The sequence below is a fragment of the Mobiluncus mulieris ATCC 35243 genome (assembly GCF_000160615.1).
GTDB lineage: Bacteria > Actinomycetota > Actinomycetes > Actinomycetales > Actinomycetaceae > Mobiluncus > Mobiluncus mulieris.
In genome coordinates this window covers 441214-498402 of sequence record NZ_GG668520.1, presented here as the reverse complement: position 1 = coordinate 498402, position 57189 = coordinate 441214, and the positions used below count along the sequence as shown (strand labels likewise).

Annotated in this window: 52 protein-coding genes and 2 tRNA genes (2 of these 54 cut by a window edge); 21 read left to right on the top strand and 33 right to left on the bottom strand. The window is 57.5% G+C overall.

The window, feature by feature from the left end; translation table 11 throughout:
* From HMPREF0577_RS10095 to HMPREF0577_RS10070, 7 genes are all read right to left on the bottom strand, one after another.
* Window positions 1-618 carry the 5' end (the start) of an FtsK/SpoIIIE domain-containing protein gene (locus tag HMPREF0577_RS10095; RefSeq protein WP_112664856.1) on the bottom strand. Its footprint begins 732 nt before the window's first position, so 618 of the gene's 1350 nt are visible here — the first part of the coding sequence; the start codon lies at window positions 616-618; its stop codon lies beyond the left edge, outside the window.
* Between the two features lie 127 nt (window positions 619-745).
* The gene (locus HMPREF0577_RS10090; protein WP_004013786.1) at window positions 746-1129 is read right to left on the bottom strand and encodes a hypothetical protein; all 384 of its coding nucleotides are present in this window, start codon (window positions 1127-1129) and stop codon (window positions 746-748) included.
* A 686-nt stretch (window positions 1130-1815) separates the two neighbouring features.
* Window positions 1816-1953: a helix-turn-helix domain-containing protein gene (locus tag HMPREF0577_RS12095; RefSeq protein WP_004013785.1), complete on the bottom strand. Its 138-nt coding sequence runs from the start codon at window positions 1951-1953 to the stop codon at window positions 1816-1818.
* A 217-nt stretch (window positions 1954-2170) separates the two neighbouring features.
* Window positions 2171-3364: a tyrosine-type recombinase/integrase gene (locus HMPREF0577_RS10085; RefSeq protein ID WP_004013784.1), complete on the bottom strand. Its 1194-nt coding sequence runs from the start codon at window positions 3362-3364 to the stop codon at window positions 2171-2173.
* Between the two features lie 176 nt (window positions 3365-3540).
* A tRNA-Ser gene (locus HMPREF0577_RS10080) sits at window positions 3541-3625 on the bottom strand.
* 209 nt (window positions 3626-3834) lie between these two features.
* Window positions 3835-5370, bottom strand: a complete 1536-nt coding sequence (locus HMPREF0577_RS10075; RefSeq protein WP_004013782.1) for a flagellin — start codon at window positions 5368-5370, stop codon at window positions 3835-3837.
* A 182-nt stretch (window positions 5371-5552) separates the two neighbouring features.
* Complete coding sequence (locus HMPREF0577_RS10070; protein ID WP_248613787.1) at window positions 5553-6326, bottom strand: hypothetical protein; 774 nt, start codon at window positions 6324-6326, stop codon at window positions 5553-5555.
* A gap of 145 nt (window positions 6327-6471) precedes the next feature.
* Between HMPREF0577_RS10070 and HMPREF0577_RS10065 the strand changes: the two genes are divergently transcribed.
* Window positions 6472-6927: a sterol carrier family protein gene (locus HMPREF0577_RS10065; RefSeq protein ID WP_004014173.1), complete on the top strand. Its 456-nt coding sequence runs from the start codon at window positions 6472-6474 to the stop codon at window positions 6925-6927.
* Window positions 6928-7010: 83 nt separating this feature from the next.
* On the opposite strand, the gene HMPREF0577_RS10060 is transcribed toward HMPREF0577_RS10065, so the two are convergent.
* From HMPREF0577_RS10060 to galT, 3 genes are all read right to left on the bottom strand, one after another.
* On the bottom strand, window positions 7011-7931 hold the full coding sequence (locus tag HMPREF0577_RS10060; protein ID WP_004013779.1) for a flagellin family protein: 921 nt from the start codon (window positions 7929-7931) through the stop codon (window positions 7011-7013).
* A 205-nt stretch (window positions 7932-8136) separates the two neighbouring features.
* Complete coding sequence (gene galK, locus HMPREF0577_RS10055; RefSeq protein WP_004013778.1) at window positions 8137-9531, bottom strand: galactokinase; 1395 nt, start codon at window positions 9529-9531, stop codon at window positions 8137-8139.
* Window positions 9532-9533: 2 nt separating this feature from the next.
* On the bottom strand, window positions 9534-10793 hold the full coding sequence (gene galT / locus HMPREF0577_RS10050) for a galactose-1-phosphate uridylyltransferase (RefSeq protein ID WP_004018331.1): 1260 nt from the start codon (window positions 10791-10793) through the stop codon (window positions 9534-9536).
* A gap of 305 nt (window positions 10794-11098) precedes the next feature.
* Here galT and HMPREF0577_RS10045 point away from each other — a divergent pair, with 305 nt between their 5' ends.
* On the top strand, window positions 11099-13315 hold the full coding sequence (locus HMPREF0577_RS10045; protein ID WP_004013776.1) for a hypothetical protein: 2217 nt from the start codon (window positions 11099-11101) through the stop codon (window positions 13313-13315).
* A gap of 175 nt (window positions 13316-13490) precedes the next feature.
* Here HMPREF0577_RS10045 and HMPREF0577_RS10040 read toward each other — a convergent pair whose 3' ends face one another.
* Complete coding sequence (locus HMPREF0577_RS10040; RefSeq protein WP_004013775.1) at window positions 13491-14351, bottom strand: cytochrome c biogenesis CcdA family protein; 861 nt, start codon at window positions 14349-14351, stop codon at window positions 13491-13493.
* Between the two features lie 126 nt (window positions 14352-14477).
* Window positions 14478-15404 carry a DsbA family protein gene (locus tag HMPREF0577_RS10035; protein WP_004013774.1) on the bottom strand — a complete coding sequence of 309 codons (927 nt, stop codon included), beginning with the start codon at window positions 15402-15404 and terminating at the stop codon, window positions 14478-14480.
* Between the two features lie 172 nt (window positions 15405-15576).
* On the opposite strand from HMPREF0577_RS10035, the gene HMPREF0577_RS10030 reads away from it, so the two are divergent.
* Genes HMPREF0577_RS10030 through HMPREF0577_RS10010 form a run of 5 tightly spaced genes read left to right on the top strand, consistent with a single transcriptional unit; the run spans window position 15577 to window position 20131 of the window.
* Window positions 15577-16272 carry a hypothetical protein gene (locus HMPREF0577_RS10030; protein WP_004013773.1) on the top strand — a complete coding sequence of 232 codons (696 nt, stop codon included), beginning with the start codon at window positions 15577-15579 and terminating at the stop codon, window positions 16270-16272.
* Entirely contained in the window at window positions 16269-17867 is a 1599-nt protein-coding gene (locus tag HMPREF0577_RS10025) for a DUF1538 domain-containing protein (protein WP_004013772.1), read from the top strand. The genes HMPREF0577_RS10030 and HMPREF0577_RS10025 overlap by 4 nt, the downstream gene beginning before the upstream one ends.
* Before the next feature lie 3 nt (window positions 17868-17870).
* Window positions 17871-18182, top strand: coding sequence for a P-II family nitrogen regulator (locus HMPREF0577_RS10020; protein ID WP_004013771.1), 312 nt, complete (start codon window positions 17871-17873; stop codon window positions 18180-18182).
* A gap of 9 nt (window positions 18183-18191) precedes the next feature.
* A complete protein-coding gene (locus HMPREF0577_RS10015; protein ID WP_004013770.1) occupies window positions 18192-19586 on the top strand; it encodes a magnesium transporter MgtE N-terminal domain-containing protein in 1395 nt (464 codons plus the stop codon).
* Entirely contained in the window at window positions 19583-20131 is a 549-nt protein-coding gene (locus tag HMPREF0577_RS10010) for a DUF1003 domain-containing protein (protein WP_004013769.1), read from the top strand. The genes HMPREF0577_RS10015 and HMPREF0577_RS10010 overlap by 4 nt, the downstream gene beginning before the upstream one ends.
* Before the next feature lie 119 nt (window positions 20132-20250).
* On the opposite strand, the gene HMPREF0577_RS10005 is transcribed toward HMPREF0577_RS10010, so the two are convergent.
* Genes HMPREF0577_RS10005 through rlmB form a run of 3 tightly spaced genes read right to left on the bottom strand, consistent with a single transcriptional unit; the run spans window position 20251 to window position 21832 of the window.
* The gene (locus HMPREF0577_RS10005) at window positions 20251-20472 is read right to left on the bottom strand and encodes a hypothetical protein (RefSeq protein ID WP_004013768.1); all 222 of its coding nucleotides are present in this window, start codon (window positions 20470-20472) and stop codon (window positions 20251-20253) included.
* Complete coding sequence (locus HMPREF0577_RS10000) at window positions 20469-20729, bottom strand: hypothetical protein (protein WP_004013767.1); 261 nt, start codon at window positions 20727-20729, stop codon at window positions 20469-20471. Before HMPREF0577_RS10000 ends, HMPREF0577_RS10005 begins: the two co-directional genes overlap by 4 nt.
* 38 nt (window positions 20730-20767) lie before the next feature.
* A complete protein-coding gene (rlmB, locus tag HMPREF0577_RS09995; RefSeq protein WP_004013766.1) occupies window positions 20768-21832 on the bottom strand; it encodes a 23S rRNA (guanosine(2251)-2'-O)-methyltransferase RlmB in 1065 nt (354 codons plus the stop codon).
* Between the two features lie 145 nt (window positions 21833-21977).
* Between rlmB and cysS the strand changes: the two genes are divergently transcribed.
* The 6 genes from cysS to HMPREF0577_RS09965 all read left to right on the top strand — a co-directional run bounded on the left by cysS (window position 21978) and on the right by HMPREF0577_RS09965 (window position 29526).
* Window positions 21978-23594 carry a cysteine--tRNA ligase gene (cysS, locus tag HMPREF0577_RS09990; RefSeq protein WP_004013765.1) on the top strand — a complete coding sequence of 539 codons (1617 nt, stop codon included), beginning with the start codon at window positions 21978-21980 and terminating at the stop codon, window positions 23592-23594.
* 96 nt (window positions 23595-23690) lie between these two features.
* Complete coding sequence (locus tag HMPREF0577_RS09985) at window positions 23691-25094, top strand: sn-glycerol-1-phosphate dehydrogenase (protein ID WP_004013764.1); 1404 nt, start codon at window positions 23691-23693, stop codon at window positions 25092-25094.
* A 337-nt stretch (window positions 25095-25431) separates the two neighbouring features.
* Entirely contained in the window at window positions 25432-26412 is a 981-nt protein-coding gene (locus HMPREF0577_RS09980; RefSeq protein ID WP_004013763.1) for a DUF7973 family transport facilitator, read from the top strand.
* A gap of 57 nt (window positions 26413-26469) precedes the next feature.
* The gene (locus HMPREF0577_RS09975) at window positions 26470-27330 is read left to right on the top strand and encodes an HAD-IIA family hydrolase (protein WP_004013762.1); all 861 of its coding nucleotides are present in this window, start codon (window positions 26470-26472) and stop codon (window positions 27328-27330) included.
* A gap of 63 nt (window positions 27331-27393) precedes the next feature.
* Window positions 27394-28956, top strand: a complete 1563-nt coding sequence (locus tag HMPREF0577_RS09970) for an FGGY-family carbohydrate kinase (protein WP_004013761.1) — start codon at window positions 27394-27396, stop codon at window positions 28954-28956.
* Window positions 28957-29088: 132 nt separating this feature from the next.
* A complete protein-coding gene (locus HMPREF0577_RS09965; RefSeq protein ID WP_004013760.1) occupies window positions 29089-29526 on the top strand; it encodes an RpiB/LacA/LacB family sugar-phosphate isomerase in 438 nt (145 codons plus the stop codon).
* 125 nt (window positions 29527-29651) lie between these two features.
* Here the strand turns inward: HMPREF0577_RS09965 and HMPREF0577_RS09960 are convergent, their stop codons facing one another.
* Window positions 29652-30482: an HAD family hydrolase gene (locus HMPREF0577_RS09960; RefSeq protein WP_004013759.1), complete on the bottom strand. Its 831-nt coding sequence runs from the start codon at window positions 30480-30482 to the stop codon at window positions 29652-29654.
* Between the two features lie 119 nt (window positions 30483-30601).
* Complete coding sequence (locus HMPREF0577_RS09955) at window positions 30602-31783, bottom strand: aldose epimerase family protein (RefSeq protein WP_004013758.1); 1182 nt, start codon at window positions 31781-31783, stop codon at window positions 30602-30604.
* Between the two features lie 261 nt (window positions 31784-32044).
* On the opposite strand from HMPREF0577_RS09955, the gene HMPREF0577_RS09950 reads away from it, so the two are divergent.
* Window positions 32045-32779 (top strand): phosphoglyceromutase, encoded by a 735-nt coding sequence (locus HMPREF0577_RS09950; RefSeq protein ID WP_004013756.1) that lies wholly within the window; start codon window positions 32045-32047, stop codon window positions 32777-32779.
* A gap of 154 nt (window positions 32780-32933) precedes the next feature.
* Here the strand turns inward: HMPREF0577_RS09950 and HMPREF0577_RS09945 are convergent, their stop codons facing one another.
* Window positions 32934-33173: a hypothetical protein gene (locus HMPREF0577_RS09945; RefSeq protein ID WP_004013755.1), complete on the bottom strand. Its 240-nt coding sequence runs from the start codon at window positions 33171-33173 to the stop codon at window positions 32934-32936.
* A gap of 141 nt (window positions 33174-33314) precedes the next feature.
* On the opposite strand from HMPREF0577_RS09945, the gene HMPREF0577_RS09940 reads away from it, so the two are divergent.
* The 5 genes from HMPREF0577_RS09940 to ispF all read left to right on the top strand — a co-directional run bounded on the left by HMPREF0577_RS09940 (window position 33315) and on the right by ispF (window position 37927).
* The gene (locus HMPREF0577_RS09940; protein WP_004013754.1) at window positions 33315-33797 is read left to right on the top strand and encodes a CarD family transcriptional regulator; all 483 of its coding nucleotides are present in this window, start codon (window positions 33315-33317) and stop codon (window positions 33795-33797) included.
* Between the two features lie 238 nt (window positions 33798-34035).
* Window positions 34036-34773 (top strand): 2-C-methyl-D-erythritol 4-phosphate cytidylyltransferase, encoded by a 738-nt coding sequence (gene ispD / locus HMPREF0577_RS09935; protein ID WP_004013753.1) that lies wholly within the window; start codon window positions 34036-34038, stop codon window positions 34771-34773.
* A gap of 154 nt (window positions 34774-34927) precedes the next feature.
* Window positions 34928-36463, top strand: coding sequence for an MFS transporter (locus HMPREF0577_RS09930; protein WP_004013752.1), 1536 nt, complete (start codon window positions 34928-34930; stop codon window positions 36461-36463).
* Window positions 36460-37143 (top strand): hypothetical protein, encoded by a 684-nt coding sequence (locus HMPREF0577_RS09925; RefSeq protein ID WP_004013751.1) that lies wholly within the window; start codon window positions 36460-36462, stop codon window positions 37141-37143. The genes HMPREF0577_RS09930 and HMPREF0577_RS09925 overlap by 4 nt, the downstream gene beginning before the upstream one ends.
* Before the next feature lie 199 nt (window positions 37144-37342).
* Window positions 37343-37927, top strand: a complete 585-nt coding sequence (ispF, locus tag HMPREF0577_RS09920) for a 2-C-methyl-D-erythritol 2,4-cyclodiphosphate synthase (protein ID WP_004013750.1) — start codon at window positions 37343-37345, stop codon at window positions 37925-37927.
* A gap of 142 nt (window positions 37928-38069) precedes the next feature.
* Here ispF and HMPREF0577_RS09915 read toward each other — a convergent pair whose 3' ends face one another.
* From HMPREF0577_RS09915 to HMPREF0577_RS09885, 6 genes are all read right to left on the bottom strand, one after another.
* Window positions 38070-38405: a histone-like nucleoid-structuring protein Lsr2 gene (locus HMPREF0577_RS09915; RefSeq protein ID WP_004013749.1), complete on the bottom strand. Its 336-nt coding sequence runs from the start codon at window positions 38403-38405 to the stop codon at window positions 38070-38072.
* Window positions 38406-38835: 430 nt separating this feature from the next.
* A complete protein-coding gene (locus HMPREF0577_RS09905) occupies window positions 38836-39405 on the bottom strand; it encodes an NADPH-dependent FMN reductase (protein ID WP_004013747.1) in 570 nt (189 codons plus the stop codon).
* A 245-nt stretch (window positions 39406-39650) separates the two neighbouring features.
* Window positions 39651-40757, bottom strand: a complete 1107-nt coding sequence (locus HMPREF0577_RS09900) for a Gfo/Idh/MocA family protein (RefSeq protein ID WP_004013746.1) — start codon at window positions 40755-40757, stop codon at window positions 39651-39653.
* A 138-nt stretch (window positions 40758-40895) separates the two neighbouring features.
* The gene (locus HMPREF0577_RS09895; protein WP_004013745.1) at window positions 40896-41768 is read right to left on the bottom strand and encodes a carbohydrate ABC transporter permease; all 873 of its coding nucleotides are present in this window, start codon (window positions 41766-41768) and stop codon (window positions 40896-40898) included.
* 1 nt (window position 41769) lies between these two features.
* Window positions 41770-42720 (bottom strand): carbohydrate ABC transporter permease, encoded by a 951-nt coding sequence (locus tag HMPREF0577_RS09890; RefSeq protein WP_004013744.1) that lies wholly within the window; start codon window positions 42718-42720, stop codon window positions 41770-41772.
* Window positions 42721-42726: 6 nt separating this feature from the next.
* Window positions 42727-44061 (bottom strand): ABC transporter substrate-binding protein, encoded by a 1335-nt coding sequence (locus HMPREF0577_RS09885; protein WP_004013743.1) that lies wholly within the window; start codon window positions 44059-44061, stop codon window positions 42727-42729.
* A 118-nt stretch (window positions 44062-44179) separates the two neighbouring features.
* Between HMPREF0577_RS09885 and HMPREF0577_RS09880 the strand changes: the two genes are divergently transcribed.
* Together HMPREF0577_RS09880 and HMPREF0577_RS09875 are read left to right on the top strand one after the other, a co-directional pair.
* A complete protein-coding gene (locus tag HMPREF0577_RS09880) occupies window positions 44180-44920 on the top strand; it encodes a FadR/GntR family transcriptional regulator (RefSeq protein ID WP_004013742.1) in 741 nt (246 codons plus the stop codon).
* Window positions 44921-45132: 212 nt separating this feature from the next.
* Entirely contained in the window at window positions 45133-46029 is an 897-nt protein-coding gene (locus HMPREF0577_RS09875) for a DUF4862 family protein (RefSeq protein ID WP_004013741.1), read from the top strand.
* Window positions 46030-46287: 258 nt separating this feature from the next.
* Here the strand turns inward: HMPREF0577_RS09875 and HMPREF0577_RS09870 are convergent.
* From HMPREF0577_RS09870 to HMPREF0577_RS09825, 9 genes are all read right to left on the bottom strand, one after another.
* Window positions 46288-46363 (bottom strand) — tRNA-Thr (locus tag HMPREF0577_RS09870).
* A gap of 291 nt (window positions 46364-46654) precedes the next feature.
* Window positions 46655-48229, bottom strand: a complete 1575-nt coding sequence (locus HMPREF0577_RS09865; RefSeq protein ID WP_036342837.1) for an alpha/beta hydrolase — start codon at window positions 48227-48229, stop codon at window positions 46655-46657.
* Between the two features lie 32 nt (window positions 48230-48261).
* Complete coding sequence (locus HMPREF0577_RS09860) at window positions 48262-49674, bottom strand: DNA polymerase III subunit delta' (RefSeq protein WP_248613784.1); 1413 nt, start codon at window positions 49672-49674, stop codon at window positions 48262-48264.
* Window positions 49671-50411, bottom strand: coding sequence for a dTMP kinase (gene tmk / locus HMPREF0577_RS09855; RefSeq protein WP_004013737.1), 741 nt, complete (start codon window positions 50409-50411; stop codon window positions 49671-49673). The genes HMPREF0577_RS09860 and tmk overlap by 4 nt, the downstream gene beginning before the upstream one ends.
* Before the next feature lie 167 nt (window positions 50412-50578).
* Window positions 50579-52096, bottom strand: coding sequence for a phosphoribosylamine--glycine ligase (locus HMPREF0577_RS09850; protein ID WP_004013736.1), 1518 nt, complete (start codon window positions 52094-52096; stop codon window positions 50579-50581).
* A 201-nt stretch (window positions 52097-52297) separates the two neighbouring features.
* The gene (locus HMPREF0577_RS09840; RefSeq protein WP_004013735.1) at window positions 52298-53647 is read right to left on the bottom strand and encodes a hypothetical protein; all 1350 of its coding nucleotides are present in this window, start codon (window positions 53645-53647) and stop codon (window positions 52298-52300) included.
* Window positions 53622-55709, bottom strand: a complete 2088-nt coding sequence (gene flhA / locus HMPREF0577_RS09835) for a flagellar biosynthesis protein FlhA (RefSeq protein WP_004013734.1) — start codon at window positions 55707-55709, stop codon at window positions 53622-53624. Before flhA ends, HMPREF0577_RS09840 begins: the two co-directional genes overlap by 26 nt.
* Window positions 55710-55846: 137 nt before the next feature.
* Window positions 55847-56968 carry an EscU/YscU/HrcU family type III secretion system export apparatus switch protein gene (locus HMPREF0577_RS09830; protein WP_004013733.1) on the bottom strand — a complete coding sequence of 374 codons (1122 nt, stop codon included), beginning with the start codon at window positions 56966-56968 and terminating at the stop codon, window positions 55847-55849.
* Window positions 56965-57189 carry the 3' portion of a flagellar biosynthetic protein FliR gene (locus tag HMPREF0577_RS09825; RefSeq protein WP_004014131.1) on the bottom strand. The gene runs 525 nt beyond the window's last position, so the window shows 225 of its 750 coding nt (coding positions 526-750); its start codon lies beyond the right edge, outside the window — the gene reads right to left on this strand; its stop codon occupies window positions 56965-56967. The genes HMPREF0577_RS09830 and HMPREF0577_RS09825 overlap by 4 nt, the downstream gene beginning before the upstream one ends.

Genomic DNA, 57189 nt, shown 5'->3' with positions numbered 1-57189 from the left:
GTTACGGAGGAAGAAATACTGCTCGTCGCCGAACCCGTCCACCCCGTACTCGATACAGGAAGTATCAGCACGTAACTCAGGGAATTCCGTTAAAACATGCAGCCTCCTGATGGGTGCTTTCATGTCAGGCTGTTTCAAGAACCGAATCAGCCAGTGACCCGAATCGTCATGTTCCACAACCTCCATGTCCTTGGCACCGAACCAGCCCAAATGGTCGCTTATAAGCTGAAACACTCCGGCACTGTCATTATTAGAAGCCACAGCAGGGCAGTCGAATTCCCACAACCTGCCCATCAGCTTCGTCTTGCAATGCTCCGCGTCGCTCTTAGACACCAGCTCGCACGCGGCAAGAGCCTCCCTGCCCCGGCGTACAGCACGTTTCTGATAGGCACGCCAAACGTCGCCCAACACCGGCACCGCATACCAGAACTGAGGAATAACCAAACCCGCCAGGAACAAGACCCCGGCAGCAATACCTACTACTTTGATGCCAGCCCAACTGAACGCAGGCTCCACAAAAACCCATGCAAGCAGCAACACCGGCAGCCACAAGCAGGTGACCCAGATTTTAGACAAAACCCAGAACGATAACCTATTGATAAACTTTGTCGTATTCATTTTCATCTACTCCTTTTCGTAGAGAAATTGTTAATAATTGGGAGATAGAAACCTCCCAGGGGATTTGAGTTGGTGGGGGGCGACCGGAACAGTTAGCTACAGCCGCCCCCACCGGTGAGGCGGATGCCTACTGTTTAGGAGCCGGGGCTGCTTTAATCTGCTCGAAAATCTTCACGGCAGACGGGCCTGGAATAAGCCGGTCGCAGCCGATGACTTTCACTCGGACAGACCCGTAATCCCCGCCGGACAGCTCAGCCTTCAAAGGCTTGGAACCGGTAAGGATGACGGTGCCGCCGACAACTGCCGGTTCAGAGGCTTCTTCGGGAAGCTCCACCGTGACTTCCGTTGGCTCCTCGCCAATCATGGAGACACCAGAGAACCTAGCTTGCGGACGCCCCAAGGCGTCCAGCAGTCTTTTCTCCGTGCGTACCCCGCCCTCGTACACAAAGGCAGGGCGTGGGCCGCTCATTACGACGAGCGGCGTGTTTGTTTCAAATGGAATCGTAGTCATTGTTCTTTTCCTTACTGCTTAGGGGAACAGCCCTCTTGGCTGCTCCGTTGTTGGTTAATATCGTTCGATTTGCCCCTGGAAAGGAAAGAGCTATTAGACGGGGTGCTGGGGAGCAAGTTCGCTGATGAGGATGCATTCTCCGAAATTTAAAAAAACAATAATGAACGAAAAGCCTACCCAACAGGCGGGCTGCCTTTTGCCCTACGGGCACGGCAGCCCGCCACACCCAAAAGCTTTCCCGCACTCGCTGCCGTTTCTTTACTCGAAGAATGGCACCCCAGGCCAAACAGCCCCCAGAAGCCGCAACCACACCCCCCGCCAGCGGAAACTCGCAGCATTCCCGCAACAGGAACCCCCGTCGCGTGTTCCGCTAGCAGAAAGAGCAGAACAATGCAACCATTCATTAGGGAACAACTCGCCAGCCCGGGGAATACCAGCCCCAGCCACAGCAAGCAGCAGGTAAAAAAGTGTGCAGTTATCCCAGGGAAAGAAGAAACAGCCCTCAATTTCCGCCGCTACCAGCCGAAAAAACCGGGTACCTTGCCAGGCGGAAATCGAGGTCTAAAAGAAAATCCCAAGACCAATACCGCCCCACCAAAATCCAAGACCAGACGCCAACCCGCACCTTCTAGAATGGTCGGGAGACTGGGAACCTTAAATATGCGGGGATATGGATAAACAGCGGCTTAATGGATGGCTTTGCTCAAATAAGCACGAAGATTGTCCGGAGTGACACGTACACCCGAACCGATGCCATCCAGGCGTACAGCTTTCAACCGCCCATCAGCAATAAGCCGGTAAACGCTACGTCGATTCAAACCCAAACGAATCGCAGTTTATTAACCGTGAACACGCAAATGTCCGGATGCATATCAGAGTAAGACACAACACGCCTCCTTTCTTTGTTCGTCAACTCCATGCATTCCTCTCACATGGAACATTTACCTGTTGCCCTTTCGTGTAATAAATGATAAATGCACATTGTGGATAAATAAAGGAGCTTAAAAAGAGAGGCTTCGAAACCAACCGGACTGTACGCAATTAGTTTGAAATTGCACTCATTTTTTCGGCAATGGCGGCGTCGCGGTCTTGGGTAGCGTGCTGGTATATCATGACAGTCTCTGCATTGGCATGACCAGCCCGATGCATAAGCTCTGCCAAGGTTGCCCCGGATTGGCCAGCCAAGGTAAGCCCGGAGTGGCGAAGTCCGTGGAAGGTAAATCTCTGGTCTAAGTCAGGAACTGCTCTCTTGGCCTTAGCGAAATGGCCATTCATAGATTTGTTAGAGTACCACTTGACTAGCGAAGCGGGAGAGTGAACCAACAATGATTCTTTATCCGGGGCAACGTACTTGGCTATGTGCCCCTTTAAATCAGCGACAATTGTTGGCGGAACCGCAATGTCCCGGATACCGGCTTCACTCTTCGGCGGACCAACCGTGTAACCGAAGCCAGCGGCATATTGCACAGCACGGGTAACGCTAATGACCGCTTTTTCTCCCTTGAACCGAACGTCTTTTCGGCGTAGTTCAGTTATCTCTCCGAAACGGAGGGAACACCAGAACGCTAACAGTACAGCAATCCTATATTCGTCCGGCATAGCCTCAGCAAGACGACTAACCTGGTCGCAGGTCGCCACAATGTTGCGGTGATTGTCGGTCGTGGGCTTCTTTGACACAGCACCCTTGACATGAACGGGAGAAGCGTCAATCAGCCCTTCATCAACCGCAGCATTCATCAGGGCAGAAAATACGCGGTAGGTAGATTTCCTCGCACCCAGCTTCTTCCCGTCAAAGCTATTATACCAATCCTTCACCTGCTGGTTAGTTATGAGATTGATGAGCATATCTCCGAAGGTGTCCTCAAGGTGGGCTTTGAAACAGGATTTATACGATTGAATCGTCTTTGGCTTCATACCGCCCTCCTTCTCTCTCCTAGCTAGATAGGTTTCCTTCCATTCCTTGAATGTGGGAACGTCAGCTTTGACCGGGCTCAGTTCTTCCTCAGCTAACTCAGGGTCAATCAATCCCTTAGCAATAGCCACCTGTTGAGCCGCCAGCCAATCACTGGCCAACTGCCGATTGGGAAAGGTCTCATCTGCCAAAACCTTAATGCTGCCTTTACGCCAATATGCCCGGTATCGCCCGGACTTGAGCTTCTCTATAGAACCGAAGCCTTTACGAGACTTTCGCTTCTTCTTTGGTTGCTCATCTTCAACAGCAGCTTCTTCAGACATCAGACCTCCCAGAAATCTTAAATCACCCCAACCCGAGGGCTATATGAGGGCTAACGGAATGGAATTCCATGGAAATCATCATACTGTGTGGAAAATATGAAAATCACACAATCGCTGAAATACCGGGCTAAAAACACTGAAACCCTTGGCTTCCCAAGGGTTTCAGATTCAGCTAGCGGAGGATGGGGGATTCGAACCCCCGAGGGCTTGCACCCAACACGCTTTCCAAGCGTGCGCCATAGGCCACTAGGCGAATCCTCCAGGTATGAAACTAAGCCACCACAGGCAGCAGGTTCTATCTTAGCGGAACAATGCCACTGGGGGCAATTCCCCGGATTCCCGTCCACCGGGCATACCTGAAACCAGATTAAGCCGCTTTCCGGGAAACCTGGCGCAGCGCCCGGGCTGGCACCTCATGAATCCCCAAACAAAAACAAGCCCGCCCCCCGCCGCAACCGGACGCACCAAACCTACGCCACCGACAGCAGCGACAGCACCCCGCGCGGTGCCAACAAAGCCTGGGACATCACGGCGTGGGAACTTTGGGTCAGAATCCGGCCACGCATATATTCCGCCGATTCCGTGGTGAAATCCGTGTCTTGAATCCGCCCCCGGGCGGCAGCCAGGTTCTCTACGGTCACATTCAAAGTGTTAATCGTGTTTTCAAAGCGGCTCATGACCGCGCCCAGCGTTGCCCGCGCGGTGGAAATCACCTCTATCTGGCCGTCAATATTCACAATCGCGCCCTGGAAGGCTTCGTGGCTGGCATCCTGGGGGATTTCACCCAGCTGGGCGTGGGCAATGTCGACCACATCCACGAAAGTCACCGCGATAGTGTCCAAATCCGTCCCGTTGGCACCAATCTGGAATCGCAGCGCATCGGCGGGCTCAACGTATTTATCGCCCAGAATCTTGCGCCCCAAGACCTCGGTGGCTTCGCCGATGCGGCCAATCTCGACGCGAATCGAGTCCATCTCGGTGACAATGTTACCGCGTTGATCCTGATTGGAATCGCTAGCTCCTTGAACCGCCAGGACGCGCATGCGTTGCAACATATTGTGAACGGTGCCCAGCACTCCCTCGGCGGTTTGCACCAGGGAAATTCCGTCTTGGGCGTTGCGCACGGCCTGTTTGCTGCCCAGCAGCTGGGAACGCATGTTTTCGGCCAAGGCCAGGCCGGCCGCATCGTCGCCGGGGTTATTGATGCGCTCGCCGCTGGTCAGTTTCAACAGGGAGTCATTGAGAATCTTGTGGGCGTTGGCCATGTTGCGATACGCCTGGAGTGCCATCACGTTGGTGTTCAAGGAAGAGGTGATTCCGCCCCGGGGTGCTCCCCCGGCTCCGCCCGCCCCGGGGAATACGCCAAAAGTGTTGGCCAGGGCGTTGCCCAGAAAATTATTAGCCGGATTCCCCCGCCAGCCGCCGGTCGCGCCCGCACCTAATGAAGCCCGGGGCGAAAAACCGACCGACCGTCCGACCGGGATGTCGCCGGTATCACCGAACGCGGGGTCGACGTTAAAACCCAAGTCAGCGTCTGGGTACGGAAAATCGCCTTCGCCAGAGGTTCTCGCGTGCCCGCCTCGCCGCAGGCCGGTGCCACCGGTTCGGATGCTGCCCGCCGCACCCGAACTGTCCGAGCCCCCGGAACGGTAAGTCGTCGCGATTCCGGCTCCCGCCCCGTCGGTGAAGTCCTCGCCCAGGGATTCCATCACATAGGCCAGGTGGCGAGGCATTCCGGCGGTGTCCACTTCGCCCGACGCAGCGGGTGGATTGGCTGGGGTGCCGGCGTTGGTTGCGCCGGTTACGTTGGCACCACGGGTGCCACGGGTGCCGGATGCGCCGGATGCGCTGGCTGCGCTGGCACCGGCGTTGGGGTTGGGGTTTTGTTCATGAGGTGCCAGGGAATCAGCCTCGGCATTAGGGGCGGGAATCGGGTAGGTAGAGCCGGGCGCTGCGGGAGAATTGCTTCCCGCAGCATATTTTCCGTCCACTGATAAAGTGGCCATAGGCCTACCATCCTTGATAGTTCTAAGAATCCAATCCTTGAATCCAGCGAATCCGGTCTAGACCGGGCAACCAGTTAAATAGTCGCAGCAACCGCCTTTTTTATTGTAAGGCCTATGAAGCAGTAAAAAAAGCATTTCGCAAGAAATGTTTAATTGTCCTGACAGTTACCGGGGGTGGGCGGCTAGTCTACCAGCAGTTTTCGTGTCAGAATCAGGTTTAGCACGGCTTGCGAGCTGGTGGTGGCGTGGGGCGATTTTTGGATGGCCACGGCGCAGTTCTTCGCTCCGGCGAGAGGTTCATCCAGGTTCGGATAGTTCCGCATGGCCTCGTCTAGCTGACCTTCAAGAGAGTCCGTCACCCTGCCGATTTGCTCGATTTGGGTGGAAACCTGGTTCAAGGCCATGGACACCAGGGTGATGGCGTGTTGCAAGGCGCCTGCGCTGTCCTGGGGGCTCGCCAAGCTGATACCTTTGATACCGTCGCCCCCGTGAGCCAAAAATTCGGCCAGGTTATACAGTTTTGCCCCACCAATCGCCGCTTTGATAACTTTGCCTCCTGGCAGCGATACCGGGAATTCAGTGCCATCCAAGAGGTTCTTGCCTTCATATTTCGCGTCCAACAGGGATTCTTGCAGCCGCTTCAGACCGGCTTCCAAATCTGACTGAGTGGCGGTGTTGTGGCCGGTGACGATTTTCCCGATTCGTCCCAAGTGTTCAATCAGTTCATACAGGACGTGCCCGGCTTTTTGCAAGGCACCCAGGGAATTCTGGGCTTCCGCGAGACAGCGGCGGGCTTCTTGAATCTGGTTTTGCTCTAAACGGGATTGAATCAGTAATACATCAGCCTGGCGGCATCGGGGGAAAGTCCGCAGCAAGTCCAGGCGCCGCGCCGTCCGCGCTTTCGCTGCTTCCCGCGCTAACAGTCGCGATGAAGCCGCACTGGATCGGATGCCCATTTGCTTTCCCCCCTTTCTTTCCTGAAAGCTGTGAATTTTGGGTTTACCCAGGCCAGCTAGCTTTCGGCTCAATCCTGTCACCCTTTCACGGTTCAAATCTGTTCGTTCAATGATAGCATCCTGAATGATTCCTGGGAGTGGTTTAATGGGGATTATGGCTAAAAAGATTGCTGATGACCAGGGATACGCCGCGCTTTGTGCATACATTTCAGCGATAGCGGCGGGGACGCTTGCGGGGAATAGTCCGCACGACGCGAACGAAGCGGGTACTTCGGGCGCCGTGCCCCGGAATACGGTGGCGATGGCGGTGCGGTGGACGCTCCAGGTGCTGGCCGAGCGGGCTCCCGGGCATGCGGTCGAGGTTCGGGTGCCGCCTTTCGGGGCGGTTCAGGTTATGGCTGGCACCGCGCATCGGCGGGGCACTCCCCCGGCGGTGGTTGAGATGTCGCCCTCGACTTGGCTCGCTTTGGCGGTGGGTCGCCTTTGTTGGGCGGATGCATTAGGTGCCAACCAAATCAGCGCTTCGGGGGAACGGGCGGACTTGTCCGAATTATTACCCTTGAATCAAGATTATGGACACATAAGCCAATTAACACAATAGCACGAAACGCATGACCTCAGGTCACAGGCTTATCTTGACGTCAAGATATCTGCTTTTCGCCCTTATATGCCCATCGCTTAAAGCTACGACAACAACCGCAACGCCGACGAAGCGGCCGTGTTAGCTTGGGCACGATACGCCACGCGGGCGGAATTAAGAATACTGTCCTTGGCCTGTGCCGCAAGATGCGCGGCAGTCTCGGGTTTACCTTGAACCTCAGGACTCATCAGGGGGGAACTGTGGGTCATGGCTTCCACGGCGGATTCAGCCGCCTGGGTCAAACCGGTGCGAACCTGCGAGACGGCACTGCGGGCAATATCAATCCCTTTGCCAATGGCCTCGCCCTGTATCGGGTTCAAGTGCGCCCCGTGAGCCGCCAGGAACCCTGCAAATCCCTTCAACCCCAGGCCTTCGGTGGTGAAGCCTTTACCATTGGGCAGGGTCGCGTCAATCGTTACTTTGGTTTCGCCCGCTACCGAAAAGGTAGCGCGGAACTTCCCGTCCAGGGTTTGGTGTCCAGCAAAGGATTCCTCGGTGGCGATTTTATCCAAGAAATCGGCGAGTTTCCCGAATTGTCCCGCTAGTTCCCGCCGGTGCGAGGCACTCAGACTGCCGGGGTTGTTCAAGGTAGAGACGATTTGTCCCATTCCGCCCAGCACCAGTTCGGTTTTACTCAGGGAATCGTTGACCGCATTGGCGGTGGTAACCGCCGCCTGAGCAGTTTGCGCATGAAGGTTCGCGCGCGAAACCTCGGCTCGGGTAGAGGAAGTAGGGGAAACCGAAACCTCGTCGCCGGCTCCGTCTATCTTGATGGGGCGACCGGTGCTGGCCACGGTGCGCCCGACGAGCGGCGCAACTCCCTTGGACGAGCTAAGCGCCCCGGCCTGGGCGGAAGCGGGTTTTTGGTAGGTGGTGGGCTTGAAGTTGGGGCGCGTCGCAACGGCATTAGACCAGGGATTGGCCAGGGTATTCGACTGGTAGAGTCCCAAGCCGTTTAGCTGCATAATCTGCGCTCCTTAATGCTAACCGCCCTCGGGCATCTGTCACATCAGACACATGCCCGCTCACACTAGGCTATTCTACGATGCCACTCCTCATAATAATAGAAACAAAACGCACTTGTCTTGACATTTAAGGGGAATTTCGGCTAGCACCTCATGAACCCGCACGTCCGAGCCGTCAAACAGCTTAGGCGCGTCGAATCCGTTGTCACGGTACTCTCAGCGGCGCACTTACTTGCACCGCAGCCGCAGCCGCAGCCGGCTCGGACAGCAAAAACGCCGGGGCATCAAACCCTGCCGAGGCGAAAGTCCCCGCCACCTCTTGTACCACCGGCTCAACCGCTTCCTGTTTGACCAAGGCAATCGCGCAACCACCGAAGCCGCCGCCCGTCATGCGCGCCCCATACGCCCCGGCCTGACGCGCCGCTTCGACCGCCGTGTCCAACTCGGCACAGGTTACCTGGTAGTCATAGCGTAAGGATTCATGAGACGCATTCATCAAATCACCCAGCACTTCGGGGTTCCATGCCCCCCGCAATTCCGCCACAAAATCCCGGGTGCGTTGGATTTCAGTCAACACGTGCCTGGTGCACCGATGCACCTCGGCGGCAGTGGGGGAATCACCCAACGCGGTGTGCAGACGCGAGAGGATTTCCGCAAACTTTGCGGGGCTGCCAACAGCCGAAGCCCTCGGGATGCCACCCGGCGAGTCGAGCCCGGTGGACATGGCTGGCGACGATGCTTTCACCCCTGAATCCGCTAGCAAATCCCCCAAAAATTCGACCCCCAAGGCGGCGGCCGCCACCTCGCAACTGTGGCGGCGTTTCGCGTATTGACCGTCAGCCAAGTCATGATGCGCCTTGGTGTCAATCACCAGCAGTTCCAAACCCCGCGCGGCCAAATCAAACTCGACCGGTTCGGCATCAAGCGTGCGGCAATCTAGCAAAATGACATGCCCCGGGGAACATAACAGCGCCGCTGCCTGATCTAGACCCCCAGTGGGTGCCCCCACATAGAAATTTTCGGCGCGTCGCCCCGCGTCAAGCAAAACATGACGTCCCGCAACCGTGTCGGACAGCCCTAAAGTCAACAGGTCATCAACCCCCACCGCCACGGCGCATTCCAATGCCGCCGAGGAAGACAAGCCCGCCCCCAACGGCACACAGGAATCAATCGCCACGTCAAAACCCGGGAATTCCCCCACGCGATTCAGGACGTCCTCTAGCCCCAGAACCGTTCCCCCGACGTACGCCCCCGGTCCGGTGAACACCCGCGAACCGTCGTCTCGGCTGGCATCGGTCAGGGATTGCGATAATTCATCCAAATCCAGGTCTATCGGCTGGCTCATCTGGGCAGACACCACGCGCATCCGCCGGTCAGAACGCGGACGCATCGCGGCGTAGGTCGCGTGCGGCAAGGCTAAAGGCAGCGCCACCCCACCGTTATAGTCCGTGTGCTCCCCGATTACGTTCACCCGCCCCGGCGCACGGTAAGTTCCAGCGGGTTTATCCGCAAAGGCCAGGTGGAACAGTTTCGCGGCGCGGGTAGCCCCTTCATGAGGTGCATACGGCACAGCGAACTGCGGGTCAAGGACAGTGTTCATACCTATTTCCAATCGATTGGACCGTTAAGACCGCGAAAAGCCCCGAGTTTCACGCATTCTTGGGCGGCTTCGCGGGTACGGGCGGCAATCAATTCCGGCGTGGTATCCGAAATCCAAGCTCCCATGCCAGATTCCGAGCCGGCCAAGTATTTCAGCTTCCCCGGTGCCCGCTGGAACGAGAAGAATTCGTTGTGCAATCCCAACAACTGGCGTCCATCCGCCTCTAAGATGGGAGCCTGGTGCCAGGCGGAAATATAGTTAACCGCAAGATATTCCCCCGCAGCATCACGGTGGAAGTGATTGGCTACAATCAGCATCCGCAGGTAAATATCAGCCAAGGCCGCGCGCTGGTGTTCATCCAGTTCCGGGAAATCCGCCACGATTTGCTTTGGTACCAAGTGGAATTCTATCGGCCAGCGGGCGGCGACGGGCACATACCACACCCAGTATTCATTTTCGGCAATCATACGGGTAGCGGCGTTGATTTCGGCCTCGCGTACCGACTTAATCAGATTCACCCGCCGGTTTCCGGTTCTTTCCACCAAGGCTTTAGCTTGACGCAGCATCGCCTCGGTTTTCGGGGTCAAATAAGGATAGGCATAGATTTGTCCGTGGGGATGGGATAGGGTCACCCCAATGTCTTGGCCATGGTTTTCAAAAACAAAAACTTGTTTGATTTGCGGCAGCTCCGACAGCGCAGCGGTGCGATCCGCCCAGGCTTCGATAACGGTACGCATCCGTCCCGGTCCCATTTCCACCAGATTCGTGTGCAAGTCTGAGCCAAAGCACACCACTTCACAGCGCCCGTTGGCGGGGGCTTCCAGGAAAAGCGGTTCGTCATCTACTTGGTGTGGGCTTGGCACAACCGCTGCGGTTTCAGGGGTTTCCATCAGGGATGGGAAACGATTTTCGAACACCACTACGTCATAGTCTGTATCGGGAATCTCTCCGTCTTGGTACTTTGCCCCCGGACGGGCTGGTCCCAGTGGGTTGGCATCGGCTGGTGGTAAGAAGGTGCGGTTCATCCGATGGGATGCCATCGGAATCCAGTCGCCAGTCAGCGGATCGCGGCGCATCACCGGTCCGGTGACAGGATGGCCGTCGACAGGTTCGAAACGGTCCGGCAGGGGGCGCGGATCATCGAGTCGACGTGTTTTCTGGCCGGTCACATACGGTTCAGAATCATCGAAATAAAACAGGTCACGGCCATCGGCGAGTTTCATTGCAGTCTTACGCACAATAATATTAATCCCTCCATCCACCTGAGGTAGCCTGGGTATATCCTAGCTTTTCCGCCCGCTTTTTCGCACTGTTTTCCCATGTTAGGTAAGAATTACCCTATACCACACCAGCCCCGCGCGGCTGTGACCTGCGATAATACCGGTCTTATGTCCACTTTTCGCGGGCTGTGAAACTTTACCGAACACTAAGTGTATGGACACATAAGGTCAATAAAACTTGATATGTCACTTACTTAAGAGCCCCCTGACCTGGGATTTCACCCACGGCGAGCCGGTCGGAATTGGCTTAGGTGTCCATACTCCCGGCACGGCACTAGACTAAGTCCATGAACTTCAACAACATTTACACCCATGGTATCGCGCGCGTCGGTGCCGCTACCTTCGAAGTCACTCTGGGCGACCCCCAGGTCAATGCTGGCAAAATAATCGAGCTGGCGCGTGCCGCTGCCACCGCCCACGTCGCGGTGCTGGTGTTTCCGCGCGACTGCCTGGCGGGAGCCACCGTGGGAGACTGGGGAGGCAACACTTCGGTCACCACAGCTACAGGCGCGGCTTTACGCCAGATTGCCCAAGAAACCAAGGATTTAGGGCTGTTACTGGTGCTCGGCGCGCGGCTGGCCGGCCAGTCGCGCGCCCTGTTCATCACCGACGGGACGGTGCACGATGCCGCAGAATCACCCCTTGGTTTCACCGCCTCTAATCTGGCGGGACTACGGGTATTGCCGCTGGTGGGCGAGGATTTGTTGGGGTCTTATGCGGCGCTAGCGACTCGGGTATCGACATCCGGTTTTGGCTCGGTTCTGGCCGATAAACCAGCGTCTAGTGAATCTGACATGGCGGCCGGGACACCACTTCCGACTGCCCCCACGCTGTTGGTACAGCTAGCAGCTCCAGTGCGCACGGTTGGTGCCTTGCGTCGGCTGCACCGCGCGGCGCGTGAACTCTCGCGTTCGACCGGAACAGCGGTGGTGGTAGCGGCGGGTTCACGAGGCGAATCCTCTACCGATAGCACTCCCCTAGCGGCGGGCTTTGTCTCTTGTAACGGTTCAGTGCTAGCCGCCGAAGAACATCTGGGAACGGCCGGTCTGACCTTGGCTGATGTGGTGCTGCCAGAACTCTTGGCAACTCGTGGCGACACGGCCTGGGATTATCCCTTTGGGGGTAACAGCGAGAATTTCCGGGTTGACGTGGATTTGGATGCCAAGATTCCCCTGTTAGAGCCACCCGCCCAACGGCCCTTGGTTCCGGGTTCGGCCAGGCGGTATCGCGCAGAGTTGCGCGAGGCTTTCGAGGTTCAAGTCGCGGGTCTCATGAGGCGCTTGTCGGCCGTGCGGGATGCAAATATAGTTCTGGGTTTGTCCGGGGGTCTCGATTCCACCCTGGCTTTGCTGGTGGCCGTAGCCGCCAAGGCCGGGCGTTTCGAATCCCAAACCGGGCGCGAGGCCGGGGAGAGCCCCGTGGCCGGGCTGGCACCTCATGAAAACGAAACAATCCCCGCCAAGACGAGCCCCACCCCCGTCACCAGCGCGAGCCCGGCGAACCTGAAATTGGCAACAAACGGCAACGCCGCAGACCAGACAGCCAACACCCCGGACGACTGGCGGCGGGCAATCCTGGCTTTTACCATGCCGGGCTTCGCCACCTCTGCCGGCACCAAAAATGCGGCGCTGCGCCTGGCCGAAGCGCTGGGCGTGGACTGCGAAACCATCGATATTCGCGCCACCGCCACCGAAATGCTGCGCACTATGGGGCATCCGGCCGGGTCGGGCAAGCCGGTCTATGACGTGACTTTCGAAAACATCCAGGCCGGGTTGCGAGCCGACTACCTGTTCCGCCTGGCGAACCAGCGCGGCGGATTCGTGCTGGGCACCGGCGATTTGTCCGAGGCGGCGCTGGGCTGGTGCACCTACGGGGTGGGCGACCACATGAGCCACTACGGGGTCAACGGCGGGGTGCCAAAATCCATGATGCCCGACCTGATTCGCGTCGCGGCGCGAGTGCTCTGCGAGCGGGGGCTGGTGGGCGACGAAGCTCGGCTTCATGAGGTGCTAGCCGAGATTATCAGCGCCGATATCACCCCCGAGCTGATTCCGGATCACGCGGACGCGGGCGGGGTGGAACAACACCAAACCACCGAAGGCGCGATTGGACCCTACCTGCTGCATGACTTTTTCCTGTACCACACCCTGCGGGGCGCCAATCCACGCCTGGTGGCTTTCCTGGCGGTGGCGGCCTTTACCCGGCAGGCGGCGGGCGGTGACGCGGCGGGAGCCCCACCCGCCTCACCGACCGGTGGTTCCGCTAGCCCAACGGATGAAAACCACCCGGTAAACTCCGAAGTGAACCGCTATTTCAGCCGCGAGGAAATCCTGGAGTGGCTGCGAGTATTCTATCGGCGTTTCTTGACTCAGCAGTTCAAACGCACCGCAATGGTGGCCGGCCCGGTTATCTGGGAGGGCATGTCTTTGTCACCTAGAACCGGCTTCCATTTCCCCGCCGACCTGTCCCCCGAAACCGCGCTGGCCGAACTTGGCGACCTGTAGCGCGTGAACGCCTCTTAGCCATCCGTCAAAACCCTGTACAGACCAATGGTGTGAGCAAAGCGCGGGTGGCGCCACGCGCCACCCCGGACGAGCACCTTCGCTAGCGAGGTGGTTCGCGAGCGCACTCGCGAACCACCGAAGCGGCACAAGCACCTCGTGAAGCCGAGGGGCACAGCTAGCGCTGGTTACGGCGACCGCGCAGATAGACCACCAGCAGGGCGATGAGCAAAACGACCAGGGCGACGAACAGCCAGTTCGGCACGCCGGAAAGCAGGCGCGTCGCGCCGATTTCCAGGGCGACTTGCTGTTCGACACTCAGAACCGAGATTGACAGGGCACCACCGCCGAAGAAAATCATGATGACACCCAGGAACACCAAGACGATACCGGAGATGACCGAGCCGCGGGTGGTGGGGCGACCGAAAACCGTGATGGGGCGTGGGCGGACGAGGTTTTTGGGGATGCGATCCCAGAAGAAAGCCAGAATCGCGACGGGGGTGTACATGCCGGCGGCGAAGCACAGCATGATGAAGAATCCGACGATGGGGCTGCCGCCGCTGACGACATAGACGGAAATTGCGCCGGTGATGTGCCCGGCACAGCCGGTGGAGGCCAGGCCATAGGCCAGACCGAGCAGGAATACCGCTAGGGGCGAGGTCTTGTCGCGAGGGGCGTGCTGGCGGGCGGCGCGCGCGGCGCGGCGTTTTTCAGGTTCCAGGGCGTAGGCGATTTCTTGCCAGGAGGGAGCGGGGAGAGCCAAGGCCTGCCACAGGCCAAAGATTATAACCGCGATGCCGCACCACAGGGTGATGGTGGCGCGACTGGCGGCGAGTTGCGCGCCGATTGCACCCAAGGCTACACCCAGCGGCAGCAACCCGGCCAGGAGCCCCACGAAGAAAACGAGGATTCGTGACAGCAAGGTACGGCGTGACGCGAAAGCGTAAGCGAAGAACGAGGGAATCAGCAGGGCCGAACACGGCGAGAATAGCGTTAGAACGCCGCCGGCATAGGCTACCGCTAGTGGTAGCGCATCCATTTTATTCCTCCTGTAAAGTGGATATTCCAGAACATGAATAGCATAGCACCGGGCACCAGCGCGCTGGTCGCGAGGTTGGCGCGAGCCGTAATATCTAGCTTAGGACATCCTAAGGAATCGCGGGATTCAATGCGTGGCCAAGTATTTTTGGTACTTGATAGTGTTCGCGAAATATTCCGTGGGGTAGGCTCCGGAGATAACCGAGTCGCCGACAATGAAGAACGGCGTGCCATTGATGCCGAGTCGGCGAGCCGAGCGACTTTCGTCTTGCATTTGTTTTTCGGTTTCGTCACTGGTCAAATCGGTTTTGAATTTCTCGATATCGGGCACGCCAGCTGCTTTAGCCATTTCAGTCACAGATTCTTTGGTGTACTCGGCATGATTGCCTTCCCCGGCCGCCCCATAGGCAGCATGGACAAATTCCCAAAGCTTGCCTTGCTTCCCGGCCGCGATAGCCCCGTGGGCGGCGATGTCCGAACGGTATTGTTCAGCAAAAATCACCAGGTTCACCCACTGCAGTTTCACGTCCCCGGCGGCCGCGAGTTCCTCGAGGGCAGGCAAAGTTTGCTGTTCCCAGCGGGTACACATGGGACAAGAGAAGTCGCTCATCACCGTCAAGGTGACGGGTGCCGAGTCCTTACCGAGGGTACGGGTGGGGGCGTCCAGATCCTTTTGGGTTTGTTTCAAGGCTTTCCGGCCGTTTTCCTCGCTGAGGGGAAGGGCGAAGTCCTGGCCGGGAGCCAGTCCGGTTTCCGCGACAAAAGCGGCGAGTTGTTTGGAACCCCCGGTTTTTGCGTCGCTGCTGGTAGCTCCGGTTTTCCCCGCGCCGGCGTGATCCGCGCCGTTGCCGACGCTAGCGCGTCCCAGGAAGAACGCTATAACCAGCAACACCAGCACTATCAGTGTGGCCAGGGCGCGCATGGTGGCAACATTGGCCGCCGAGCGGGTGGCAGTGCCGGTTACGTCGGGAGTAAAGCTCGCGTCGGTTCCGTTCGCGGCGCCCATTTCATGAGGTGCCATTTCATCGCGGGAGTTATTCTTCTTTTTCGCCATTAATCCTCCAGGAGTCTCTTACCTGAAACACTATAGCTGAGTTGCTAAATCTACGCGGAATTAAGGCTCGCCCCTCATGAACCCGAAATGGCAACCTAGGCAACCCGAAACCAAGCCTAGCCAGCATTGATACAATGGCAGAAACTCCCTAAACAACTTAGGAAGGCGAAACATGCTCGAGAAGAACTGGCACAAAGACGCGGCGCTGCTCTACGTGATAGTGAACGAAGAAATGGCCTCAAAGGTCATCACCCAGGCCAAACGCCACGGCATTCGCGGCGCCACCGTGATGCTGGGGCGCGGCACCATCAAGAACAAATGGCTGAACCTAATCGGAGTCGTGGATTCCCGCAAGGAAATCGTGATTATGGGGACGGACACGAAAACCGCCCGGGAAGTGATGACACACCTGAGCGCGCATTTCCACTTCGAGAAACCCAACCGGGGTATCGCCTTCGCCACCGCCATGCAGGGCATGGTCGGCACCGAAGCCGGCAAAAACTGGCCGGAAGCCACCGCGCGACCCCCCGCCGACTGGCAGCTGGTTACCACGATTGTGGAACGCGGCCTCGCCGAGGAAGTCCTCGCCGCCGCAGGACAGGCCGGTTCTCGGGGCGGCACCGTAATCCCCGGGCGCGGCTCGGGCGTAAACCAGACCCAGCAGGTGCTCGGCATGGAAATAGAACCCGAAAAGGACATTGTGTTGATGCTGGTGCCCGCCAAGATTGCCCCGGCGGTAGAGGAAGCGATTGACCAGCGCCTGGATTTGGAAAAACCGAATCACGGGATTCTGTTTACCCAAGATATCATCGCCGTGACCGGCCTGTATCAACCGAGTCAGCCCACCACCCCAGGAAGCGCCTCATGAACGCGCTAAGTGCGAAACTGAAAGAAACAACCCTCTCGGTCGTCCCCATCGCGGTGGTCGTCCTGTTGTTGCACCTGACTTTAGTGCCACTACCGGGCATGATGCTGCCGCGTTTCGCCCTGGGCGCGGTCACCGTGATTCTGGGGCTGTCGCTGTTTTTACTGGGGGTCGACGTGGGCATCGCCCCGCTGGGGCGGGTGATTGCCAAGCAAGTCGTGAAATCGGGGCGTTTCACCGTGGTAATGGGGGTGACGTTCGTGTTGGGATTCCTGTTGACCATGGCGGAACCCGATATTTTGATTTACGCCGCCCAGGTCAACAACTTGACCGGCGGGGTGGTCAGTTCCCTGCTGTTGATGGTGGTGGTGTCCCTGGGTCTAGCGGTGATGCTGTGCCTGGGGATGGTGCGGATTTTGCGGATGTGGCGGCTGAAAACCGTGCTGGTTTTGGCCTACGGGCTGGTGGTGGTTTTAGCGCTGGTAGCCCCGGCAGAATATTTGGCGATAGCCTTTGATGCCTCCGGGGCGACCACCGGGCCGTTGACCGTGCCGGTAGTATTGGCGCTAGCCGCCGGGGTCGCCGCCATGAAACGCGATGCTCGCGGCGGCCAAGGCGCCGCCTTCGGGCTGGTAGCGATTGCCTGCGTGGGGGCGATTGTCGCCCTCCAGTTGACAGCTATTGTCTTACCTCTGGGGGATTTGCCCGCCAGCGTCCCCGCCGTTCGCCCCGATACGACCCGGATTATCGAACCGCTCTTGGCGCATCTGCCGCATGAGGCGCAAGCCGTGTTCCTGGCTTTAATCCCCCTGGTGGCCTTGTTCCTGATAGGGGACGTGGCCTCGTTTCGTCTGCCGCGCGCCACACGGGCACGGATTCTAAGTGGCATCGTCATGACCTTCCTGGGATTGACGCTGTTTTTGACCGGGGCGAACGGCGGATTCATGGATGTGGGTCGCCTGGTCGGCTCGCAACTGGCCAAGCACGGGCACCCGGCCGTGCTGCTGGGGGTGGCTTTCGCCCTGGGGTTCCTGGCGGTGCTGGCCGAACCCGCCGTACACGTGTTGACCGAGCAAGTCCAAGACGTGACCTCGGGTTCGGTGCGGCGCACTACAGTGATGGGCGCGATGGCGTTGGGCGTGGGGCTGGCCGTGATGCTCTCGACCCTGCGCCTGGTGGTGGCCGGCCTGGAATTGTGGCACCTGCTGACGGCGGGCTACATTTTGGCTCTGGGGCTGACATTTCTTAGCTCCGAGCTGTTCGGGGGACTCGCCTTTGACGGGGGCGGGGTCGCCCCCGGACCCATGGTCACCACTTTTGTACTGGCTTTCGCTCAGGGTGGGGCCACCGGCAGCCCCGGGGCGGATCCGGTGGTGGATGGGCTGGGACTGATTTCCATGGTGGCATTAATGCCCCCAGTCGCGATTCAACTGCTGGGGATTTTGTTCTCGGCGCGAGCGCGGATCCGAACAAACCTGCGCAAACCCCGGGAAGCGCCTCATGAAAGCGACGCACCCGGTAAACCCGACAGCCAAGGCAACCCCGACGACCAGGATAACCAAAACAAACCCGACCCCTCCACCCCGGAAGGAAAATAACTCATGCACCAAGTAATCCTGACAATAGTGGAAAAAGGCCGCGCCGAAGCGGTAATCGACGCGGCCGTGAAAGCCGGGTCGCACGGCGGCAGCATCATCAACGCGCGCGGCTCGGGGGTGCATGAAACCGCGAGCCTGTTCGGGTTCAGCGTCGAGCCGGAAAAGGAACTGGTGCTGATTTTGGCCGAAGATACCCGCGTACGCGACATTGTCGCCCAGATTTCAACGGATTTGCGCCTCGACGAACCGGGCAACGGCATTGTTTTCGTCCAGGATTTAGCGCGAGTGCGTGGACTATACCAAGCAAACGGGTAGGCTTAAGTCGTGAGCACAAACCAGGAAACACAGCGCGTATTCATCGGGAAACTGGGCGGCACCACCGTGTTCGACCCCATCGGCGACCCGGTGGGCAAAGTCTATGACGTGGTGGTCTTGCTGCATCGACGCACTCCCCTGGCAATCGGCCTGGTGGTGGAAGTCACCCGGACACACCGGGTGTTTGTGCCGATAACCCGGGTCACCTCGATGAAACCCGACGCAGTAATCACCACCGGGCTGGTGAACCTGCGGCGTTTCCAGGCGCGCCCCCTAGAGACCTGTGTTATCAGCGAGCTTTTAGACCGCGAAGTCAATTTTGCGGATGGTTCGGGGCGGGGACAAGTGATGGATATTGCCATCGAACAGCAACGCGACGGCACCTGGCTGGTGACCCGAGTACACGTCGCCCGCCTGGTGCGCGGGGCTTTCCGCGACCGGCTGGGCGAAAGCCTGACCGTTGATTTGGCGGCGATTCAAGGCCTGGGAGTGCGCGGCACAGACCAGGCCGCCGACACTTTGCTGGCCAACCTGGGGGAAATGAAACCCCCGGATATGGCCGAAGCCCTGCACGATTTGCCGGAAACCCGCATGGTGGAAGTCGCCGCCCAGTTGCCCGACGGGCGCCTGGCCGACGTACTCGAAGAACTGGAGGAACACGACCAGGTCAAGATTGTTTCTTCCCTGGAACCGGAACGTGTCGCGGATGTTCTAGACGTGATGCAACCCGACGATGCGGCCGACCTGGTGGCTGAGTTGCCCCGGAAACTGGCCGCTGACCTGTTGGAGCTAATGGAACCAGAGGAAGCCAAGGACGTGCGCCGCCTGCTGGCCTATGACGAAGAAACCGCCGGCGGTTTGATGACCACCGAGCCAGTGGTGCTGGCTCCTGATGACTCCGTGGCCACCATGCTGGCTCACGTGCAACGCCGCGACATTCCCCCCGCCCTGGCCGCAATGGCCATGATATGCCGCCCACCCCTAGAGACCCCCACTGGGAAATTCATCGGGGTAGTGCACCTGCAACGCGCCCTGCGCGAACCACCCAACACCCAGTTGGGAAACATTATCGACACCGACCTGGAAGGTGTCACCCCAGACAAGACGGTGGACTATTTGACCCGAACCTTGGCGACCTATAACTTGACGGTGCTGCCGGTGGTGGGTCCCAACACCGGGTCACTGCTGGGCGCGGTTTCCGTCGATGACGTGCTAGATCACTTGCTGCCCGAGGACTGGCGTTGGGATGATCGCGCGGCGGTCGAAGCCGCTGCCGTCGCGGAAGCCGAGGCCGCAGCGGAGGCCGATGGGGCAAACGGCGAAGATGTGGCGGCACTGTTGGCCTCGGATGACGCAGAAGGTGCGAACGCCAGCCCCAGCGGCGAAACGGGAGGAGGACAATGACAAAATCACTGGAAACCCCCAGCGAAGGGCGACGTGGCTGGTTCGGGAGGCGGCAACGCACCCGCAGCCGTACCCAACTGGGTGCCCAAGACCGCTCACTGTTCACGCGCTTCGCCGAAGCCACCGCGCGGTTCATGGGCACCTCGAAGTTTATCCTGTGGATGACCGTGTTCGTAGTGGTATGGATTGTGGCCAACCTGGCGTTGAGCACCTGGATGGGCACGCATAACCCTTGGGATCCGTATCCGTTTATTTTGCTGAATCTGGCGTTTTCCACCCAGGCGTCCTATGCCGCGCCGCTGATTATGTTCGCCCAAAACCGCCAGGACGACCGCGACCGGGTTATCGCCGAACAAGACCGCCAGCAGGCCGCCCGCACCCTGGCTGATACCGAGTATTTGACCCGCGAAATTGCGGCTTTGCGCCTGGCGGTTTCCGAGTTAGCGACCCGGGATTTTGTGCGCTCCGAGTTGCGGGATTTGCTGGCCGACCTGGAGTCGCGCGAAGTAATTCCGCCGGCTAACGATTCTGGCACGGACGTTTAGCTGCGCCGCGCGGCTATCTGGTACAGGGCGATGTTACGTTTGTGCCAAATTCACGAGGTGCTTGCCCGAATTTCGGGTTGTAAACCCGAAATTTCCCCCTGGTATCAGTGCGTGTTTAGCTACGCCGGTATCAGGTAGGCTTTCAGTGCATCTTGAATGACTTCAAAGTCGCCCTTGCCCTGTTCGCGAGCTTTTGCCTGCAAGCGTTCGTACAAAAACGCCGGCAGGAAATCAACCAGACCCGGCCCAAAGGAGCCTTTCGCGTGTTGCAACCGCGCTTCACTCCAGCCGACCTCGAAATCATCGGCTAGCTGCTGTAACTGTGCTTCACTCAAACTCATAGCAAATACCCCCTGACAGGCATCGGTACCTGTTGCAAATACTTCTTTCGGGCTTTCATCGCGTGAATAATCAACCAGTCTTCGCTGTCAAATACGCCGCCGACTTCCAAAGCCCGAGCTTTGGAATCGTATCCGAGCCTGATGACTTTGGGCGGTTCTTGAACCTCGACAATCTGCCAAACATAATTATCCCAGGCGCACAAAATATCAGCATCGGTAAAACCGTGCTTATACGCGCTCGGAATAATCTTTGACATACCAAGATTTTAGCAAGGTTTTGGCTCGGTATCGGCAGTTAGCGCCGCACGGCTATCTGGTACAGGGCGATGCCGGTGGCGACCGCCGCGTTCAGTGATTCCATGCGCGGGGCAATCGGAATCGAGACAATCTGGTCGCAAGTGTCTCGCACCAGGCGGGAAATCCCCCGCCCTTCCGACCCGGTCACGACCACCAGCGGCACGTCGGTCAGCTGCAGGTCGGGCAGCGCCACGTCCCCGCCCCCGTCCAGGCCAATAACAAAGGCCCCAGCGCGTTTGAGGTCTTGCAGCGCCCGGGTCAGGTTTGTGGCCTGAGCCACCGGCACAATCGCGGCCGCCCCGGCGCTGACCTTCCAGGCGGCGGCGTTCACCGAGGCCGCGCGGTGTTCGGGAATGATTACGCCGTCGGCTCCAAAGGCTGCGGCCGAGCGCAGCACGGCGCCGAGGTTGTGCGGGTCGGTGACCTGGTCGAGGGCGACCAACAGCGGCGGGTGGGTGGGGGGCTTGGTCGCCACGGTTTCATGAGGCGCCAGGTCAGATTTTGGCGTTTCGCCCAGAACCCCGGATGGCACCTCATGAACGGCGGGCGAAACAACGGCGCAACCAGCTGAGGCGGCGCAACCAGCGGCCTCGGCACGCGCCACCGCCAAATCCCACAGTTCCATCACGTCTAAGTACTGGTAGGCGCAGAGCTCAGCGGCGATACCCTGGTGGACTCCACCCTCCGTGAGGCGATCCAGGTCCGCAGCCGAACATTCCCGCAGGGGCACCCCGCTGGCCGAAGCACGTTCCACCACCTTGGCCAGTTTGGGGTCTTTCATAATGGTCGAAGCCACAAACAAGCGCTTGAACGGCACCCCGGCCACAGCGGCCTCAGACACGGGATTGCGGCCGAATATCAGTTCTGCCCCGGCACGAGTATGCGGGCGATAGTGGTCTTTGGCGGCGGCTCGACTGCGCTGGGCATTAGTATGCGTGGCTTTCTTTTCGGCCGCAATCCGATCGCGGTAGGCCTGGTGGTAGGTGCGATTGGAGGCTTTCGGGGTGGGGCCTTTGCCTGCCAGTCGTTTGCGGCCGTGACCGCCGGTGCCTTTTTTCTTCATTCTGGCATTTTACCTGTTCTGACAACTCGTAGCTACACTTGCGGGCGCGACCGCCTGCGAGACGCCCAGTCGCTGCGTGGGTGCAACTCATGGTATGCGTCGCCCCGATAGGCACCGGTAAAACCCTCGATGCTAGACTGGTCTTATGAAACTCTACGATTCCGCCACTCACGCGGTGCGTGAATTTAAGCCCCTAAACACGGGGAAGGTCGGGCTGTATCTGTGTGGGCCGACTGTCCAGGGCGCCCCCCACCTGGGACACCTTAGGGCGGCCTTGGATTTTGACGTGCTGGTGCGCTGGCTGCGCCGCAGTGGCCTCGAGGTCACTTATGTGCGCAACGTGACGGATATCGACGATAAAATCCTGAAGAAATCCCGCGAACTGGGTCTGCCGTGGTGGGCGCTGGCCGCGCATTTCGAACGCGAGTTTGACTGGGCCTACCGGGCGCTCAACACGGTGCCCCCCGACGTAACCCCACATGCCACCGGGCATATTCCCCAGCAAATTGCCCTGGTGCAGCGCCTGCTCGACCGGGGTCACGCCTATGCCGACACGGCGGGAAACGTGTACTTCGCGGTGAAAAGTCTGCCGGATTACGGCTCGCTTACCAACCAGCGCGTGGCTGACCTGGCCACCACCGAGGATGCCGCGCAAATCGATGCCGCAACTGAATCGGGCAAACGTGACCCCCGCGATTTTGCCTTGTGGAAGGCCGCGAAACCAGAGGAACCCGCCGATGCCGCCTGGGATGCCCCCTGGGGTCGGGGCCGGCCGGGTTGGCATCTGGAGTGCTCCGCCATGAGCCAAGCCTATCTGGGGGATACCTTTGACATTCACGGGGGCGGGCTGGATTTGCGTTTCCCCCACCACGAGAATGAACAAGCCCAGTCTCACGGCGCCGGCTGGGGCTTCGCTAGGCTGTGGATGCACAATGCCTGGCTGACCCTGAAGGGCGAAAAAATGTCGAAGTCGGTGGGCAATGTGGTTGGGGTGCGCCGCCTGCTGGGAAAGTGGCCCGCGCCGGTGGTGCGTCTGGCGGTAATCGCCACGCATTACCGCACTAATCTGGAGTTTTCCGAGGACACCCTGGTGCAAGCCGCCGGTTTGTGGGACAAGTTCGCGGGTTTTGTTTCGGCCGTCCAGTCAGCCGCTGGTTGCGCGGGGATGTCGAATTCACGAGGTGCCATCCCGGATAACGCCGTAAATTCGAGCAAGCCCCTCATGAATCCGGGGGAACCCGACCCGGTCCCCCCCGCCTCCGCGCCGCTCACAGACAAGTATGGCGATGAAAACCCGGATTTGGCGCGGCAAAGCGAACTCGCGGACGTGACGCTACCCGAAGATTTCGTGGCCGCCCTAGACGATGATTTGAATGTGCCCGGCGCGCTGCCCGCGCTGCACCGTGCCGTGAAAACCGGGCACAGTGCCTTGGCCAGTGGCGATATCGCCGCTGCGGCGGCGCAAGCCCTGCAGTTGCGAGCCATGTTGGATGTGCTCGGCCTCGACCCGGCCGATTCGGCTTGGGGTGCTTCCGACAGTGGCGCCAGCGCTGGAGCCGGGTCGAAAAACCGCAAAGACCCCAGCGCCGACTGTTTGAAATCCCTGGTAGCAGCGCTGTTGGAACAGCGCGGTGCGGCTAAACAGTCCCGGGATTGGGCGCGGGCTGATGCCCTGCGCGACCTGTTGGAAGCCAGTGGCCTGCAAATCACCGACACCCCCACCGGGGCTACGTATCGCGTTAAATCTATTGCGGACACATAAGCCTTTTGCTAAGGTAATTGGTTGGGCGGAATCCCAGGTCACAGCCTTATCTCTTTATCAAGCATTCTCAATAACTCGCTTATGTGTCCATCGTCAATGGGATACAATCTAGACGAAACTGTGACCCTTAAGGAGGATTCAATGACGAAACTAATAGAACAAGCCTTAAAAACCGCTACCCAAACCCGGGGCATCGAGTTCGGCCAAGGCGTATTGGATAAAACCGGCTCGCTGTTCACCCGGCTTTTCCCAGGCAAAAAAGCCTTGGTGATAGCCGACGAAAACACGTTTAAAGCCTGCGGGGAGCCGGTGTTGGCTTCGCTCCGGGCTGCCGGGGTAGAGTTGGCTGACCAACCCAAGATTTTCCCCGGATCCCCCACGCTTTACGCCGATTATGACACGACCTCGGTGGTGCGCGAATACGCCCGGCCTTTTGACGCGATTATCTGTTCCATTGGTTCTGGCACTTTGAATGATCACGCGAAACTGGCCTCTCATGAACTGGGACGTGAGTACCTGAACGTGTGCACGGCGGCCTCGGTGGATGGTTTCGCGGCTTTCGGCGCTTCGATTTCCCGCGATGGTTTCAAGATTACTCGTGATTGTGCCGCCCCGGCCGGTTTGGTGATGGACATTGACGTGCTATGCCAGGCTCCGTTGCGGCTAACCGCCACCGGATACGGGGACTTGATTGAAAAGGTTCCCGCCGGGGCGGACTGGATTCTCTCTGACGAACTCGGTATCGAGCCGATAGATGAATACGTGTGGAGCCTGGTGCAAGGTTCCCTTCTGGATTCCTTAGCCGACCCGGACGGCTGTCGCGCGGGTAAGGCAGAGGCCATCGCTAAATTAGGTGAAGGCCAAATCATGAGTGGCTTGGCGATGCAGGCACATAATTCTTCGCGTCCAGCCTCTGGTGCGGGACACCAGTTTTCACACACCTGGGAGATGGAAGGACATGGGCTGGATTGGGAACCGCCTTTGACTCACGGGTTTAAGGTCGGGATTGGAACCATTGCGTCTTGTGCCTTGTGGCAAGAGTTTTTGCGCCTGGACGTGAACGATTTTGACGTGGAACGCGCCGAGGCGGCCGTGAAAACCCCAGAATACCTAGAGGCGCGGGTTCGAGGTTGTTTCGACCCAATTATCGCCGAACAAGCCGTAAAACATGTACTAAACAAGCGGGTGGAAGGCGCACAGCTGCGAGCTCGCATCGACTTGCTTAAGGAAAAGTGGCCAATCATTAAGGAACGCTGCTCCTCGCAGCTACTTGACCCGCAAGACGTGTGGAATCGGCTGAAAGCCGTGGGGGCTCCCTACCATCCGGAAATGATTAAAATCGACTGGGATCGCTTCCGCACCACATATTTCAAGGCTCAAATGATTCGCAGCCGCTACACTATTTTGGATATTCTGACCGACCTGGGGATTTTGGATCAAATGGTTTATCGTCTCTTTGGCCCCAAAGGTTTCTGGGGACAACACCGCCACGCCGAATAAAGCCCTCGCCGGATAAAGCCGCTAGCCGAATGACTCCCTCTTAGGTAATCCCGAATTGGGATTAGGAGGTTGTCGACGCTGTAGCTGAAATTTATTTCAGGTCTGGGTACTTCTCCTGCTCGAAAGTGCAGGAGAAGTTTTTTATCCCAAAATTTGTCGTCCAATCCGCCCTAATCAGGTAATATAGGATTTCCGTCGGGGGTGTTGAACGCCTCGATGAAACAAAATTGAATAACGCACAACTTAATATCGACATCGGGAACAACACGGTTCCTGGATACCAAATAAGACACGCGAACGTCACAGGTGACGTTCCCACTCGAATAGGTAGAAAATAATGACTCCAGACTTAGCAATGCAATTCGTGGAAAGTATCACGATTTTCGGTTTGATAGCCTCCATAGGCGGGGGCTTCTTTGGTGCCGCTATCGGCGCCAACAATGCCTTCGGATTTACCGGGATAGCGATTTTTGTAGCCTTCGCTATTGCCTACGCCACCGGTTCTGATGTTGGTTTCACTTATTTGGCCTTCGGGCCGGCTTTCGGGCCACACGTAGCTTTTGCCGGCGGCGTGGCGGCTTCGGCCTATGCGGCCGGGAAAAAGAAGCTCATGGCAGACACTGGTGCCGGCCGGGATATTAACCAGCCCCTAGCGGGTCTGGGACACCCCGACGTGCTACTGGTCGGGGCGGTCTTCGGTGTGGGCGGATACCTCCTGCAAAAGGGAATCGCCATGATTCCTTGGTTTGGAACCCATACCGATTCGGTGGCTTTAACCGTTTTCATTTCCGGCATCATTGCCCGGATTTGCTTCTCAAAAACCAAGCCCTTCGCGTGGGTCTCCAAACCAGAAGGCACCAAACGCTGGCTGGACTGGCAAGAAAAACCCTCCCAGTACCTCACCTTGGGGGCTTTTTCCGGTCTGTTCGGAGCGGGAATCGCTTTGACCTTGGCGCACTTCGCACACCACACTGCCGATAAAGGGATTGCTGACGTGATTATGGCCAACTCTCAGGCTCTGCCCTTCGCGTTGTCCGCCATCTGCATCTTTATCATCTGCTTCGGGATAAAAGTTCCGGTCACCCACCACATGACGATTATGGCGGCTTTGGCTGCGGTCAAGTTCCTGCCAGTCGTGGGCTACAACTTCTATGTGGCTCTGGTCATCGGAGTGGTATTCGGTATGATTGCGGCACTCGTGGCCGAGTTTATTGCCCATCTTTGCTACGACGGCGGTGACACCCACATTGATCCCCCCGCCGGAGCTATCTGGCCTACCACCACTATTATCCTCGGTTTGTCCTCGGTTCTGGGCTAAAAACCCAGCGCGGCAAATCCACAATCACCACTAACCATTCCGACACAAGGAGCCAATATGACCGAGCAGCAGGTGCCACTCAGATTCCCCACCAAATTCTATGATGCCTATATCTTCGATATGGACGGAACCATATATCTGGGTGACCACCTGCTGCCCGGTGCTAAAAGGATGATTGAACAGCTGCGCACCCGCCACCTCCCCATCCGCTACCTGTCCAATAACCCCACCAAAGACCCCCAACTCTACGTCGAAAAACTTGAGAAACTGGGGCTACCCACCGATATCTCCGAAGTCGCCAACACCGTAGTCACCATGACTAAGTGGCTACGGGAGCATCATCCCGAGGCCACGGTGTTCCCTATCGCGGAACCACCCCTGATTAACGCCTTTAAAACGGCGGGAATAAAGCTGTCTGAAGACCCCGCCGAAATCGACATTGTGGTGGCCTCCTATGACCGCACTTTTGACTATCGTAAACTCCAAATCGCCTTCGACGCTATCTGGTTTCACAAACGCGCCAAACTGGTCGCTACCAACCCCGACCGCTACTGCCCCTTCCCGGGAGGTCGCGGTGAACCCGACTGTGCCGCCATCATCGCCGCCATCGAAGCCTGTACCCAGTGCCAGTGCGAAATGGTGGTCGGTAAACCCAACCGGGAAATGCTGGTGGAAGCCCTGGCTGGCCTGGATGTGAAACTGGAAAACTGTCTGATGGTAGGCGACCGACTCGGCACTGATATCCAAATGGCGGTAAAGGCCGGTATAGACTCGGCGATGCCCCTGACCGGGGACTCCACCTGGCAAGAAGCCGAGGCTCTTGACCCCAAAGATCAGCCAACTTATTTACTTGACCGGGTGGACAGACTCATCCCGGTCGAAACCTGGAAAGAACTAGGGTGGATTGACAATTCATGACGCTAGCCCGGCTAGCACCTCATGAACCCCACCCCAAAACCACCATAAAAGAAAGGAAACATCGTGGTTTCACCTGGTTACGAAGGACCGTATCTGCTCGGAATCGACTATGGCACCGAATCGTGTCGCACCGCCATCTTTGACTTGCGCGGCAACTCCATGGGATTTGCCGCCACCCCGTACGAAACAAAATTCCCTCGACCCGGACAGGCCGAACAATCCCCCGACGACTGGTGGGAAGCTCTCAAAGCCTCGGTGTACCGAGTCCTCGACCAAACCGGGATTCCCGCCCGACACATCGCCGCCATCTGTGCCGATGCCACCACTATGACGGTGGTAGCCCTGGACAAAGAAGGCAATGCACTGCGCAACGCCATCATGTGGATGGACGTGCGCGCCACCGAGCAGGCCGCGCGCGGCGATGTTTTTGATCACTGGGCGAAACTGTACAACGGCGGGGGCACTATGCCAGTTACCGCCGAATGGTATCCGTTCAAAGCCGCGTGGCTCAAGGACAATGAGCCCGAGATTTACCGGGCGGCCTACCGGTTGGTCGATGCCCCGGACTGGATTACCTACAAACTGACCGGGCGGTGGACCGCGAACCTGAACACCGCCGCGATTCGCGCCTATTACAATCGCGACCACGGCGGATGGCCGGTGGAATTCTACGAGGCCGTGGGTTGCGGAGATGTATTCGAAAAACTTCCCGAAGATGTCTTGCCCCTGGGACAACCCGTCGAGGGGCTTTCGGTGAAAGCCGCCACCGATTTGGGTCTAACCCCCGGAATTCCGGTGATTCAAGGCGGCGGGGATGCTTGGCACGGCCAAATCGGCCTCGGCGCGGTGGAACCCGGGTCGCTGGCGATTATCACCGGTTCCTCCCAGGTCATGAGTGGCCAAAGCTCAAATCCGATTTACGGCCAAGGCTTCATGGGCGGCTACACCGATGCGGTGGTGGAAGGCCAGTACACCGTCGAGGGATCCTCGGTGTCTTCCGGTTCAGTATTGAAGTGGTTCAAGGACAATTTCGCCCGCGACGTGGTGAACGCTACCGAACGCATTGGGCTGAACGCCTACGAAGTGATGGACAAGTCATGCGCTAATATCCCACCGGGCTCGGATGGTTTGATTGTCAACGAATACTTCCAGGGCAACCGTACGCCCTACACGGATTCCAAGGCGCGTGGCCTGGTGTGGGGGCTGTCCTTGTCGCACACCGCCGAGCATTTCTATCACGCAATTATGGAAGGCGTGGCCTACGGCACGGCTCACAATTTAAAGGCCATGACCGACGGCGGGTTCAAGCCTGAAAAGCTGGTGTACTGCGGGGGTGCCACCAAGTCGCGCGTGTGGATGCAGATGTATGCGGATGTCACCGGGATTCCTGCTACCTTAACCGAGGTCGGCGACGCGGTGGTACTGGGTTCGTGCATGTTGGCGGCGGTCGGCGTGAATCTCTATCCGACACTCGCGGATGCGGCACGCAACATGGTTCACGAATCCGACGTGATTGAACCGGATATGAATCGCCACGAGGAATACAAGTTCTTTGTCCAACAGTATATGGACGCGTGGCCGCAAATGGCCGAGTTGACGCACAAGACTGTGGATCACATTTCGTAACCGGTGCGGCTCGGTGCCTCGGGTACTTCGGGTTCATGAGGTGCCAGTTCGGGTTTACGCGAGTTTTCCCGGATGGCACCTCATGAACCCCTAAAATTAACGCAAGAAACAAGATAACAGAGAGGAAAAACTATGAAGATAGCATTTGGATGCGACCCTAACGCGGCCGATTTGAAACTGGCTTTGATTGCGAAAGCCCAGCAGCTTGGACACGAGGTCAAAGATTTCGGCGCCGAAGACCCGATTTACGCCAATACGGCCGTGGCGGTGGCTAAGGCTGTGGCCGCCGGGGAATTCGACCGGGGCGTGCTGGTTTGTGGCACCGGCATCGGGGTGTCGATTGCGGCGAACAAGGTCAAGGGGGCGTATTGCGCGTGTGTGACGGATATTTACCAGGCACAGCGCGCCACGCTGAGTAATAACGCGAATCTAATTGCGATGGGCTCGCAGGTCGTGGGCGTGAAATCGGCCGAGATGTTCCTAGAGGAATACCTCAAGTACACCTTCGATCCGGCTTCGCGCAGCGGGGCGAAAGTCGCGCGGATTTGCGAGTTTGAGCGCGAAGACTAGGTATTGTTGTCTGTCATGGACGCATAAGCCCAAGTTTCGGATATCTCGACCCCAAGGTAAACCTGTAACCCGGGGTTTTATCCAGTAGATTATCTTATCAAAGCGCTTATGTGTCCATGATGGGACTAACCTAACCAGGAATCGATAAAGGCCGCCACGCAGTCTTCATCATTGGAGCCAATCTGGTAATCACAGATAGCCTTGACACAGTCATACGCGTTGCTGGGGCACAGGGAAATCCCGACTTTCGGCAGCCATTGCATGTCATTCTCTGAGTCCCCCACCCCCAGGGTCTGTGACCATGTCAAGCCCAAATCATTCAGAATCAACTCCAAACCGTGAGCCTTGCTGATATGCGGATTGGCCAATTCGATGAACTCCGGCAGGGTTTGCACCGCGAAGGGAAAGCGTTGCAACACTACGCGGCGCAGTTCATCGACGTACTGAGCATCCCGGTAAAACATAGCTTTCAACGGCACACTGTGGTCGGGGTCGCGGTCAATATCCGCCAGGTTTTCAATCAGAACTGGCTCTTCGTTACAGGCGATACCCAGCAGGCGACGCGCTTCACCGTCAACTCGGGAATAGATTTTCTGATCCGAAAAAACTGTCAGCTCCAGGTGGTGTTCGCTGTCAAGCATCCAGCATTCCGAAAGTAAATCCCGATTCAACGGGGAAATGTCAAGAACTCGTCCGGTGGGATGGTGCATAGTGAGGGCACCGTTGTAGCTGACGATATAGCCGGGGACTCCGGCGCGATTCAGGATTTCGGCAGAAGCGTTGCGGGTGCGCCCAGTGGCTATCACCACGGTGATGCCGCTTTCCCCCAGGCGCCCCAAGGCTTGGTAGGTGGCGGGGCTCAGCATGGCATCGTCACGTGCCAAGGTGCCATCCACGTCGAAAATCGCCAGTTTAACGGGTTCAAGTTCGGCTCGCGAGACGTGCTTTTCCTCCATACTCAGTACCTTTTCATTTCACAGAGCTTTTTGCAATATTGGCCTGGGGTTTGTCGGTTTTCGACAGAGGGGTTAGTCGGCGCACCTTGAGCGGCAAAGCCGCAAGTGCCAGGGCGAGACTATGTTGCTGCCAGGCGCCACTCGATGCGCGAACGCCATTTTTCCCCGGGGCGCAAAATAATATTCCCCCATTCTGGGTGATGTACCGTGTCGGGATAGCATCCCGGTTCCAGTGCCAGCGCGTCGCCAGCTCGGAGACGCCTTAGAGTAGTTCCAGCGGAGGTATCGCGAGGCGCTTTGGCTAGAATGGAATTTTGCCGTTTTTTTGGGTCTTTGCCATCTAGAGCGTGGCTCCGGCGACCATGTCGCAGCCACGCGCCACCGCGTGCCACCAGCGACCCGTCCAAGAAATTCCCAGTGTACACCTGGATTCCTGGCTGATCCGACCACACTTCCATGGCGCGGCCACTGTCCGGGTGCTCCACACGGGCGTGGCGGCGCATTCCCCGTCCGCGCACACAAAACGTGTGGTCAATCCCCCGACCCGCCCCAATCTGGGGGTGAGCGTGGCGCAAAGCCCGCCCGATTGGGGACAAAGTCCGCAGGTCAAATGGGGTTCCCGTGACCTCGGATAGCTCTCCCGTGGGTATGGATTGCCCATCTATCGGCAAATAGTAATCCGCATCCACCGCCACCAGATGCCCGTCAATAGTGCCCGCTCCGGCCAAGTTCCAATAGGTGTGGTTGGTCAGTGACAGCGCGGTGGGCGCATCGGTGGTGGCTTCCATCTCGAGGCCGAGGGTACACCCCGCAACCCGGTAGGTGGCGTTTACCGAAACATTCCCGGGGAATCCCTGGTCGCCGTCGGGACTGAATAGGCTCAGATGCAAGGTGTCCGCAACCTTTGTTCCGCCCGGATTCTCCAATTCAGCGTCAGCGGCTCTTTCGGCCACGTCGCCTGGGTTTACTGTCCAACGACGAGCGCTAAAGCCCTGTGGTCCGCCGTGCAAGGTGTTTGCAGCTTCATTAGGTGCTAGCAAGAATTGCTGGCCATCTATGTCAATCTGGGCTGATTTAATTCGGTTGGAAACCCGGCCGATTATCGCTCCGAAGTATTCATCTTGGCGGCTCGAAACATCAGCGAAACCAACCGCAACTTCGCTTTCGGGTTTGCCATCCAGACGAACACTATTAATGGATGCACCCCAGTCCAGAATTTCAACTGTCAGTCCGCCGGGTACACCAATCGTATAGGCTCGGATGGTTTCCCCGCCTAATTCCCCAAAAACTCTGTTGTTCATACCACAATCCCCGCTTTACCTTATGTGCCCGTAGCTAACAGTTTAAGCGGGAGTGGGATATCTGACAGAAGTTTGGGTAAATGGGGGGGCGGCTCTGTATATTGGGGTCTGACCCCCAAAACCTCCCCAATTTCTGTCGGCAATACGATTTTGTTCAAAAGCAAGGCAGTATCCCGGGTTACGGTAAACAACCCGGATAGCACCTCATGAAGCCACCGCCAAAACGCAACAAGCGGCCTGGTGGTGTGCAAGAATATAGGCATGACATACAAACTGGTGTTGCTCCGCCACGGCGAGAGCGAATGGAATGCTAAAAACCTGTTCACCGGCTGGGTCGATGTGCCGCTGTCCGAAAAGGGCCGCGCCGAAGCCACCCACGGCGGTGAACTGTTGAAATCCGAGGGAATTTTGCCCGATATTCTGCACACTTCTCTGTTGCGCCGCGCGATTATGACTGCGAACCTGGCGCTGGATGCGGCCGACCGCCACTGGATTCCGGTGCGTCGCACCTGGAGGCTGAACGAGCGCCACTATGGTGCCCTGCAGGGAATGAATAAAAAGGCGATTCGTGATGAATACGGCGAAGAACTGTTTATGCAGTGGCGCCGTTCCTACGATGTGCCACCGCCCGCTATCGAAAAAGGCTCCGAGTTCAGCCAGGACGCCGACCCGCGTTACGCGGGCGAGCCGATTCCCTTGTCGGAATGCCTCAAAGACGTGTTGGAACGCGCTTTGCCGTACTGGAATGATGCGATTATCCCCGATCTCAAGACCGGCAAGACCGTGATGATTGCAGCCCATGGCAACTCGCTGCGTGCTATCGTAAAGCACCTGGATTCCATTAGTGACGAGGAAATCTCGGGTCTGAATATCCCGACCGGGATTCCGCTTTACTACGAGTTGGGTGAAGATATGAAGCCAGTGGCACCGGGTCGCTACCTCGACCCGCAAGCGGCGGAAAACGCCATCAAGGCCGTCGCCAACCAGGGTAAATAATCAGCCTAAATCACAGCTTAGACAGTTATTTTCACTGGTCGAATTTTGATTTAAAACCGTAACGGCGGAGCCCCAGGCTCCGCCGTTACTGGTATCGTCCAGGGCGGCGGCAGCGATGGTGCAAAAACAGCCGCGCGCCGCCAGCTCCAGGCTTCTAAAATTCGGTGCCCTTGGTGGGCACCGAATTGCGGCGCGTGCGCCGGACGCGATAGACCGGCGGGTCGAGCAACTCCGCGTCGCGCCCGTGCAGTAAGGCCAAGTCCCCGGCTCGTCCCGCCAAGGATTTCCACGCCGCCAAGGCGGATTTCCGTTTCACCGCCGCATTGGTTAAATCAATGGCCTGCGACTTTTTTTTGGCTCGCAAACGTCTATGGGAGTGGCGGTTCTGGTACATGCATCCCCCTCTTTATGATTCCCACCTGCCCCGGCGCGGTTTCCAGTATTCGCGCCCAAAAACATAACTTAAACTCTTAACTTATACCAGCTTTCGTGATAGAATGGGTATATCCACCTCAACAACGGGAGATTTAATAATATGACTTTTACCGTCGGTGAAACCGTAGTGTACCCTCATCATGGAGCTGCTGTAATCGAAGAAATCACGACACGGGTTATCGGGGGTGTGGAACGCGAATACTTGAAGTTGCGAGTAGCACAAGCCGATTTAACCATCCAGATTCCATCGGAAAACGTGGAAATGGTTGGAGTCCGCGATGTCGTGGACAAAGAAGGCCTGGAGCACGTCTTCGAGGTACTGCGAACCACCAAAACCGAGGAACCCTCCAACTGGTCGCGCCGCTACAAAGCCAATGTCGAGAAAATCGCCACTGGTGACGTAGTGAAAGTGGCCGAGGTCGTCCGCGACTTGTCCCGCCGCGACTCGAAAAAGGGTCTGTCTGCTGGGGAAAAGCGCATGTTGAGCAAGGCTCGCCAGATTCTGGTCTCCGAACTCGCTTTGGCCGAGAAAACCAACGAAGAAGACGCTTCGAACCGTCTCGACGAGGTTCTCGCCTCCTAAATCTGAATATCGGGAAAAGCCGGGTACCCCCGGCTTTTCTTTTCCCCGCCACCGCCTCTCGGGTTTTACACAGATTCTTAGCACCGGGACAGGTGGCAGAAATCGAGGATTTTTTGGGGGTGAGGCTCAAATATACAGAGCCCCACCCCCATTTTTTCCTGAATTTCTGCCGGGTTCAAAACCCAAATTTCGCCCCTCGGCGCATTTCTCCCGACTCCAGTACCGACTCACTTAAAAAATGTCACGTTTATTCATTGTTCTCACTGCGGCCGGATCTGGCACCCGCCTGGGCGCCAACACTCCGAAAGCCCTGGTCACACTAGGTTCGGATTCCCTGCTGGCACACGCCTTGCACCACCTGCCGCCCAGTAACCTGGTAGTTATCAGCGCGCCGCCCGCCTACCTCGCCGGCTTCTCCCAGGTAGCCGCCCAATTCGCATCGCCACCTCCGCTGGTCGTCCCGGGGGGCGCCTCCCGCCAGGCCTCAGTGTTGGCGGCCTTAGAGGCTCTCGCGGATGTGGCTGCCCCAATCACCGAGTCTGACCTGGTTTTAGTTCATGACGCCGCTCGCCCTTTTACGCCCGCCACCGTGTTTTCCCAGGTCGTGGCAGCGTTGCAACAGGGCTGCCCGGCGGTGATTCCCGCGACCCCCGTGTTGGATACCATCAAGGTGGTGCGTAACGTTTCCACCCCCGCCCGCGAAGTGGTAACCGACACCCTGAACCGCTCCCAATTGCGCGCCGTGCAAACCCCCCAGGGATTCCCGCTGCCAACCTTGTTGGAACTGCACCGGCGTTTCGCCGCGCGCGCCGCCACCGAAACCAGCGCCTTCGGGGACGACGCGGCCTTAGCGGAAGCTGCCGGGATACCCGTTGCGGTAGTACCCGGTTCGCCGCGCAGCCTGAAAATCACCACGCCTTTCGACCTGCAAGTCGCGCAACTGCTCGCCAACTCCGATTGCCCCGAGGCTGGCTGACGTAACCAGTGCGATTTCGGCCACATCTTCCTATATCCGACGATGCGGCCAAAATCGCACCAGTTACGTATTCTTATCCCCAGCACGCCCCCTGACCCCCGACTTTCGCGCCGAAAAAAAGCCAACACTCCCGAAAAACCGATAGTCTAAATCCGTGGCAAGTAAAGCAAAGAAAGCCTCTTCGGGCTCGTTGATTCAATTAATCTCTTGGTGCCTGTGGGACGCGGGCGGCGCCTCGGTAAACGCGGTCGCCACCACCTTCGTGTTCACGGTGTACCTGACTTCCGCCAGTTTCGGCAACCAAACGTTAAGCTCCCAAGCGGTTTCCATCGGGATGACCGTCGCCGGCATCATTGTCGCGCTGACCGCCCCAATTACCGGGCAACGCGCAGATCGGCGCGGCAAAGGCACGTTTTGGTTAATGGTTTTCTCTGCCATCGTCGTGGCGTGTCTGGCGGGAATGTTCCTGGTGGTGCCCCACCCGAACTTTCTGTGGCTGGGCGTGGGGCTGCTGGCGGTGATGACTATGTTCTTCGAGTTCGCCACCGTAAATTACTATGCTATGTTGCCCCGGATTTCCACCCCGGAAAACGTGGGGCGGGTCTCTGGTATTGGCTGGGCCAGCGGGTATTTCGGAGGGATTATCCTGTTGATGTTCCTGAACTATGGTTTCATCACCGAGAAAAACTTTATGGGTATCAACACCGCCAACGGCATGGGGGTGCGCGTGGCGATGCTGGTGTCGGCTCTGTGGTCGGTGATTATGTTCGCGCCGGTGATTTTCACGGTGCGGGGGCGCGTCGTACCTGGCAGCGAGGATTTGCCCCGCGAAACCCTGTGGGAATCCTATCGCCGCTTGTTCCGCACGATTGTCTGGCTGTTTCACAAAGCCCCCAACGTGTTGTATTTCTTGGTGGCTTCCGCGATTTTCCGCGATGGGCTGTCGGGGGTGTTTACTTTCGGGGGTATCATTGCCGGGGTGACCTTCGGGTTTTCCGCCGGCGAAGTAATTCTTTTCGCAGTGGCTGCCAACATTATCGCCGGCGTCGCGACCTCGGCTTTCGGGATTCTAGACGATCGGATTGGTCCCAAGAAAGTCATGCTGATTTCCTTGATAGCCTTGGTGGGTACCTGTGTGGCGGTGTTCTTTTTGCACGACCGGGGGAAAATCGTGTTTTGGACTTTCGGGCTGTTCATGACGATTTGGGTGGGCCCAGCCCAGTCGGCCTCGCGTTCCTTCCTGTCGCGGCGCATCCCGCCCGGACACGAAGGCGAGGTTTTCGGCTTGTACCAAACCACGGGTCGCTCCGTGACTTGGTTGGCACCGCTGATGTTTGCGCTGTTCATCGGGGTGGGCTCGCAGCTGACGCCCTTCTATGACCCGGCGTTGACGGCGGTGACCACGGGGGTTGGCGGCTCGATGCTGCCGGTTCACGAACAGGCGCAATACTGGGGCATCTTAGGGGTCGCTCTGGTGCTGTTGCTGGGCTTGCTGTTGTTGTTGCCGGTGAAGGACACTCGCCCCGGTGCGGGTGGGGCTCCCGTTCATGAGGCGCTAGCCGGGGTGGCGGGCGAAACGTCGGATTCCGGGATGGCGCCTCGTGAAACCGAGGAAAACCAGGGCGGCGCGGCCGCCCCCAACGAAACTACTCCAAGGGAAGCCACCACCACGGAAGGAGCCGAACGATGAAAGCACGGAAGCTGGGCGCAGCGCTGACCGGAATAGCGCTGGCGGGGATTCTGGCGGGCTGCGGGGGCACTGTGGTGGATTCACAACCGGCCGCCGGGTCGCCCGACGTGGGGGATACTGCCCATATTTTCAAGGATTTGCCGCTGGCGGGCGAAGCGCTGGTGCCGTACAACAAAGACAAGTCGGTTCAGCTGCGCCAACAATTTGAGCTTTTGGCCAGCGAGGCGAACTCCGCCCAGGTGCAAGGCGAGGGCTGTCAAGACGTACTGCCAGGCTCGTTTGCGTTGGCGAACTTGCATTGGCCGTCGCTGGCAGCCACCAGCACCACCGGCAAATCAAGTGCGCAAGTATTCCTGGCGCCCAGCGACAAGGACGTTGCTACGCTGCTGGGTACAATCCGGAAACAAGCCGCGACCTGCCGCAACGCCACTGTTACCTTTGGGAGTCACGTCACGAAGATTTCGGTGAAGCCGTTTGCCGGCTCGGCCTGTCCGGCCGGGTTTACCCAAACCGTGACGCGCAGCGGGAAAACCCAGTCCCTGGATGTGTGTTTCACGGGCAAGCGCAACGCTTTGCTGGCTGTGGCGGTGGCCGACCGGGCACAGCATGGTATGGATGGAACCCTGGCCGCCTATGCCGAGGATTTCTTTGTGCAGCTGGGGCGGATTTACCTTAAATAAAGGTTTATTTTGGGCTTTTAGCCCAAAATAAACCTGGGGGCGCCTGAGTCTCGTGTTTTGTGGCAAATTCAGGAAAAAACGGCCTGGATGTTAAATCGGTTGTCCCAGGCCAAAATTTCCCGGATTCGTCACGCGCGTCCCCTGGGTTTGTCCAAATTAGCCGTCCTAAAGTCGGAGAGGTCATCGCGGCTAAATATCCGTGGGCTATGATGAAACCATGGATTTGAGAGTTGGCCAAGGTTTCGATGCCCACCGTTTTGCGCGGCAGTCCGACGGGTCGTTGGCGGCGGCGAATCCCGGTCAGCCCCTCATGATAGCGACCCTGGCGATTCCTGACGCGCCCCGGCTCGAGGGGCACTCCGACGGGGACGTAGCCGCGCACGCCCTGGCCGACGCGCTGCTGTCGGCGGCGGATTTAGGGGATTTAGGGTCTAACTTCGGGGTTGACCGCCCCGAATACGCCGGGGCGGCCGGCCGAGTGTTTCTGGAAGCTGCCATGGAAAAGCTGCGGCGCGAGCACTGGGAAGTGGTCAATGCCTCGGTTCAGGTCATCGGCCAGGTTCCGCGTCTCGCGCCGTATTACCATGCCGCTCGCGCGGCTCTTTCTCAGATTCTGCAAGCCCCCGTGAGTTTCACCGCGACCACCACGGATCGGATGGGTTTCACGGGGAATAAAGAAGGACTGGCGGCCTTAGGGATTTGTTTATTGCGCCAATGCTATCGACCGCGAACCATAATGCGAACCGCATTGCGAACATCGCGAACAATTAACCGGAGAGATTAAACCGATAATCACCAGTCGCACTCGCCCCACAAAGGTAGACAATAAGGGTTCGGTAATATGAGTTCGGCAGTAAGCCAAGAAGATATCACCAAGCCACAAATCCCGTATTCAGACCAAGTCCCCCTAGCAACAGAAACCGGGATTACTCGCCATTTTCGCGCTTGTATTGTTCCATAATCGAGCTCGGCACGCGACCACGATCACTGACATCTATACCGCGTTCTAGCGCCCACTTGCGCACCTTACGGTTGTATTCGCGTGCCGCGTAATCAATCTGAGCACCGGTACCACGACGACGACGTCCCTGTACCCGACGACCCGCTTCCGTCCAACGACGGAAATCTTCACGCAACTCGTTGGCGTGAGTAACGCTCAAATCAATCTCGTAATTGATTCCATCCAAAGCAAACGCGACGGTTTCGCTGGCTGGCCCCTTATCGATATCGTCAATCAGAACGGTAGTAACTTTCTTTGCCATAAAGGTCTCCAATCCTTGAAAGTAATAGAAAGTGGAATAACATAACGATGATAACCCGGTTAAGTATAGAATATCAAGCGCGACCCGTTGAATAGGTACCCCATATTCATTTTTATCTGGAAAGTTCTTAGGTTTTACAGCACCTCACCGTTGTCTTACGTGTAAACAACCCGATATTGCCTTAATATCTGTTGGACTCTCGGCGGCGGATGAAGCCTGTCAGGGATTATATGGGGTTGATTTCGGGTTATTTGGGGGTTAAAAGCGGTCTTGGTCGGTGGCCGACCAAGACCGAGCCGGGGATGTGCCGGGTTGCTTTATTGGTTTCAGGTATGTTCGTTGCTTTTCATGAGGTGCCATTTAAATGGCACCTCATGAACCCGTCCTCACCAGTCAAAAGTAATCCGGCCAATTACGGCGCCCCCGCACCCTAGCAGCAGTCCTTTTCAACCAGCGCTACTAACCGGTTGATGTAACCTTGAACAAAGTCGCGGGTCTTTTCATTATTAAACTTGCCGGCCTCGTCCAAAAGCGTCGGGGATTGCCCCAGGAACACCTCGGGCTGGCCAGGCAGCGTCATATCGAAATAGCTAAGCGCCAGGCGCAGGTTTTTCTGGGCGCTGTATCCCCCCATTTTCCCAACGGAATGGCTGATAATCCCGGCCGGCAGATTCTTCCACGCTACATCCGCATTCGGTTTCGATCCGATATCCACCGCGTTCTTAAGGCACGCTGGGATACAACGGTTATTTTCCGGGGTGACAAACAATACCGCATCACAAGACTTGATGGTTTCCCGGAATTCGGCGTACACGGCGGGCAAAGGCTTATCCTCTACCGCCGGGTCGTCATAGTCAAAATCATAGAGTGGCAAATCGCGGATTTCCACGATTTGCGCCTCGAATCCCGCGGGGAACATTTCTATAGCGTTGAGCGCGATTTTCCGCGCAATGGAACCTTTACGCAAGCTACCAACCAAAACCGCAACTTTCTTGGACATATTTATACACCTTTCTGTCAGTCCTATACAGCTCATCTATTATATCAAGGCCTACCTTCGGCGCATCCCGACCCCGGATTCAAAATGGGAGTGCAAACAAGTTGGGGCTGCGTCCACGAGGAGATAAAAAGACGCAGCCCCAAACTATTTAATTCCCGATTTTGACGGGTTCCGCTGTCACTCCAACCCGATATCACCCCCTTGCGTTTCCTGACACATTTGTAAACATAGCCCTTTGAGACAGCCTATTCGCCGGTGATTTCGCTCACTTTGACGGTTCGACCTTCTTTTAGGGAACGAGTGGCGGCATCGGCCGTAGCAATTGCTTCCATAGCGGCAGTGCCGTCAGTAAGTTTGGCAAATTCCGGATCCACTTTGGCTCCTTGCATGAGGCCGTGGAAGTAGCGCATTTCTTCTTCAACGATGCCAGCTAGCCAAAGAGGCGGCACCTTGTGCGGACTTCCGTATTGAACCGCTCCATCGGTCTCAGAGTTGGCGTAGATTGCGGTGCGCTGGGCATCTTCTTCTTCGTTTCTGTGCAGCAAGTAATGCTCTATCTTGCCGTCAATACGCACGCTTACCCCAGTGTTTTGCATATCAATTTTGATAGCTCCCTTTTCCCCTTGGATGAGCACATAGTGTTCAGGCCAGCGGAAAGCTGACCCGTATTCGAGAGTAGCGAAGGCTCCATTTGGAAAGCGCAACTGGATTAGCAACATATCGTCTTCATCCCCGAAGCCTTCCCCTCTATGTGCCACGTTGCCTCCAATCATAGTGGCGCTTTGAGCAGGTCCGAGGATAGATTGGACACAGTCAAGTTCATGGATGTGATGGTAAAGGTGCCCCCCAGAGAGTTCGCGGATTTTTTTCCATGACACGCTGGGTTGCTGGCCTTCCCAGCCGTTTCTGACCGCGCGAACAAACAGCACTTTGCCGAGCTTTCCTTCGCGGATGATTTTTTTGGCCAGGCGTACCCCATTCATAAAATTCATCACATGTCCAGCCATAAAGAACACACCGTTTTGTTTGGCCGCATCGACCATGCGCTTGCAATCGGCATAGTTTAGAGCAATAGGTTTTTCACAAAATATGGCCTTTTTAGCTTCAGCCGCAACCAAGACTGGTTCCACATGTTTCCCGTTTGGTGATGCCACAACAATTGCCTGAACATCCGGGTCTCGAACCAATTCCTCCATGGTTTTATAGACTTGGGCACCAACCTTTGCCGCCGGTTCGGCAGCATTTTCTGGGTCGTAAATTCCCCAAACATTGGCTCCATCTAGAGCCTGGAGAGCGAGTGCTTCTGCGGTTCCAAAATAACCGGAACCAAGAACACCATAGTTGATTGTCATTTGATTTCCTCTGTTTCAAATTGTGAGATGGTTGAATTTTGCACACACCAGCCGTGAGTATTCTGAATACCCAAAGATTTCACCTGATGCATTAAGGCGGTTAATCCGCTTGAAACTGTTGTTAAACGTCGGTTAACTCTATTTCACCGACCCTTCTGTAAGCCCCGCAGCCACGTATTTTTGAATGGCCAAAAACACGATGACCGAAGGCACTACTACGCATGTGGATGCTGCCATGAGCGCCCCCCAGTCGAGCACTTCCGTTCCCGTAAGAGAGTACAAACCCACCGCTACTGGCATCTTGTCCGACGTCCCCATAAACAGCAAGGCGTACAAGAACTCGTTGAATGCGTTGATGAAAGTGTAGATGGTGGTGGCTACGATTCCCGGAGCCACGATGGGGGTTGCAATCCGGGCAAAAATATGGAGTTTCGAGGCTCCATCCACGGCTGCGGCCTCTTCAATCTCACGCGGCACGGTTTGATAAAAACCTACCAACATCCACAGCGCGTAGGGAATCGAGAAGGACAGATACACCAGCACCAGCCCAGTGTAGGTGTTTACCAATCCGATTTTTGCCAGCACCATCGAATAGGGCACGGCCAACAATACCGGGGGAAACATATAGGCGGTTACCAGTAGGCGAGTTATTTGTCTGCCGACTCTAGGGAAATACCGTACGATGCCGTAGGCACCGAAACAAGAAATTACCACTGCCAAGATGGTCGTGACAATCGACACAATGAAACTGTTCTTCAAATTGGTGATGAATCCCATGTCAAAGAGTACGTGTCGGTAGTTTTCCAAGGTAAAGTGTTGCGGCAGCAATGCTGTGGGGTCGCTGGACAAGTCCACACCGTTTTTGAAACTGGACATAACTATCCACAGCAGAGGAAACACAAATACGCAAGACACAAAGCACAGCAGCGCGTAGGCGCATCCGCTAACAAGCGTGCGACTGGCATTGTGGCTGAGCTTGAACTTCTTCGCCGGTTTGGTCGCAAGGCTCATTTTAGCTAGTCTCCTTTTCCCAACGAGTTATGAAGCGGAACAGGATGCTGGCCACCAAAATTAGGAACACCAGCAGGAGGATAGTCACCGCACTAGCCATACCCAACTGTTTCAGACCCCACCCAGTCCGGTAGGCGAATATCGGCAGCGTCGTGGTAGCATCCCCGGGTCCCCCTCCAGTAATTAAGAACAGCAGGTCAAAATTGTTAAACACCCAGATTGTGCGCAAAACCACGAGGAGCCCGATAACGGCGCGGATGTGTGGCAGCGTAATGTAGTAGAAACGCTTCCAGGCACTGGCTCCGTCTACGGTCGCAGCCTCTATTTGATCCCCGGGAACAGTTTTCAACGCCGAGAGGATATTGACCATAAACAGTGGGGTTCCAAACCATACGTTTATGTACAGTACCATCCAAAAGGCGGCCTTTGGGTCGGCAAGTAGAGCCACCAGACCATCTGTCAAACCCATGTCTACCAGCGCGTTCGGTACCACACCGTACACGTCATTGAGAATCCACTTCCAGCCAAAACCAATGATTACAGCGGGGAATGCCCAGGGGATTATCAAAAGGGTGCGGAACAAGGCGGAGAACCTTCTAATTCTGTTCAAAGCCATCGCCAGGATGAACCCAAGCGCTAGCTGTCCCACAATCGAAAGTGCCGTCCATTTGATGGAAGTGACGAAGGCTTGCCAAAATGTGGGATCCGTGAGGAGCTGGGTAAAATTGTCCAACCAGACCAGCTCGTAATGAGCTTTAATCAGGTTCTTGTTGGTCATCGAATAGTGTACGGAAGATCCCAGTGGGTAAAACAGGAGTGCCACCACCACTATTACCGAGGGCGCAACGAAGGCAATCCCCGTCCAGTTGATATTTTTTATTCCCTGACTTAGCTTTTTCTCACGGCTTCCCGCATCTTGGACAAGCCCCGCATCACGAGTTTTCACGTTCATCAGGACTCACTTAATGGCACCAGCAGCCTTGAACATGTCGTTGAGCTTCTTTTCGGCATCTTTCGCCGCTGTTTCGGCATCCTGGCCTTTGAGCACAACATTTTGCATCATTTGTTCAATAACCCCTTGACTGGTGATAAGGCCGGATTGCAAAGTGGGGCCGTCTTCCATGCCGATGGAGGTACCCATGGGTATGACTTCGTTGAGGGCATCAACGATAGAGCGGTACTTTTCAATGTAGGGATTGGCCAAGAATTTCTTGTTTTTAGCAATGTCCTTCAAGGCCGGCATCATCCCTACCGGGACAGAGTGCAGAAAACGAATGTAGTCATCATCTTGGTAAAGGGTCTTCAGGAATGCCTTAGCTACCTCGGGGTGCTTGGAATTCTTCCACACCACCATGGGCTGGTTCGTGGTCTCCCCACCGTATACCGGGTCTGAGGCCTTCATGCGCGGCAAAGGAACAGCACCGATTTTATCCATCAAATCAGGAGTAGCGGCCTCCACCCCCGAAATATGGAATGCCGAATTGAAATCAAAAGCGGTTTTCCCTTGGTAGTACAAGGTAGCCTGGTCGAGCACGTTGTAGTTCACCGAGCCATCGGGGGAAGTATTCTTGTACATATCCGCCCAGTATTTGATGGCATCATAGACGGTTTGGTTGGTGAGGTCCGCCTTCCCGTCTTTCCCTATCAAACGCTTCCCGGCTGATTTGACATAAAAATTGAGGAACCTGGTAGCCATCATGTCATTGGTTCCCATCGGTACCGACAAGCCGTAGACATTACCATCGGTGAGTTTACGCGCAGCTTGACTGAGTTCCTCCCATGTTTGAGGAATTTTCAGACCTGCTTTTTCCAGCAAATCCTTGCGATACCACATCAGCTGGGCGTGCGTATAGAGAGGTACTGAGTAGTGCTTACCATCCTTAGCACCCTCGGCGAGAGCTGCTTCGTAGAAGCGATCCTTGCCAATGTCATTGATTACGTCATCGAGGGGAGTAATCGCGTCTGCGTCAATCATTTCAGTAACGTGGTTGGGCAGAGCACTAGAGATGTCGGGGACATTGCCCGTGGATAGCCCGGTTGTCCACTTGGTGTAGAACTCTCCCCAAGAGAACAGTTCGATTTTGATTTTGACCTTCGGATGTTTCTTGGTGAAACGATCTGCCATTTCTTGCATATATTCGGCACGCGGGCCTTGTGTGTAGCTCGACCAGAAAGTGATTTCCCCGGACAGCTCTCCATCAGCCGCTGGTTTCTGCTCCGTTGCTGAGGTGCACCCAGTCAGGGTCAGCGCGAGGGCAGCCAAACCAGCAAAGATTTTCTTGCTCTTGAACATATTTGAACTCCTTCGTTGGAATTGAAACACCAGACGTCCGATGTCTGACGTTATACGGGTATGATATCATCTTTTAGTGCGACGTCAAGCATCAAAACTATAAGATTTTTGGAGGCTCGTGAGTACTCGTAGGCGCAACCGTTCTTTTCGCGCCACCGATAACCCGGTGGTTCGAGCCATAAAGGACTTGATTTTAGAACGAGGATTACAAAGCGGAGATTTGCTGCCCTCGGAGGCAGAACTCACCGAAATCTTGGATGTATCCCGTGCCTCCGTCCGGGAAGCCATCAAAGTTCTCTCTACCTTGGACATTGTCGAGGTTCGTCAAGGTCTAGGAACTTTCGTCAGCAATATGAGTCTACAGCCTATGGTGCAGTCTCTGATTTTTCGCGGTGCCCTCACGCCTAACGGAGGGTTAATGGCTTTTGGGGACATCGTTGAGCTGCGAGCCAAAATTGATGCCGGATACGCTGGTGAGGTGGTTAAAAAGCTCGCTGGTAATTACTCCGTCCCCCTGCATCGTACCGTTGCCGAAATGGAGGAATCCGCTCGAACAGGCCGTCCTTTCCTGCAGGCCGACCGCGAGTTTCACCTTACAATTGCCAAAGTTGCGAACAACCTGTTACTGGTACAGCTGATAGACGCATTCTGGGACATCGAAGACGTGGTCTATCCCAAACTTCCTCCACGCACCAGCAAAGAGCTGATGCAAACCGCCACTCAGCATCGCCTCATCCTCGAAGCCGCCGAAAGTGGCGATACCGCTCAGTACCGCCACTTGCTGCGCGACCACTACAGGCCGCTCCTCGAATCCTTACCGCACCCGAATTACTTCGTCTCCGAAGCCACCCAGGATTAGCAATCCAAACTTGAATCCGAGGTTGTTTGACAGGTTTCTCGTTGCCGGTAGACTGAAAGCGCCTCGATGCAATCAAGTCTGACTAGCATAGCTGCGGCTGTTATGATTATTCGTACTAGCTCTAGGCCTTGACGCTGTTCAAAGAAGCACGTGAAGCCCAATACCGTAGGTCTCAAAGCCCAAGACAATGAAATATTTAGGAAGGAAAACACATGGAACTGCCTTTTGTGGTCGGAGCATATGCCTCACTGCCCGCCCCGGAAATGCAAGCGGATTACTATCGGCTCCTCGCTGAAACCCCTTGGGTTTCCGGTATCGAGATTCCTTATCCCGGAGTATTAGCCAGCAACCCTGGCGATATTGCTGCCGTTATCGCACCGCATTGGCACACCAACACCATCACGGCTATTCCCGGAACCATGCAAAATGTCGGGAAAAACCCGCATTTCGGCCTGGCCTCCCCAAACGAAGCAGGCCGCCAAGCCGCCGTGAACTTCACCCGTGAAATTCGCGATGCTGTGGCCAGGCTCGCGGAACTCACCGGGCGCGCCGTCATCACCAAGGTGCAACTGCACTCTGCCCCCACGCGCGAAGCCGATGCTGCGGCCTTCCGGCGTTCCTTGGATCAGTTGTGCGAGTGGGATTGGAACGGCGCTCAGCCAGTCGTGGAACACTGTGACCGTTATCTTCCCACCCAGGCACCCGAAAAGGGCTTCCTGGCGCTAGAGGCGGAAATCGCTATCTGTCGGGAACTCGGGCTAGGGGTTCACCTTAACTGGGGGCGGAGCGTCGTGGAAGGGCGGAGCACCCAAACCGCCTTTGACCATATCAAAGCCTGTGCCGAAGCCGGGGTGTTGGCCGGGCTGATGTTCTCTGGGGCAGGACCGGCGGAAACCCAGTACGGCTACGCTTGGATTGACGGGCATCTGCCCGCCTCAAGCGATGAGCCCGCCTCGTTGCTGGCACCTCATGAAATCGCCCGCTGCGCGGCCGCCGCCCAAACCGGAGGCACCAAATACCTTGGTGCCAAGATTTGTGTGCCGCCGACCGCCACCTTGCCCCAGCGCGTGGCGATGTTGGAAAACATTTACCGCGCCGCTCTCGGATAGCCCGGCAAGTGGGGTCGGGTCCGGGAGCTGAGTGCGACCAGCAGGTTTACGGCGGCTTCATGAGGTGCCATCGCCGCACAAGCGTAAGTTTACACGGCGACAAACCAGCCAGCGGCGCGAGCCGTCTGGACGTGACAGCTGCGCGTTACTGTGCCCAACCGCTGATTCGAAAATGAAACCGAGTGTTTCTAAATCTCGGCGCAAGGCGAAACTATCTGCGCCGAGTACCACGCAGGCCGAATTTACGGGCGTAAATCGTGGAGCCGCCTGAGAGAATCGAACTCTCGACCTATTCATTACGAGTGAATCGCTCTGCCGACTGAGCTAAGGCGGCCTACCTGGGCACGCCCGCAAGCGAACCGCAAAAAGGACAAGTTTAAGTTTAGCGGGAAAACCCGCGCGGCTCAAATATAGTTTTTACCGGCTCGTCCCCAGGGAAAACCGGCCATAACGTGCCATGGCGACAAATTCAGGAAAAAACCGGCACACCAGCCCTAAAATCAACCGTCCTATCCCAAATTTTCCTGATTTCATCCCCAATAAACCAGCCGCAGACAATCAGCCAGCAAATCCGGATGGCACCTCATGAAGCCGAAACCAAACGACCCCGAAAACCAACGCAACCCTAAGAAACCTTACAGAAAGTCCCGTCCTGATCCGTGGGAACCTGGCCAGTCAACAGGTATGTATCCCCGATATTGCGCACACAGGTGGGCGCCACCGAGTTATAAGCCGTGTGATTCCAACCCTGCACGGTCAACAACTTTGAGTGACTCATCATCCCCCGCACGTTTTGCGCCATAGAAAGCGGCGTGGCCGGATCCCCCGTGGTACCAATCAACAGAATATCCCCATCCAGTTTCGGGTTTACCCGACGTTTCGCCGTCTTGTCCCCCGGCACCGGCCACTGTTGCAAACCCAGCGACGGGTAGCTAAACAACTTGCCAATCGTGGGATTATCCGCTTCAAGCTTCTTGGCATCCTCTTCCCACTGGGCTTCGGTTCCCACCGCCACATAATCCAGGGAATTAATCACCATAAAAGCATCCGCGCCATTATCCTTATAGCTGCCGTCGGATTCCCGGGAATTGTACATATCCGCCGCATTCAGCAAACCACTGCCATCCCCATCCAGTATCGCCGCGTGCAAAGCCGGCATCAAAGACTGCCACCAAGAGGCCTGGTTGTACATATTGCCAATAATCCCGGTGAAAGCCAGCGGCAAGGTCAAATCCCGCCCCCCTTTGGTGGGCAGCGGCGAAGTTTTCAGGGACTCCAACAGGGTTTTGATTTGCGACAATCCGGCCTCGGTTCCCCCGCGCAAAGGACAGTCTTTGCGGTGGTTTTCCTGGCATTGCCGGGAAAACTCGCGCAGTGAATTCTCGAATCCGGCGGCCTGGGCGGTGGCTACCTGGTTGATATCCGCCGAGACATCCAACACCCCGTCCAGGATAAAACGCCCTACCCGTTCGGGGAACAAGTCGGCGTAAATCGTGCCCAGGTACGTCCCGTAGGAATACCCCAAGTAATTCAGGCGTTCATCGCCCAGGGCGGCGCGCATAATATCCAAATCCCGCGCCGCATTCGCGGTGGAAGCAAACTTGGTAATCCCCGGGGAATTCTGGAGACACCGCTGTCCCAACAGCTTGCTGTCAGCCACACTTTCAGCACGTCCCTCGGGGGTGGAAGTGTCGATATAGCGGGCGTTATCTTCGTCTAGCTGCTTGGGGGTGCGGCATTTAATCTGCGGCTTCGAGTGGTTAACCCCGCGCGGATCGAAAGACAGCACATCGTAGTTATCCCGTACCCTCTGGGTAAAGAAATACGCCACCGCATCCGGTTTCATCGTATCAATCCCGGATCCGCCAGGTCCCCCGGGGTTCATCACAATAGAACCAAGCTTATTGGGGTTCTTGGTTGCCAGGCGTTTCATCGCAATTTCGGCTTTTTCCCCGGTGGGATGGTCATAGTCAAGGGGAACCTTCAAAAATACGCAGTCAAATTTCCCGTCGTCCTCGCAGGGCTTCCAATCGAGTTTCTGGCTGTAGAACTCGTTCAGGCTCGGTTTCAAACTGGCGGTTTGGGTGGGAATCGCCATCTTGGTGGGGGTTACTTTCGGTTGTGGCGCCACGCATCCGGCCAGTCCCAGCGCGGTAACTGCGGCCGTCGCGACGACCCAGGTCTTGGTGATTCGTTTCATGGTTTCCCTTCTGTCTTCCCTCTTATTTTGCACTATACGTCGTTTTTGTGCGCGGTAAGGTCGAGGCATAGTGCTTCCATGGTCAGGGTGGGTTGTCCGTTGTGCATGAGGTGCCATCTGGCCTGGCGAATTGCCTCCAGGCGGGCGATATTGGTTTTGGCATCGTTACCTTGGGCTATGAAACGGCGAATCAAAGGCTCCAATACCTGGTTTTGCAAGGCAGTCTTGGCGCCCAAATCCAGCACCATCGCGTCGCGGTAGAATCCCCCCAGGTCTTCAAGCAGTCGATCCCACGTGTCCAGTTCCAGGCGTTTGTGCCGGCGTTTCTGGCTTTCCTCCAGGCGTTTCAGCTGAGCTTTCACTTCGCGGGTGGGGTGAAAATCCGGGTCGTCGGGGTTCACCCCCAGGGAACGCAACAGCGCGGACTTTTCGGCTTCATCGTCGGTGGCCTGCCGTGCCCCGGCTTCGAGGCTGACGTATTTGACCAGCGCTGCCGCCGTCCAACACGCATCACTGGCGCTGCGCATCCCCGCCACTGTTTCAAGCATCCGCAGCCGCCGCGCCCGCAATTCCGGGTTTTTCGCCAGGGCGCGTGCCCGCCCGATATGCGCCCCGGATTCCCCGGCCACCGCCGCCGCTAGTTCGGGGTCTTCCACTTCGTCGCGTCGCACCAGCAAATCTGCCACGGCCGAGGCGGTGGGCACGGCCAGTTGCACCAGGCGACACCGGGATCGAATCGTGGGCAGCACTGCCGAGGCGCTGGGGGCGCACAGCAGCCACACGGTGCGTTCGGGGGGTTCTTCGATGGCTTTCAACAACACGTTTGAGCTTGCCTCGGTCACCCGGTCGTAGTCCTCGACAATGATGACGCGCCACGCCCCGCGCACAGGTCGCTGGTAGGCGACGCGGATTAAATCCTTCACTTCCGCGACGGTGACCTGGACCAGTTCAGTGGTCATCACGGTGACATCGGGGTGGATGCCTTTGCGCACCGCCTCGCATTGTCGGCATGTCCCGCAGCCGGTTTCGCGCGGGTGTTCGCAGACCAGCGCGGCGGCAAAGGCTTTGGCGGCCACGGATCGTCCTGAACCGGGTGGCCCCACAAACAACCAGGCGTGGGTCATCGCCGCCAGGTTGACTCCGGGGGGCGCTACTTGGCTGGCGTCCGCACCCGGGTTTGGGGTCGCGTCGCTTCCTGGTGTCGGTTTGACCCCGGCGGCGGCGGTTTCGGGGTTTAGGGGGGTCGTGGTTTCATGAGGTGCCAGCGAGTTAATGGCACCTCGTGAAACCGCGTCACCAGAGTCATTTAAGGTACCCGAGGCGATCAAGGCGCGCGCGACCTTTGCGGCTCGGGAAAGCTGCGCGACGACCCGGGGTTGGGCAACCACCTCGGCCCAAACCCCCCCGCCGGGACTAACCGCGTATTGTTCGTTCACAAGTTTCACCACGATTTCATAATCGGCAGAACGCTCGCCAGGCGGAGCCGCACTTGAGCGGCGATTTCCTCTGGCGCCAGACTCGCGTCCACCACCATCCAGGTCTCGTTTTCTTCGGCCAGGCGCCGGAACCGGGCTCGGACTTTGCGTTGAAATTCCAGGCCTTCGCCTTCCATCCGGTCGGGGGAAACCCGGGTTTCGTCGTTTTGTTGACGTTCCCAGGCGATTTCGGGATCCAGATCCAACAGTACCGTCAGGTTTGGGGTCAAACCTCCCGTAGCCCACAGGGATAAATCCCGGATTTCTTTTGGCCCTAAATCCCGGCCTTGTCCTTGGTAGGCCACGGACGAGGCCATGAATCGGTCGCTGATAACGATTTTGCCGGCATTGAGCGCCGGGACTATCAGTTCCGCCACATGCTGGGCGCGATCAGCGGCGAACAGCAGGGCTTCGGCGCGCGGTGCGACCTGTCCCTCGCAAACGGTGGTTTCCCCGGCCTCCAACAGGAGTTCGCGTAGCTGTCGCCCCAGATTTGTACCGCCCGGTTCGCGGGTAGTAACCACTTCCCAGCCCCGGGTTTTGACCCAGTCAGCGGCGAGTTTAATTTGGGTGGATTTGCCCACGCCGTCGGTGCCTTCGAAGGCGACAAAGGCACCGCGAGTCGAGCGCACCTCGACGATTTTCCCAAAATCGACCTTGGTATTGGGGCGGAATTCCCCCATTCCCAGCGCTTCACTAAATGACATGAATCCAGTCTAACAAGGGGCTCTCTATAACTGAGCATCTGGGAGTGCCTGCAATGCCTGTCCTGGACACACAAGCCCTTTTGCTACGGTAATTCGCCGACAAAACCACAGGTCAGGGGCTTATCTCGATATCAAGATATCCCAAAGACGCTTATGTGTCCACGACCCTATAAAGCAGCAATATCGTGGCGGAAATGCCCGCCCTCCAGGTGGATTTTCGCCATCAACGCGTACGCGCGCTCGCGAGCTGTCTCCAGGTCGACCCCGCGCGCTACCACCGAGAGCACCCGTCCGCCGCTCGAAACCAGGGCATCGCCGCTGGTCAAAGGGCGCATGTCGGCACCGGGAACCGCAGCGGCAGGTTTACGGGCTACCGTTTGGTTTGCGCCGCTTGCCCTGCTGGGTTCCATCTGGCCAGCCGCAGAAGCTACGACCCCGCTGGCCTCGCTCGTCCCGTCCGTCCCGTTCACGCCGTCCGCCCCGGGTTCACGAGGTGCCAGCCGGGTTCCCGCGTGAATCACATGCACCCCCGGCATCCCGCACCCCGCGTCCAGGCCGGTGATAACCCCGCCGACCTGCGGGGTTCCCGGATAGCCGGGAGCCGCCAGCACTACGTTGACCACCGCTTCGGCACTGATCTGTAACTCGGGCATGGCCCCTAATGAACCCGTGGCCGCCGCCCACAGATAAGCCAGCAAGTCCGACTCGACCCGTTCTAAAACCGACTGAGTTTCCGGGTCTCCAAAGCGCACATTGAACTCCACGACCCGCAGTCCGCGCGAAGTCAACGCCAGCCCAACATACAGCAGCCCCACAAATGGCGTGCCACGCCGCGCCATCTCGGCCAAAACCGGGCGCGCTATCCCCTCGACAGTGCGTTGTCCCAGGTCAGGCGGCGCCCACGGCAGTGGGGAGTACGCCCCCATCCCGCCGGTATTCGGCCCCTCGCCCCCGTCGCGGGCGCGTTTATAGTCCTGGGCGGGCGGCAACGCCACGACGTTTTCCCCGTCGCACAGGCAAAACACCGAGGCCTCTGGGCCGTCCAAGTATTCTTCTATCACTACCGCCGGCGACGCGGCGGGCGCGGTGCCGCTGGTCGACCCCGTTTCATGAGGCGCCACCTCGGGTGCGGGCGTGGCGCCGGATTCTCGGCTGGCACCTAATGAAGCCGCGTCAATACAGGCGGCGGCATGTTGCAGCGCGGTCGCGAAATCCTCGGTCACGACCACGCCTTTGCCGGCGGCCAAACCATCTTGTTTCACCACGTAGGGTGCCCCGAAACGTTGCAGCGCCGCGCGAGCTTCCGCCAACGTGCTACAAGCCACGCCCGCAGCGGTGGGAACTCCGGCTGCCGTCATGACCTCTTTGGCAAAAGCCTTGGAGCCTTCTAACTGGGCGGCGGCGCGAGATGGACCGAACACCGCGAAACCAGCGGCACGCAGGGTGTCTGCCACCCCCGCGACCAGGGGCGCCTCCGGGCCGACAACCACCAGGTCAGCGGCGATTTCCTGGCTCAGCGCGAGCACCGCCTCGGGGTCGCTCGGATTCAAATCCACATTGCGACCCAGGGCAGCCGTGCCGGGATTCCCCGGAGCTATCACCAGTTCAGACAGTTGCTTCGAGGCGGCAATAGCGCGCGCCAGGGCGTGTTCGCGCCCCCCAGATCCCAAGAGTAAAACCTTCACCCCTTTAGTTTAGCCTTGGAAATACAGGGGTCGAAAAATTACCATCCCAGCCCGGGGTCGTCGTAAGTCTCGGCACCGCCCGCGCATCCTTTGACCAGGTCGGCGACCAAAAACTGCATCGGGTTAATGCGGATAACCGCAAAGTTTCCAATATCACCACTTGAAAACCCCGGGGCGAAACTTCGCTTAAGATAGCATAGGCTATTCTTTTTCGCCCGACCCCAGAATATCTTCCAACAGCATCTTCCAGGCCTCGCCGCGTGCTGGTACCCCATCTAGCATCCCAATCGGTACGCCAATCTCGAACAGCTCCCCGGGGCGCTCGGCCTCCCAAATCCGTTGCACTGCCAGCGTGTCGGGGTGCAGGGCATCGGGCAAGCCTTTCAACCAGGATTGAATCTTTTCCAGTGGCGACCGCCCGTCGACCACCGCCCAGGTTTGGTCGACATAAATCATGGAAATCAGTTTGCTCATGGTGCGCCGATGCGCCTCTATCAGGGAATCCGCCAGCGCCAGCACACAGGTTTGCCCGGGTCGCTCGTCCATTATCCGACGCAGTTCCTCGGCGGAACGTGCCCGCAAGGCTTTGCCCGGCAGGGTGGTTTTCGGCCCGCCCAGCACGCAATACCCTTCGTCGCCCAACCTCCCAGCCAGGCGTTGCGCGGTTTCCACCACGGACAGGGCGATTGGCGCCGCCCCAATAACCACAATCGTGGATCCGGGTTTTTCCAGCAATTCCACGGGTTGCGGCAGGGCGGCCACAAAATCATCAATATCGATTTCCGTCGAGCCGTCCACGGGCATTTCGGCCAACAATTCCGAGGGGAATCCCAGTTTCGTGGCTTGTTCCGTCGCGATGCGCTGGGCGGCGGGCGAATGATTGATGACCGGGCGCGGGATGGCTGATCCGCTGCGTCCGGGGGCGGCCACGCCTTGCAGCCGCGCGTCCATCATCGTGGCGCCAGACCGCAGGCCGCTGGGGTTGGTCGCGGGGTTGGGGGCGGATTCATGAGGTGCCACCGGGGGTGTTTGGCTGATTCCCATCGCGGCCAGTTGGGCTTCCAAATCGGCGGCCGCCGCTTCGGTGCCCGAATCTAGCTGGGATCGGGCTTCGTTCAATAAATTCCGCAGGCCTTCGTCTTTTTGGTCAGTTCCCGACCCAGAGTCGCTGGCATCCGGGCTGGCACCTAATGCGGCCGTGTCCCCCACCTCTAACCCACCGGAGCCGTCCCCATCTGAACGGGTACTTTTCGCGACGTGTTTTTTGCGAAAAAACCCGGCATCCTGGGCTTGTTCGGACAAAGTGCGGTGTCGGGGACGCGCGGGCGCAGCGGTGGCGGTGGCGGTGGCATTAGAGAACTGTTCGGGGGGCTCGCCGACCCCTTCGACTTCGACCAGTACCTCGTAGTGTTCTTTCGAGAACACGCCGGCCAGACCGCCTTTGCGGACCTTTTCCGCTTTAAGCACGGTAACGCGACGCCCCATTCGTTTCACCTGGCCAATGAGGACGTCCAGGCGGTCGCCTTCAACCAGATATCGCGTGGCTGCCACTTATTGTTCCCATCGTCTCGATCATTACTTTCGCTCCTGAAACCTCGGTGTAGGACAGCACCGGCAGGCGCGCTATACCCAGGTTAACAAGTTTTCTAAGCGCCGGGCGTAAGACAGGCGCACAAACCAAAACAACCGAGAAACCGGATTGCTCGGCTTGCTCGGTAACTTCGCGGGTTTGGTTCAAAAAGTCCTCCATCCGGTCGGGATCCAAGGCCAGCTGCGAGCCTTCGTCCCCCGGTCGCACGGTTTCCAACAGGGATTGTTCAAACATGGGATCCAGGGTGATAACCCGCAATACGCCTTCCATCACGTACTTCGACACGATGGATGGCCCCAGTTCCGCCCGGGCGGCCTCAATCAGCTGTTCGGGGTCGGTGGTTTGTTTGGCGCGCACCGACAGTGCCTCGAAGATACGGGGCAAATCCAGGATGGGCACCTGTTCTTCGAGCAGTCCTTGCAACACGACTTGCACTTCACCCAGGGACAGCATCGCGGGAATCAGCTCCTCGACGGCCGAAGGGTTGGTTTGGCGCACTCCGTCTACCAGGATTCGCACGTCTTCGCGTGACAGCAACCTGGCGGCGTTTTCGGACACCAAAGCGCTCAAGTGGGTAATCAACACCGACACCCGGTCGACGACGGTGGCGCCGCTTAGCTCCGCGTTATAGCGCAGTTCGACGGGAATCCACTTTCCAGCCAGCCCAAACACGGGTTCCTGGGTCAAATCCCCGGGCAAATCATCCAGCGCGTCGCCCAGCGCTAAAACCTTGCCGGGTGGGGCGATGCCCCGCCCGACTTCCACCCCGGACATGCGAATCACATAGGTGGAAACCGGCAAATCCACCGAGTCGCGGGTGCGCACGGGGGGCAACACGAAGCCGGATTCCAGGGCGACTTTACGGCGCAAGCCGCGCACCCGCGCCAGCAAATCCGTATCCGTATTTGCGCCCACCAAGTCAATCAAGTCGGGGGACAGCAAAATTTCGAGAGCCGGCACCCGCATTTGTTCGATTAGCTGTTCGGGGGTTTCCCCGGCGGGTTTGGTTTCGTCTTCCTCGACCATCACCTCTTCTTCGGTTTCAGCTCGTTTCAAGGCGCTCAGTTGTTTCCATCCCCCGAATACCAGCAGGGCACCGACTACCAGGAACGGCAGTTTCGGCATGGCCGGCACCAGTCCCATCAGAATCGCGGCGATACCCGCAATCATCAGGGCGGAAAACGATTGGGACAGTTGTTTGGTAAAGTCCCCGCCGATGCCGCCTTCGGGGGAGTCCTTGGAGCGGGTGACAATCACACCGGTCGCGAGGCTCATCAACAGGGACGGAATCTGCGAGACCAGCCCGTCGCCGACGGTCAACTGGGAATAGGTCGCAATGGAATCGGTGGCGTTCATGCCTTCGATTGCCATCCCGATAATGAACCCAGCTATCAGGTTCACAATCGTGATGACGATACCGGCTATCGCATCGCCTTTGACGAATTTGGAACCACCATCCATGGCTCCGTAAAAGTCGGCCTCGGAAGCAATCTCGGCTCGGCGCGCCCGGGCGGTTTCCTCGTCTATCAGCCCAGAGTTCAAATCCGCGTCAATCGCCATCTGTTTACCGGGCATCGCGTCCAGGGTGAAACGCGCCCCGACTTCGGCGACCCGCCCGGCACCGTTGGTGATTACCACGAAGTTAATAATCACCAGGATGATGAACACAACCATGCCGACCACGAAGTTTCCGCCGACTACGAAGGTACCGAAGGCTTCGATAACTTGCCCGGCTTTGCCCGAACCACCCCCCGATCCCGGGGTCAGAATCAGCCGGGTCGAAGCGATATTCAACCCCAGCCGGAACAGGGTCGCCACCAGCACCAGGGTCGGAAACACCGAGAAATTCAGCGGTTTTTCCACGAACATGGTGGTCAACAGGGCAATCATGGACAGCATAATCGACAAGACGAACAGGATGTCTATCAGCCAGGGTTTCAGGGGGAAAACCAGCAGCATAACGATGCCGACCACGCCTATTGGCATCGCCAGCCTCGAGAGCATCTTGAAATCGAACTTCAAACCAGTCTCCCTTTACGGAAATGTCCGCCCGCGATTGCGCCATCCCATATCCGAGCCGGACATTTCTATTATCGTCTATCTTTTTGTGTTTCTTAGTATATCGTGGGTCACCAGGGTCTTTGGGGTTACGTTTTGTCTTAGTTTTCGGGGTCACGAGGTGCCATTTGGGCAAACAAGTCCTGCGGCATCTTATGTATTCCTCCCCGGGCACCGCGTTTTTTAAGCAGTAAACAAAAGGCCAGGACTTGGGCTACGGCCGTATAGAGTTCCTCGGGGATTTCCACGCCAATCTCAGCTGTGGAATACAGGGTTCGAGCCAAGGCCACGTCTTCAACCATGGGCACCCGGTTGTCCAGGGCTATCTCGCGGATTCGTGATGCCAGATGGTCGACTCCTTTCGCGACGACTTTCGGGGCGCCTTGTCCGGGTTCGTATTTCAAGGCCACCGCGTAGTGGGTGGGGTTAACCACCACCACATCGGCCTCAGCCGCGTCGTTCATCATCCGGTTGCGACTCATCTGCAGGGCACGCGAACGCCGTTGGGACTTGATTTGCGGGTCGCCCTCTTGCTGTTTGTATTCTTCTTTGACTTCTTGTTTAGACATCTTGGTTTGCTTCTGGTTTTTCTTGAATATAAACAACGCATCCAGAATGGAAACCACTATCCCGGCGATAACCGAGGCCCAAATCAGCAGCCACATTTTATCCGTGCCATAGTTAACCAGGTCTCGACCCGACATGTGCCCAGCGGCTCCCATTATCTCCATCACCCCGGAAATAATCAGGTACAACACCACCCCCACCGCTACGGTTTTCAGCAGCGCTTTCAACCCGTTCCACAGGGCTTGCACCCCGGCGATTTTCTTGACACCCTTGACTAAATTGAGATTTTGCAGTTTCGGTTTAAGGTGTTTGGCCGAAGGAAATACGCCTTTACCTTGAATGATGTTCACCAACACCGCCACCAGCATGATGGCCAGCATGAACGGCAGCAGCGTCCACAATACCCCTTGCAGGGATTGCCCCAGGAAACCCAGAATCTCGGTCATAGATACCCCGTTGACCAGTTCCCGAACCGCCGCGATTTGTTCGCGCCCATTGTGTCCGGCCGTATCCATCAGGCTGGGCAGTAAAGCTGCCCCGGCCGCGAGCGATATCCACCCGGTCAGGTCTTGGGATTTTTGCAGGCCACCGTCCTCGCGAACCTTCTTAAGGTGATGCGGGGTGGCCTTTTCGGTCTTTTCCCCGGAATCGCTCACAGAATCACCCCCGTCCAGGATTTGACCGCCACGTCAACCAGTTTCACCACCAGCTGGGGCAACACCACCATAATAGCCGGTGCGAAGAACGCGGTGACCATGATTTTCAAGGGGAAACCGAGGGTAAAGGCGTTCATGGCCGGCGCCACCTTGGTCAACAGCCCCATGCCCATATCGGTCAGGAACAACACCAACAGCAGTGGCCCGGCAATCTCCAGGGC

Excerpts from the sequence above, each read along its gene's own strand:
- HMPREF0577_RS09960 (WP_004013759.1), bottom strand. The coding sequence starts at position 30,482 with ATGGAGGAAAAGCACGTCTCGCGAGCCGAACTTGAACCCGTTAAACTG.
- rlmB (WP_004013766.1), bottom strand. The coding sequence starts at position 21,832 with ATGAAGAAAAAAGGCACCGGCGGTCACGGCCGCAAACGACTGGCAGGC.
- HMPREF0577_RS09915 (WP_004013749.1), bottom strand. The coding sequence starts at position 38,405 with ATGGCAAAGAAAGTTACTACCGTTCTGATTGACGATATCGATAAGGGG.
- galK (WP_004013778.1), bottom strand. The coding sequence starts at position 9,531 with ATGAACACTGTCCTTGACCCGCAGTTCGCTGTGCCGTATGCACCTCAT.
- HMPREF0577_RS10025 (WP_004013772.1), top strand. The coding sequence starts at position 16,269 with ATGAACGCGCTAAGTGCGAAACTGAAAGAAACAACCCTCTCGGTCGTC.
- HMPREF0577_RS09965 (WP_004013760.1), top strand. The coding sequence starts at position 29,089 with ATGAAGATAGCATTTGGATGCGACCCTAACGCGGCCGATTTGAAACTG.
- HMPREF0577_RS09985 (WP_004013764.1), top strand. The coding sequence starts at position 23,691 with ATGGGATACAATCTAGACGAAACTGTGACCCTTAAGGAGGATTCAATG.
- HMPREF0577_RS09980 (WP_004013763.1), top strand. The coding sequence starts at position 25,432 with ATGACTCCAGACTTAGCAATGCAATTCGTGGAAAGTATCACGATTTTC.
- HMPREF0577_RS09940 (WP_004013754.1), top strand. The coding sequence starts at position 33,315 with ATGACTTTTACCGTCGGTGAAACCGTAGTGTACCCTCATCATGGAGCT.
- HMPREF0577_RS10020 (WP_004013771.1), top strand. The coding sequence starts at position 17,871 with ATGCACCAAGTAATCCTGACAATAGTGGAAAAAGGCCGCGCCGAAGCG.
- HMPREF0577_RS10040 (WP_004013775.1), bottom strand. The coding sequence starts at position 14,351 with ATGGATGCGCTACCACTAGCGGTAGCCTATGCCGGCGGCGTTCTAACG.
- HMPREF0577_RS10010 (WP_004013769.1), top strand. The coding sequence starts at position 19,583 with ATGACAAAATCACTGGAAACCCCCAGCGAAGGGCGACGTGGCTGGTTC.
- HMPREF0577_RS10005 (WP_004013768.1), bottom strand. The coding sequence starts at position 20,472 with ATGAGTTTGAGTGAAGCACAGTTACAGCAGCTAGCCGATGATTTCGAG.
- HMPREF0577_RS10070 (WP_248613787.1), bottom strand. The coding sequence starts at position 6,326 with ATGGGCATCCGATCCAGTGCGGCTTCATCGCGACTGTTAGCGCGGGAA.
- HMPREF0577_RS10075 (WP_004013782.1), bottom strand. The coding sequence starts at position 5,370 with ATGGCCACTTTATCAGTGGACGGAAAATATGCTGCGGGAAGCAATTCT.
- HMPREF0577_RS09865 (WP_036342837.1), bottom strand. The coding sequence starts at position 48,229 with ATGAAACGAATCACCAAGACCTGGGTCGTCGCGACGGCCGCAGTTACC.
- HMPREF0577_RS09885 (WP_004013743.1), bottom strand. The coding sequence starts at position 44,061 with ATGTTCAAGAGCAAGAAAATCTTTGCTGGTTTGGCTGCCCTCGCGCTG.
- ispD (WP_004013753.1), top strand. The coding sequence starts at position 34,036 with ATGTCACGTTTATTCATTGTTCTCACTGCGGCCGGATCTGGCACCCGC.
- HMPREF0577_RS10090 (WP_004013786.1), bottom strand. The coding sequence starts at position 1,129 with ATGACTACGATTCCATTTGAAACAAACACGCCGCTCGTCGTAATGAGC.
- HMPREF0577_RS10035 (WP_004013774.1), bottom strand. The coding sequence starts at position 15,404 with ATGGCGAAAAAGAAGAATAACTCCCGCGATGAAATGGCACCTCATGAA.
- HMPREF0577_RS09890 (WP_004013744.1), bottom strand. The coding sequence starts at position 42,720 with ATGAACGTGAAAACTCGTGATGCGGGGCTTGTCCAAGATGCGGGAAGC.
- HMPREF0577_RS09925 (WP_004013751.1), top strand. The coding sequence starts at position 36,460 with ATGAAAGCACGGAAGCTGGGCGCAGCGCTGACCGGAATAGCGCTGGCG.
- HMPREF0577_RS10065 (WP_004014173.1), top strand. The coding sequence starts at position 6,472 with ATGGGGATTATGGCTAAAAAGATTGCTGATGACCAGGGATACGCCGCG.
- HMPREF0577_RS10045 (WP_004013776.1), top strand. The coding sequence starts at position 11,099 with ATGAACTTCAACAACATTTACACCCATGGTATCGCGCGCGTCGGTGCC.
- tmk (WP_004013737.1), bottom strand. The coding sequence starts at position 50,411 with ATGTCATTTAGTGAAGCGCTGGGAATGGGGGAATTCCGCCCCAATACC.
- HMPREF0577_RS10030 (WP_004013773.1), top strand. The coding sequence starts at position 15,577 with ATGCTCGAGAAGAACTGGCACAAAGACGCGGCGCTGCTCTACGTGATA.
- HMPREF0577_RS09895 (WP_004013745.1), bottom strand. The coding sequence starts at position 41,768 with ATGAGCCTTGCGACCAAACCGGCGAAGAAGTTCAAGCTCAGCCACAAT.
- HMPREF0577_RS09900 (WP_004013746.1), bottom strand. The coding sequence starts at position 40,757 with ATGACAATCAACTATGGTGTTCTTGGTTCCGGTTATTTTGGAACCGCA.
- HMPREF0577_RS09875 (WP_004013741.1), top strand. The coding sequence starts at position 45,133 with ATGGAACTGCCTTTTGTGGTCGGAGCATATGCCTCACTGCCCGCCCCG.
- HMPREF0577_RS10000 (WP_004013767.1), bottom strand. The coding sequence starts at position 20,729 with ATGTCAAAGATTATTCCGAGCGCGTATAAGCACGGTTTTACCGATGCT.
- HMPREF0577_RS09905 (WP_004013747.1), bottom strand. The coding sequence starts at position 39,405 with ATGTCCAAGAAAGTTGCGGTTTTGGTTGGTAGCTTGCGTAAAGGTTCC.
- cysS (WP_004013765.1), top strand. The coding sequence starts at position 21,978 with ATGAAACTCTACGATTCCGCCACTCACGCGGTGCGTGAATTTAAGCCC.
- HMPREF0577_RS09945 (WP_004013755.1), bottom strand. The coding sequence starts at position 33,173 with ATGTACCAGAACCGCCACTCCCATAGACGTTTGCGAGCCAAAAAAAAG.
- HMPREF0577_RS09950 (WP_004013756.1), top strand. The coding sequence starts at position 32,045 with ATGACATACAAACTGGTGTTGCTCCGCCACGGCGAGAGCGAATGGAAT.
- HMPREF0577_RS09955 (WP_004013758.1), bottom strand. The coding sequence starts at position 31,783 with ATGAACAACAGAGTTTTTGGGGAATTAGGCGGGGAAACCATCCGAGCC.
- HMPREF0577_RS10060 (WP_004013779.1), bottom strand. The coding sequence starts at position 7,931 with ATGCAGCTAAACGGCTTGGGACTCTACCAGTCGAATACCCTGGCCAAT.
- HMPREF0577_RS09975 (WP_004013762.1), top strand. The coding sequence starts at position 26,470 with ATGACCGAGCAGCAGGTGCCACTCAGATTCCCCACCAAATTCTATGAT.
- HMPREF0577_RS10085 (WP_004013784.1), bottom strand. The coding sequence starts at position 3,364 with ATGTCTGAAGAAGCTGCTGTTGAAGATGAGCAACCAAAGAAGAAGCGA.